Genomic DNA, 57295 nt, shown 5'->3' with positions numbered 1-57295 from the left:
GTTCTCAGGCCTGGCGCTATTTCCCGGAAAACTTGATGGGTACCGCGCTGGTCGATTACTTGAGTGGCGCGATTCAGGGGGGCCAGGCAGATAATGCCACGCTGGTCTATGGCGGTAATCCGCGCTTGTTCCCGTATAAACATAATGAAGGTCAGTTCCAGGTGCTGGTGCCGCTGCGTAATGCGAAATTTGCGTTTCAGCCTGACTGGCCCGCGCTGACCGATCTCAATATTGAGCTCAACTTCCTGAACGATGGTCTGTGGATGAAGACCGATGGTGTCAATTTAGGAGGTGTCAGGGCCAGTAATTTGACGGCGAATATCCCTGACTATAGCAAAGAAAAACTGTTGATTGATGCGGATATCAAGGGACCGGGTAAGGCGGTAGGTCCCTATTTCGACGAGACGCCGCTGAAGGATTCTCTCGGTGCGACGCTGGAACAACTCCAGATAGACGGTGATGTGAATGCTCGCTTACATCTCGATATCCCGCTGGATGGCGAGCAGGTGACGGCAAAAGGCGATGTTTCGTTGAATAACAATAGCTTGTTCATTCAACCGCTCGACAGCACGCTGAAAAATCTGACCGGCAAATTTAGTTTTGTGAATGGCAATCTCAAGAGCGAACCGCTGACGGCGCACTGGTTTAATCAGCCGTTGAATGTGGATTTCTCTACCAACGAAGGCGCAAAAGCCTATCAGGTTGCGGTCAATCTTAAGGGTAACTGGCAGCCTGCCCGCATGGGTGTACTGCCAGTGCAAGTCGGTGACGCGCTAAACGGGAGCATGGCGTGGAACGGTAAAGTAGGGATCGATCTCCCGTATCACGCAGGTGCGACGTACAACATCGATATGACGGGCGATCTGCGAAATGTAAGTAGTCACTTACCTGCGCCGTTAAATAAACAGTCTGGTGAACCCTTGCCTGTGAATATTAAAGCAACGGGTGACTTGCAGAGTTTCGACCTGACAGGCAGCGCTGGCAATAATAACCATTTTAATACCCGCTGGCTGCTGAATCACAAATTGACGCTGGACCGCGCTATCTGGACAACCGACAGCCACACAACGCCGCAACTGCCGGAGAAGGAAGGTGTCGAACTCAATCTGCCGGCAATGGATGGCGCAGAATGGTTGGCGCTGTTCCAGAAAGGTGCGGCGGATAATGTCGGCGCCAATGCAAATTTCCCTCAGCGTATTACGCTGCGTACGCCTTCTCTGTCGCTTGGCGGGCAGCAGTGGAATAACCTGAGTATTGTCTCAGAACCGTCGTCGAATGGCGCTCAGGTTGCTGCACAGGGGAGAGAGATCAACGCCACGCTGGCGATGCGTAATAACGCGCCATGGCTGGCAAATATTAAGTACCTCTATTACAACCCGAACGTAGCGAAGAGTAGCGGAAGCGCGCCGTCTCCGTCACCGTTCTCGTCGAATGACCGCGTGAGTTTCCGTGGCTGGCCGGACGCACAACTGCGTTGTGAAGAGTGCTGGATGTGGGGACAAAAATACGGGCGTATCGACGGGGATGTCGGCATCAAAGGTGACACGCTGACGCTGTCTAATGGGTTACTGGATACCGGTTTCGCCCGCCTGACGGTAGACGGCGAGTGGGTGAATGTCCCTGGCCGTGAACGCACATCACTCAAAGGTAAATTGCGCGGTAACAAGATTGACGCCGCTGCGGGATTCTTTGGTTTCTCAACCCCGATTCGTAATGCGTCGTTTAATGTGGATTACGATCTGCACTGGCGTAACCCGCCGTGGCAACCCGAAGAAGCCTCGCTTAACGGTATTTTAAAAGTGCATCTTGGCAAAGGTGAGATCACGGAGCTGAGTACCGGTCATGCCGGTCAATTACTGCGTTTGCTGAGTTTTGATGCCCTGCTGCGTAAGTTGCGTTTTGATTTCAGTGATACCTTTAACGAAGGTTTTTATTTCGATTCCATTCGCAGTACGGCATGGATTAAAGACGGCGTCATGAATACGGATGACACGCTGGTGGATGGCCTGGAGGCCGATATCGCTATGAAGGGGTCGGTGAACCTGGTGCGTCGGGAGCTCAATCTGGAGGCGGTAGTGGCGCCGGAGATCTCCGCGACGGTGGGTGTGGCGGCGGCGTTTGCGGTTAACCCGATTGTCGGTGCGGCAGTGTTTGCCGCCAGTAAAGTGCTGGGGCCGCTGTGGAGCAAAGTGTCGATTCTGCGCTATCGCATCACGGGTCCGGTAGACAAACCGCAGATTAACGAAGTCCTGCGTCAGGCGCGTAAAGAAAGTCCGCAATGATTTGACGGGGGCGAGTAATTGCCCCAATCTCAGTAAATAGATCTTCTACCGCAGTAACTAACGAGTAGCAAAACGATGAGTCTGAACCTGGTAAGTGAACAATTGCTAGCGGCGAATGGCCTGAAACATCAGGATCTGTTCGCTATTCTGGGCCAACTGGCCGAACGCCGTCTTGATTACGGCGATCTCTATTTTCAGTCGAGCTATCACGAATCCTGGGTTTTAGAAGACCGCATCATTAAAGATGGTTCTTACAACATCGATCAGGGCGTTGGCGTACGCGCGATCAGCGGTGAAAAAACCGGATTTGCCTACGCGGATCAGATAAGCCTGCTGGCGCTTGAACAAAGTGCTCACGCGGCACGCACCATTGTGCGGGACAGTGGCGACGGTAAAGTGAAAACGCTGGGTGCCGTGGAGCATCAGGCGCTTTATACCTCCGCTGATCCGCTGCAGAGCATGAGCCGTGAAGAGAAGCTGGACATTCTGCGCCGGGTGGACAAAGTGGCGCGTGAAGCCGACAAACGTGTGCAGGAAGTGACAGCCAGCCTGACCGGCGTGTATGAGCTTATTCTGGTAGCGGCGACCGACGGTACTCTGGCGGCCGATGTTCGCCCGCTGGTGCGCCTGTCTGTCAGCGTACAGGTTGAAGAGGATGGTAAACGCGAGCGCGGCGCCAGCGGCGGCGGCGGTCGTTTTGGCTATGAGTTTTTCTTAGGTTCGCTGGACGGCGAAGTGCGCGCGGATGCCTGGGCAAAAGAAGCGGTACGTATGGCGCTGGTGAATCTCTCAGCGGTTGCCGCGCCTGCGGGGACGCTGCCGGTAGTATTAGGCGCAGGCTGGCCGGGCGTGTTGTTGCACGAAGCGGTAGGGCACGGGCTGGAAGGCGATTTCAATCGTCGTGGCACGTCAGTTTTCAGCGGCCATATGGGTGAACTGGTGGCATCTGAACTCTGTACCGTGGTTGACGACGGCACGATGATTGACCGCCGTGGCTCTGTCGCCATTGATGACGAAGGGACGCCGGGACAGTACAACGTATTGATTGAAAACGGCATTCTGAAAGGGTACATGCAGGATAAACTGAATGCGCGTCTGATGGGCGTTGCGCCGACAGGGAATGGCCGTCGTGAGTCTTATGCACACCTGCCGATGCCGCGTATGACCAACACCTACATGTTGCCAGGAAAATCCACGCCGCAGGAAATTATCGAATCGGTTGAATTCGGCATCTACGCGCCTAACTTTGGCGGCGGTCAGGTGGACATTACCTCTGGCAAGTTTGTGTTCTCGACCTCAGAAGCCTATCTGATCGAAAACGGTAAGGTGACTAAGCCGGTCAAAGGTGCCACGCTGATTGGTTCAGGTATTGAAGCCATGCAGCAAATTTCAATGGTCGGTAATGACCTGAAGCTGGATAACGGTGTTGGTGTCTGCGGTAAGGAAGGACAAAGCCTGCCAGTTGGCGTGGGTCAGCCGACGCTGAAGGTGGATAACCTGACGGTGGGTGGAACCGCCTGATTATCCCAGGCCGGATGTTTCCGGCCTGGGAATTTGATTCTTGCTCCAGGCCCGATATGCGTAGCGTCATCGGGCCTTTTATTACGTTTCCTTTCCTCTGCCGTACATTCCCTGAAACAGCTTCGCCACGTCGACAAAGTATTCTGTCAGATAGTTGATCACCACCTGCACTTTTAAGGGCAATTTGTCTTTTTCGGTGTACAACGCGTAGACCGGACGGGGATCCGACTGATAGCGGGGCAGTAAGATCTCAAGCTCTCCCCGATTGATCTCGTTGATCACCCACATCAGCGGCACGTAGGCGATCCCGGCACCTGCCGTCAGCCAGCGGCTGAGCGTCATAGGATCGTTAGTGACGAATCTTCCCTGAGGAATTAGCCGGGTAGAGATCCCTTCCGGGGCGATCAGCTCAAATTCGTTATCCGGTCGTACGCTGTATTCCAGCCAGGAGTGGTTGCTAAGATCGGCGGGCTTCTCCGGTACGCCAAACTGTGCGAGATAACTTTTTGCGGCACATACCACCATCGGCATGGCTCCCAGACGGCGAGAAAACAGGCTCGAGTCTTGCAACGCACCGACCCGAATCACGACGTCCAGACCGTCGGCGATCAGGTCAGGAGCTGGAATACCTGTCACCAGGTTCACCGTGAGCCCGGGGTATTCCTTCAGCATCCTGGCAGTCAGTCCGGCAAGGACATTTTGCGCCATGGTTGAAGAACAGCCGATGCGCAACGTACCGATAGGGGTGTTGTTAAACGCGTAAAGTTGCTCATGGACATCCTGCACTTCATGCAACATTCGGCGGCAGCCCTGGTAGTAAATTTTACCGGCTTCGGTAAGGCCAATGCTACGAGTACTGCGGTTCAGCAGCTTCACCTGCAGTTCATCTTCCAATTTTGCCACGGTCTGGCTAATGGAAGAGACGCTCATTTGTAGCTGTCTGGCTGCGGCGGTAAAGGAACCAAATTCAACCACTTTGGCAAACACCGACATACGTTTTAATCGTTCCATTATTCACTCTGGCTTAAAAGTGATTTAGATCACATAATATAGATAACAGCATAACAGTTACGCTAATATATTATTATTCAAATAACAGCAGTGTCGCTCTCGCCTGGCTTTCCTTGCCCTTCTCTGCGGTGACACTGGCTGATAATTCTATCGCCTGCACTCTCTCTACAATCAAGGTCAACATGAGTCTGTTTCCCGTTATCGTGGTGTTTGGGCTGTCCTTCCCACCGATATTTTTCGAACTTCTTTTATCACTGGCGATTTTCTGGCTGGTGCGCCGGGTGCTGGTACCGACAGGTATCTATGATTTTGTATGGCATCCGGCGCTGTTTAATACCGCGCTCTATTGCTGCCTTTTTTATCTGATATCGCGCATGTTTGTTTGAGGCTGAAGTGAAAACACTAACAAGAAAAATCTCCCGCACGGCCATTACGCTGATACTGGTCATCCTGGCGTTCATCGCCATTTTTCGCGCCTGGGTCTATTACACCGAGTCACCCTGGACGCGTGATGCGCGTTTCAGCGCAGATGTTGTGGCCATTGCGCCGGATGTGGCGGGACTTATCACCAATGTCAATGTTCACGATAACCAACTGGTGAAAAAGGATCAGGTGCTGTTCACCATCGATCGGCCACGCTATATAAAGGCGCTTGAAGAGGCCGAAGCCGATGTAGCGTATTACCAGGTGCTGTCGCAGGAAAAACGCCAGGAGGCAGGCCGACGTAATCGTCTTGGTGTTCAGGCGATGTCTCGTGAAGAGATCGATCAGGCGAACAACGTTCTGCAAACCGTATTACATCAGCTCGCGAGAGCGAAGGCGACCCGTGACCTGGCAAAATTAGATCTCGAACGTACCGTGATTCGCGCGCCGGCAGACGGGTGGATAACCAACCTGAACGTCTATACCGGTGAGTTTATTACCCGGGGTTCCACGGCGGTTGCTCTGGTAAAACAGCACTCTTTCTATGTATTGGCATATATGGAGGAAACCAAGCTGGAGGGAGTTCATCCGGGCTATCGTGCGGAAATCACGCCGCTGGGCAGTAATCGGGTGTTAAAAGGGAGTGTGGACAGCGTGGCGGCGGGGGTCACGAACGCCAGCAGTACCCGCGATGCGAAAGGGATGGCGACCATCGATTCCAACCTCGAATGGGTGCGACTGGCGCAGCGTGTTCCGGTGCGGATCCGTCTTGATGATCAGCAGAACAACCTATGGCCAGCAGGTACAACGGCGACTGTCGTGATCACCGGTCAGCAGGATCGTGATGCAAGCCAGGATTCCTTCTTTCGCAAATTAGCGCATCGTCTGCGCGAGTTTGGTTAATCATGATGGGGATCTTCACCATCGCCAGCCAACACGTTCGCTTTGCGATAAAGCTGGCGTGCGCGATTGTGCTGGCGCTGTTTGTTGGTTTTCACTTTCAGCTTGAAACGCCGCGCTGGGCGGTACTGACTGCGGCGCTTGTTGCGGCGGGGCCAGCATTTGCTGCCGGAGGTGAACCCTATTCCGGCGCCATCCGCTATCGCGGTATGTTGCGCATCATTGGGACCTTTATCGGGTGTATCGCTGCGCTGGCGATCATCATCACCATGATTCGCGCACCATTGCTGATGATTCTGGTGTGCTGTATCTGGGCAGGATTTTGCACCTGGATCTCTTCTCTGGTACGTATTGAAAACTCCTACGCGTGGGGGCTTTCTGGGTATACCGCACTCATTATCGTCATCACCATTCAAACGGAACCGCTATTGACGCCGCAGTTTGCCCTTGAGCGCTGTAGCGAGATTGTGATTGGCATCGTCTGCGCTATCGTCGCGGATCTGATTTTCTCTCCACGCTCGGTGAAGCAAGAGGTTGATCTTGAAGTGGATAACCTGCTCATCGCGCAGTATCAACTGATGCAACTGTGTATTAAACACGGTGACAGTGAAGAAGTGGACCGTGCCTGGAGCGCGCTTGTGCGCCGTACTGCGGCACTGGATGGCATGCGCAGCAATCTGAACATGGAGTCCTCGCGCTGGGTGCGTGCTAACCGACGTCTGAAGGCGATCAATACGCTCTCCCTGACGCTGATCACGCAATCCTGCGAAACCTACATGATCCAAAATACGCGTCCGGAGCTGATTACTGATACCTTCCGTGAGTTGTTTGAAACCCCCGTTGAAACGGCGCAGGATGTTCACCGGCAGCTCAAGCGTATGCGCCGCGTGATCGCCTGGACGGGTGAGCGGGAAACGCCAGTCACCCTGTACACCTGGGCTGGGGCAGCAACGCGGTATCTGTTATTAAAACGCGGCGTGGTGGGTAATACGAAAATCAGTGCCACTGAAGAAGAGATTTTACAGGGTGAACCCGTGGTGAAGGTGGAGTCTGCCGAGCGTCACCATGCCATGGTCAACTTCTGGCGAACCACCTTGTCATGCGTGCTGGGGACGTTGTTCTGGCTGTGGACGGGATGGACCTCTGGTAGCGGTGCGATGGTGATGATTGCCGTCGTGACCTCACTGGCGATGCGATTGCCAAATCCGCGCATGGTTGCGATCGACTTTATCTACGGGACACTGGCGGCGCTGCCGTTGGGGCTACTCTATTTCCTGGTGATTATCCCTAACACACAACAAAGTATGTTACTGCTCTGTCTGAGTCTGGCGGTGCTGGGATTCTTTCTGGGCATTGAAGTGCAGAAGCGTCGTTTGGGTTCTATGGGGGCACTGGCGAGTACCATTAACATCATCGTGCTCGACAACCCCATGACCTTCCATTTTAGCCAGTTTCTGGACAGCGCGTTGGGGCAGATTGTCGGCTGTATGCTGGCGTTTATCGTGATCTTACTGGTACGGGATAACTCCCGTGACAGGACGGGCCGCGTGCTACTCAATCAGTTTGTTTCGGCGGCTGTCTCAGCCATGACCACCAATGTGGCACGGCGTAAGCAAAACCATCTACCGGCGCTCTATCAGCAGCTGTTTTTGCTGATGAACAAATTCCCGGGCGACTTACCCAAGTTCCGTCTGGCGCTGACGATGATCATTGCGCATCAACGTCTGCGTGACGCGCCGGTTCCGGTGAATGATGATCTCTCTATTTTCCACCGCCAGCTTCGGCGTACCGCCGATCGCGTGATTTCCGCCAGTAGCGACGACAAGCGCCGGCGATACTTCGGACAACTTCTTGAGGAACTCGACATCTATCAGGAAAAACTGCGTATATGGGAAGCGCCACCGCAGGTTACGGAGCCGGTAAAACGGCTGTCTGGCATGTTGCATAAATACCAGCATGCCCTGACGGATAACTAAACACGAAAAAGCCGACGCCAAAAGCGTCGGTTTTTTTATGGCTATACTTAACTGATGTGCGGGAATTGTCGTGGTAGGTAGTTTGGTGGGCTGCGAAAGCGCTTACCGGAGGTGGTGGCGGGCAATGAATATCTATACCTTTGATTTTGATGAGATAGAAAACCAGAGTGACTTTTACCGTGAGTTTGCGCGGATGTTTGGTATTGCCAGAGAACAGATCAGCGATCTGGATTCTCTGTGGGAGATAGTGACAGGTGAAGTGTTGCCGTTACCGCTGGAAATTGAGTTTGTTCATCTCCCTGAAAAGCAGCGCCGACGTTATGGGGCGCTGATTTTGCTGTTTGATGAAGCAGAAGAAGAGCTGGAAGGACAGTTACGTTTTAACGTTCGGGTCTAAGCGTCAGGCATAAAAAAGCCCCCGACAGGCGGGGGCAAGTCGTCGGACTAGACGACGAGGGTTTATTTATAGAGTTCTGCCGTGGCGTGCCACTGTGACCCTTCTTTCAGTTCAACCACGCGATAGCTGCTGGCGCCTGCTTTCTCCGCTTTAGCGGCGAGTTCCTGACGCATATCCATCGGGGAGCTACCAATCTGAGAAACAGAGATACTGCCCATGGATTGCAGATTTTGTGCTTCTTGCGCATTGACCTGGTGTACGGCGGCGTTTGCGCCGAAAGAGAGAACAGAAGCCAGGCCGAGTGAAGCGATAAGATATTTAGTGTTCATTTTATACATTCCTCAATACGGTTAACTCTGCGGTTTACAGGGCGTTCTTATGCGATATTCCCGCGAGTTAATTTTGCATTAGCGATAACAAGCGAAACTTATTTGTACAGTTCAGCCGTGGCGTGCCAGTGGCTACCGCTACGTGCTTCGGTAATCTGATACGCAGAGGCGCCTTGTTGTTCCGCTTTTTTGTTCAGCATTTCACGCATGTCCATCGGCGAAGAGCCGATCGCGCTGACGGAAACGGAACCGATAGCTTCGCGGTTTTGCGCCTGCTGGGCATTGATGGAATCAGCGGCGAATGCACCGAATGAGAGAACAGAGAGAATACTTAACGTTGCAACCGTTGTTTTGATTTTCATGATATTTACCTCGTCGAATTCTTTTATTGGGGTCTTTTGTTTCGTGACCCTCATCACAAAATCAAGTATACACTAATCACGCGATCAATTAATACCCTGCTAATTATTTAGGTGGTAATTAAGTGTTAAGAAATTAAGTTTTTATAATGCTATGGAATTAAAAATGCTGCTGATGGCAATACTTTTGATTTAAATCTAATAAATTCATAAAGATATGAAATTTAACAAAATGTGCGATTTTTGGATTTATCATTGGCCGTGCGAATGTGTTTCGGCAATTAAACGCACTATTTGTTAAATGAAAAGCAGTGGAAATGCGCGTAAAACAGGGAAGAAAGCAGGATTTTCCCCGCCGGGTGTGGCGGCGGGGAGGGAGGGGTTACAGCTCTTGTTCGAACAGTTCGAGAATCGCTTCGTACAGATCTTTCACCGAGAAGCCATTAGCAGGAGTGGTGAAAATGGTGTCATCGCCCGCAATTGTCCCGAGGATACCTTCCGCTTTGCCCAGTGAATCCAGCAGGCGTGCGATCAGTTGCGCAGCACCAGGGCTTGTATGGATCACCACAACGGCATCGTTGAAATCGATATCTAACACCAGGTTTTTTAGCGGGCTGGATGTCGTGGGGACTCCCAACTCTGCCGGGAGACAGTACACCATCTCCATTTTTGCGTTGCGGGTCCGCACGGCACCGAACTTTGTCAGCATGCGAGAGACTTTGGACTGATTGATGTTATCAAAGCCCTGATCCTGCAACGCGAGGACGATTTCACCCTGTGAGCTGAATTTTTCTTCTTTAAGTAGCGCTTTAAACGCCTTTACTAATTCTTCTTGTTTTGCCGAGCTTCGCATAAGTCACCCGTAATATGGCGGTAGAAACAACATTATTGTGCATACAGATGAATTTTTATGCAAACAGTCTGCCTTGTTTGAGGCTGAAATAATGTTATGAAAGAGCGGAATTTTATCAAATTTCGTTATCAAGAAACATGCCTGTGTCACGGCTCGCAAATAAGGTTAAAAGTAAATTAAATGTTATCAAATTGATGTTGTTTTGGAGGGGGAGTAGGGTATATTGTCCGCACCTGTAGAACAGTTGCTCTACTGCTGCAGTGGCATTCAATTACGTAAATTAAATGCATAAAATCCAAATTCGCGTGACTCCGCATTCTTGACACGTGGGGATTGTAATCATTTATTTTGTGAATTAAGGTCGCCGCCGCGGAGCAATAAACACTTAGCTTATCAATATAATAAGGAGTTTAGGATGAAAGTTGCAGTCCTCGGCGCAGCGGGCGGTATCGGTCAGGCGCTAGCATTACTGTTAAAAAATCAACTGCCTTCAGGTTCAGAACTCTCCCTGTACGACATCGCTCCAGTGACCCCAGGTGTGGCCACTGACTTGAGCCATATCCCAACTGCTGTGAAGATCAAAGGTTTCTGTGGCGAAGACGCAACCCCGGCACTGGAAGGTGCGGATGTGGTTCTGATCTCTGCGGGCGTGGCGCGTAAACCGGGTATGGATCGTTCCGACCTGTTTAACGTTAACGCCGGTATTGTGAAAAACCTGGTCCAGCAGATTGCGAAAACCTGCCCGAAAGCGTGCGTAGGTATTATCACCAACCCGGTGAACACCACCGTCGCTATCGCTGCAGAAGTCCTGAAGAAAGCCGGTGTTTATGACAAGAACAAACTGTTTGGCGTGACCACGCTGGATATCATCCGCTCCAACACCTTTGTTGCGGAACTGAAAGGCAAGCTGCCGACTGAAGTTGAAGTACCGGTGATTGGTGGACACTCTGGCGTGACTATTCTGCCACTGCTGTCGCAAATCCCTGGCGTTAGCTTCACCGAGGAAGAAGTCGCAGCCCTGACCAAACGTATCCAGAACGCGGGTACTGAAGTGGTTGAAGCAAAAGCCGGTGGCGGATCTGCAACCCTGTCTATGGGTCAGGCTGCTGCACGTTTTGGCCTGTCTCTGGTTCGTGCGCTGCAAGGCGAAAAAGGCGTTGTGGAATGTGCTTACGTTGAAGGTGACGGTCAGTATGCTCGTTTCTTCTCACAGCCACTGCTGCTGGGCAAAAATGGTGTGGAAGAGCGTCAGTCTATCGGCAAACTGAGTGCCTTTGAGCAGAATGCGATGGAAGGCATGCTGGATACGCTGAAGAAAGATATCACTCTGGGCGAAGAGTTCGTTAATAAGTAAGCGAACAGCCATCAGTGAAAAAAAACCGGAGCATTGCGACTCCGGTTTTTTTGTCTCTGGCTTCGGGAAATACTCAGTTCGTTGCTGGATATTCCTGAATGGTGACCTGCAGTGTCAATTGTTTGTCATCCCGCATAACGACCACGGAGATCACGGAGCCAGGGCGAATTTCAGCCACCTGATCCATGGTTTCCAGTGCGGAAACAGCAGGCTTATTGTTCACCGAAATGATCAAATCATTGACCTGAATGCCAGCCTGAGCCGCCGGACCATTCGGTGAGACCTCGTTGACGACGATTCCCTGAATTTGGTCCATCCCACCGCCCTGGGCATGCATTGGCGCGATTTCGCGACCGCCAATACCGATGTAGCCACGGATCACGCGACCATCACGGATAAGTTTATCCATAATTTTTGTCGCCAGCTGGAACGGAATGGCGAAGCCAATGCCTTCCGGCGTTTCGCCGTCGTTACTTTTATCAAAGGATAAGGTGTTAATGCCCATCAACTCACCCAACGAGTTGATCAGCGCACCACCGGAGTTGCCGTGGTTGATGGAGGCGTCCGTTTGTAGAAAATTCTGGCGCCCGGAAGGGTTCAGACCAATACGCCCGGTTGCGCTGATGATCCCCTGGGTGATGGTTTGTCCGAGGTTATATGGGTTGCCGATAGCCAGAACGACGTCGCCGATATGCGGCGTACGGTGCGAGTTTATCGGAATCGTCGGGAGTCCACCGGCGGCATTAATTTTTAACACGGCCAGATCGGTCAGCGAATCGGACCCTACCAGCAGCGCCTCAAATACGCGTCCATCCTGCAAGGCTACGATTATCTGATCGGCGTCGTTAATGACATGCTTGTTCGTGATGATATAACCGCGCTGATCCATGATCACACCGGAGCCTAGCGTGCGGATTTCAAGCTGATTATGCGCCGTACTGTTCATACTGCGGTTATAGACGTTAACGACGGCAGGCGCCGCACGGCGAACCGCCGAGTTGTAACTGGCGGGCGTCTCATCGGTACTGTCAAATTGCGGAGCCGTAAGGGTATTTATTTTGCGCAGCGACGGCATAGCAGCCAACAAAATGGCGCCGACAATTAAACCAATCGCGACTGAACGTAAGAGCTTCACAAGCATGATGGAGGCGTCATTAAAAAAAGGGAACGGCAGCAGCATACCACGAGTTTACCGGACATCACACGCGAGGCTGATGCCCGGTTCACGACGGACTTAACGTAAGAGCAAATAAATGCTCTCATTACCGCGAACGATTTGCAGGGCGATGATGGACGGTTTTGTCTCCAGAACCTTGCGCATTTCGGCAATAGAGTTCACGCGATCGCGGTTTACACTGACAATAACGTCATCTTTATGTAAACCCGCCTGAGCGGCTGGGCTGCTTTTTTCCACATTATCAATCTTGATGCCTTTGCTGCCGTCTTTCAATTGACCATCGCTTAACGTAGCGCCTTGCAGTGCAGGGGCGATCATCTCAGCATTGGCGGATGATGATGTGTTGGAGTCGAGGGTAACGTCGACCTCCAGGGGTTTACCGTCACGCAACAGACCCAGTTTCACGGTGGTGCCAGGCTCCGTGGTTGCAATACGCGAGCGTAACTCTGCAAAACTGTTGAGCGGCTTGCCGTTAAGGCTGGTGATGACATCTCCGGACTTCACCCCCGCTTTTGCGGAGCCCGAGTTTGGCAGCACTTCACTGACAAATGCGCCGCGCTGTACGTCAAGTTTGAACGCTTTGGCGATATCGGCACTCATTTCCATGCCTTTGATACCCAGCAAACCCCGCTTGATTTCCCCGAACTGGATCAGCTGCTGCGCCAGTGTGCGTGCCATGTTGCTCGGGATAGCAAACCCAATTCCGATACTGCCGCCGCCAGGGGCGAGGATGGCGGTGTTAATACCGATCAGTTCGCCGTTCAGGTTGAGCAGGGCCCCGCCGGAGTTACCGCGGTTAATGGATGCGTCAGTCTGAATAAAGTTCTCCAGCCCTTCCAGATTCAGTCCGCTACGCCCCAGCGCAGACACAATACCGGAGGTCGCCGTTTGCCCCAGCCCAAATGGATTACCTACGGCGACGGCAAAGTCCCCTACGCGCAACTTGTCGGAGTCGGCGATGGCAATTTGCGTCAGATTACTGGCTTTCTGAATTTGCAGCAGAGCGATATCACTTTGATCGTCACTGCCGATCAGTTTGGCATCGAATTCGCGCCCGTCATTTAACTGGACACTGATCTTCTGCGCCTGACTGATAACGTGATTATTGGTCAGGACATACCCTTTCGCGGCATCAATGATGACCCCAGACCCTAAACCCTCGAAAGGCTGCGACGGTTGTTCAGGCAACTCATCGCCAAAAAACTTTTTGAACTCTTCCGGGACTTTTTGCCCCTGTGTTGCCGTTCCTTCGACTTTTACGCTAACCACGGCAGGCAGTACCTTTTCCAGCATTGGGGCGAGGCTTGGCAGCGCTGCCTGACCAGGAATTTGTGCCGGAATTGACGCGAGGGCCTGAAACGGCGCTGAGAGCGTTAAACCGATACTTAACGCTAATGCACTCAACAACTGGGTTTGTTTTTTCATGGATCCTGCTCTCGTACCTTGAGTGAAAGGAAAGACGATTCAAAACAGTTTGATGTTATTGAATTTTCGACCTGGCAACAATGAGACTGCTGACTAAATAATAGCTGGGACAGGAGAGAAGAGAGGGCGCAATGACTGCGCCCAATAAAATTATTTACGTTGCGTGGTTAACCGCGTTTGGCGCCCGCACGCAGCAGGCCTGACGCGCCTTCGGAATAATCACGTGGCATCTGCACCGGCGCCTGATCGTTACCGGCTTCAGACTCCGCCAGGCGATTACGGAACGGGTTAGATTCCGCAGACAGTTCCGGCAGCAGGCTGCTGGAGCTTTTTGCCATGTGTTGATACAGCTGGCGATAATCATGCGCCATGGTATCCAGCAGCTCAGCGCTGCGGGCAAAGTGGCTGACCAGCTCTTCACGATACTCTTCCAGCTCAGCTTTGTTCTTTTCCAGTTCGTACTGCAATGCCTGCTGTTGACGTAATTTACGATTACCAAAACGCACGGCTACGGCACCAATGATGATACCGACGACTAACCCAATTAGCGCATATTCCCAGGTCATGAACATCTCCCGTTGTCTTTTGTTTCCGTAGGGTGTTGGCTTTAGGCTCCATGCCTGCGCCTGATTATGCCACTATAACCGCTAATCCCGTAGAAGTGGAATCCCGACTTTATATCGCGTAGTGTAGAACGGCCTTTTTTTCGTCAACCGTGAACGACGGCACATCGATTCTCAAGGAATAACAATAACATCATGCAAAGCTTTTCCCCGACATCGCGTTACCTCCAGGCCCTCAACGAGGGAAGCCATCAACCCGACGACGTACAAAAAGAAGCGGTTAACCGGCTGGAAACCATTTACCAGGAACTGACGAGCAGCGTGTCCCCTGAGCCACAGGCCAGCGGACTGATGGCCCGTTTTGGCAAATTGTTGGGAAAACGTGAGCCAGCAGCACGTTTACCGGTGCGCGGTCTGTATATGTGGGGCGGCGTAGGACGCGGGAAAACCTGGCTGATGGATCTGTTTTATCACAGTCTGCCGGGCGAACGTAAACAGCGGCTACATTTCCACCGTTTTATGCTGCGCGTACACGAAGAACTGACCGCCCTACAGGGGAAAAGCGATCCGCTGGAGATAATTGCCGATCGTTTTAAAGCAGAGACGGATGTGCTCTGTTTCGATGAATTTTTTGTCTCGGATATCACCGATGCGATGCTGCTTGGTGGATTAATGAAGGCGCTGTTTGCTCGCGGTATCACGCTGGTAGCGACATCCAACATTCCGCCGGACGATTTGTACCGTAACGGCCTGCAACGTGCGCGTTTTCTTCCGGCCATCGACGCAATAAAACAACACTGCGACATCATGAATGTGGACGCCGGGGTCGATTATCGCCTGCGTACGCTGACTCAGGCACATTTGTGGCTTGCCCCGCTCAACGATGACACGCAGCAACAGATGGATGCGCTTTGGCTGGCGCTTTCGGGGACAAAGCGTGAGCATGCGCCGACGCTGGAAGTGAACCATCGCCCGCTCGCAACTCTGGGCGTGGAAAACCAAACGCTGGCGGTCTCGTTCGCGACGCTGTGCGTGGATGCCCGCAGCCAGCATGACTACATTGCGTTGTCGCGTCTTTTCCATACGGTGTTGTTGTTTGATGTTCCCGTGATGACGCCGTTGATGGAGAGTGAAGCGCGTCGCTTTATTGCTCTGGTGGATGAGTTTTATGAGCGCCACGTCAAACTGATAGTCAGTGCCGCCGTGCCTTTATATGACATCTATCAGGGGGAGCGCCTGAAGTTTGAATTCCAGCGCTGTTTGTCGCGTTTACAGGAGATGCAGAGCGAGGAGTACCTGAAGCGCCCGCATATGCCTTAATACTTACATCCCTTTCCCCCGAGGGAAAGGGACTGGCGCCTGGCCCTGGTCATCGAAAAACCCTGTTCAAATCACATTTAGGGGTCGATCTTTGACCGTGACTTCTCTATAATCTTGCGACCCCACGTTACGAGAAGGTTTTTTTCCCAAAACTTTCTATGTGCTGGCATAGGCTATTCGAAGGGGTAGGTTTGCCGGACTTTGTCGTGTGAGCCTCAACTTTTAAACGTTTGGGTGTTCACCAACGTGTAACTAATTTATTTGGGTAAGCTTTTAATGAAAACTTTTACAGCTAAACCAGAAACCGTAAAACGCGACTGGTATGTTGTTGACGCGACCGGTAAAACTCTGGGCCGTCTGGCTACTGAACTGGCTCGTCGCCTGCGCGGTAAGCACAAAGCGGAATACACTCCGCACGTAGATACCGGTGATTACATCATCGTTCTGAACGCTGACAAAGTTGCTGTAACCGGCAACAAGCGTACTGACAAAGTGTACTATCACCACACTGGCCACATCGGCGGTATCAAACAAGCGACCTTTGAAGAGATGATTGCCCGCCGTCCTGAGCGTGTGATTGAAATCGCGGTTAAAGGCATGCTGCCAAAAGGCCCGCTGGGTCGTGCTATGTACCGTAAACTGAAAGTTTACGCGGGCAACGAGCACAACCATGCGGCACAGCAACCGCAAGTTCTTGACATCTAATCGGGATTATAGGCAATGGCTGAAAATCAATACTACGGCACTGGTCGCCGCAAAAGTTCCGCAGCTCGCGTTTTCATCAAACCGGGCAGTGGTAAAATCGTAATCAACCAACGTTCTCTGGAACAGTACTTTGGTCGTGAAACTGCCCGCATGGTAGTTCGTCAGCCGCTGGAACTGGTCGACATGGTTGAGAAACTGGATCTGTACATCACCGTTAAAGGTGGTGGTATCTCTGGTCAGGCTGGTGCGATCCGTCACGGTATCACCCGCGCTCTGATGGAGTACGACGAGTCCCTGCGTTCTGAACTGCGTAAAGCTGGCTTCGTTACTCGTGACGCTCGTCAGGTTGAACGTAAGAAAGTCGGTCTGCGTAAAGCACGTCGTCGTCCGCAGTTCTCCAAACGTTAATTGGTTTCTGCTCACGCAGAATACAGTTGGCGAAAAACCCGCTTCGGCGGGTTTTTTTATGGATAAATCGTCGTTAAACGCACCGCTATCCTCCGATTAACGCCCTCTTTTTGCCCATTTCCAGAATCGACTCACCACAAAGGTCACAAAATCTGGTAAACTATCATCCAATTTTCTGCCCAAATATCGAGTATTGTTCATTTTTTGTTTGATTTTTGAACAATGATGACTTTTCCGAAGATGGGAAACATAACTTCTGACTGGTCACCTGGTGGCTGGTAGCAGTAAAAATTCTGAATATACCTGGAGGTTTTCATGGCTGTCGCTGCCAACAAACGTTCGGTAATGACGCTGTTTTCTGGTCCTACTGACATCTATAGCCATCAGGTCCGCATTGTGCTGGCTGAGAAAGGTGTTAGTTTCGAGATCGAGCACGTGGAAAAGGACAATCCACCTCAGGATCTGATTGACCTCAACCCGAATCAGAGCGTACCGACACTGGTGGATCGTGAGCTGACCCTATGGGAATCTCGCATCATTATGGAATATCTTGATGAGCGTTTCCCTCATCCGCCGCTGATGCCGGTTTACCCGGTTGCTCGCGGTGAAAGCCGCCTGTACATGCATCGTATTGAAAAAGACTGGTATACGCTGATGAACGTCATCGTAAACGGGTCTGCTTCTGAAGCTGACGCTGCACGCAAACAACTGCGTGAAGAGCTGCAGGCGATCGCGCCTGTATTTGGTCAGAAACCGTATTTCCTGAGCGATGAGTTCAGCCTGGTCGATTGCTACCTGGCGCCGTTGCTGTGGCGTTTGCCGCAGTTGGGTATTGAGTTCAGCGGTGCGGGTGCGAAAGAGCTGAAAGGCTACATGACTCGCGTCTTTGAGCGTGACTCTTTCCTGGCGTCGCTGACCGAACCTGAGCGTGAAATGCGCCTCGGCCGGGGTTAATCTGTATGGATTTGTCACAGCTATCCCCACGCCGTCCATACCTGCTGCGTGCATTTTATGAATGGCTGCTGGATAACCAGCTAACGCCGCACCTGGTGGTGGATGTGACGCTTCCTGGCGTACATGTCCCCATGGAATATGCACGTGACGGGCAAATCGTTCTGAACATTGCACCTCGTGCGGTGGGGAATCTGGAACTGGCAAATGACGAAGTGCGTTTTAATGCGCGCTTTGGTGGTGTACCTCGCCAGGTTTCAGTCCCGCTTGCTGCCGTACTGGCGATTTATGCACGTGAGAATGGTGCGGGTACGATGTTCGAACCTGAAGCCGCTTACGATGAAGACGTCACCAGTATCAATGATGACGATGAAACGTCTGGTGCTGAGGGCGAGACGGTCATGTCAGTTATCGATGGTGATAAGCCGGATCATGATGACGACAACCGTCCCGATGACGATCCACCGCCACCACCGCGTGGTGGTCGACCGGCGCTCCGTGTCGTGAAGTAAATTCAAACAGGCCCCTGGGGGCCTGTTTTGTATTCTACTGTCTGCTAATAAAATAATAGGATAGTGGCAATCATATTCACCACGAATCCTACCGCCATGGGGATTGCCGTACGCTTAACGACCTCAAAGGGAGAGACGCCTGCAATGCCTGACGTCACAACGATGACGGCGGTGATTGGTGAAACAGCACGCGCCAGCGTTGTTGCAAAATGCATTGGCATGATCATAACGACGGCGGGAATGTGAAGTCCTGCGGCGATATCCGGGATCAGACTGGCAAAAGACATAAATGGCGCGTTGCCAGATCCCATCACAATTGCGCAGGCCGCAATGACAATTGCCATAATAATCATGACGCCAATACCGCCCAGACCGGAATGCTCAGCGCCTTTGATCACGGCATCTACGGTACCGATAGTCGTTAAGCCTTTGGCAAAAATTTCACCCGCGACCACCAGCGTGACAACATTCGCGAACTGGGTGCCCATACCATCAAAGAACGCCTGGACGTCATCCATCGTCTCCCGAAGATTGTGCGTTCGAATGAATTCCACAAATATCGTGATGGTCATGCTCATCAGCATCACCACGACCAAATTGAGCTCTGACTGCATATAGCCAGTATGTGCCAGCAAGAGTGAGCCAAGCATCAGGATGAGCGGCATAACGGGTAAAAGCGCGTAATACAGCGGGGGGACATCCTCAAGAGCGCGTTGCTCCACGGGGTGCCCGCTCTCTGTCGTCGCCTTTTGGTCAAATCGTCGCTGAACGAAAAAGTGGGCGATAGCGACAGCAACAATGACGCAGGTGGCGACAGGTAGTTGGTACTGAAAGAAATAGGTCGCAATTTTCATTCCGGCGACCTGTGCCGCGAAAATAGAGTTTGTTTCGAGGATCCCCCACTCAATCGACATTGATGTTGCGATGACCGCCACCGCAGAAAGACGGCTTACACCCAGGCTGACCAACGTCGGGTAGAGCGTAACCATCAATAGCATTCCCAGCCCCGACGCGCTGGTAATAAATTGTGCCATGATCTGTCCGATCACATAGGTCGCGGCGAGAACAATATAGGGTGATTTGATAAGCTTCAGTGGCCGGCTCAGCAGACTCACCATCGCCCGACTGGCGCCCATCCGGTCCATATAACGGGCATATCCCCCCACCGCCATGATGGACAACCCTAATCCGGCGGCCCTGGTTGAGAGCATGCGCAGGATTTCATTATAAATATCAACCAACAGATAGCCGCTGCTTTTGGCCGGATCCAGTAGCGATCCCAGACCTAACCAGACGCCGCATAGCATCAGGAAGATCCCCGCAGCCGCCAGAACTATCTGGGGTTTATAGTTTTTGAGGATCAGATAGCCCATCGTAATTAATACGATCACAGAAATTATTATGCCGAACATTTTCTCACTCCATGCCAGAAAGAAGATGAATCAGGTGATGATGGTGTGCTGGAGCGGATGTTATATTTTTCTTTACGGTTTTTATGGCATAGATATCGTGTTTTTAAATTGAAAATTTAATTATTTTGTTTAAAAACATATTGTTATGATTATTTTTCAAGAGCATATTCTTAAATTTCATTAACTCGGGCAGAGGACTCACATCCGTTAAAACTGGGAGAATAAATAAAGAGGGAATATAGGGAGAAATAGAACACTGAATTAATCATGTATAATCAGAAAAAGCGGGAACCATTTGTTTTCTGGATGGGAAAGTCGGAGCATTTCACCCCGCTTTCGATCCTGTGTTAGGATAACTTTTGTTGTTGTTGGTCACAATTCATCAGACTGGACGCTATGAACGCATTTGATTCGCAAGCAGAAGATTCTCCATCCACTATCGGTAACAGTTTGCGCCGCCGCCCGCTGGCACGCAAAAAACTCTCTGAAATGGTTGAAGAAGAGCTGGAGCAGATGATCCGCCGCCGTGAGTTTGGCGAAGGGGAGCCGTTGCCGTCCGAGCGAGAACTGATGGCATTCTTTAACGTCGGACGCCCGTCGGTACGCGAAGCGCTGGCCGCCCTCAAGCGCAAAGGTCTGGTACAAATCAACAACGGTGAACGCGCGCGCGTCTCGCGCCCCTCAGCGGACACCATCATCAGCGAACTTTCCGGCATGGCGAAAGATTTTCTCTCGCACCCTGGCGGCATCGCGCATTTTGAACAACTGCGCCTTTTCTTTGAATCGAGTCTGGTGCGTTACGCCGCCGAGCACGCCACGGACGAACAGGTAGCCCTGCTGAGCAAAGCCCTGGAGATCAACAGTCAGTCGCTGGATGACAATAGCCAGTTCATCCGATCCGATGTCGATTTTCACCGTGTGTTGGCAGAGATCCCCGGCAACCCGATCTTTATGGCGATCCACGTCGCGTTGCTCGACTGGCTGATCGCCGCGCGTCCAAAAGTTGCCGATGAAGCGCTGTATGAACATAACAGTGTGAGTTATCAACAGCATATCGCGATTGTCGATGCGATCCGCGCCCGCGATCCCGACGAAGCTGACCGCGCATTGCAATGCCACCTCAACAGCGTGTCTGCCACCTGGCACGCCTTCGGTAAAACCAAAAAATCCCGCAAGTAATCCCCGTATTGCGATCGGTTTAGTGAAGTCGATCGCACAATAAACTTTCTGTATTACGCTGTCGTAAAAACGATCTGGTATAACAGGTATAAAGGTACACAGTTAATCAGTTTTAAACACCACTAATGAGGTATTTATGGCAAGCAATTTACGTGGCGTGATGCCCGCACTCCTGACCCCTTTCGATGCGCAGCAGAAAGTAGATAAGGACAGCCTTCGCCGTCTGGTGCGATTCAACATTGAGCAGGGAATTGATGGGGTGTATGTCGGAGGTTCCACCGGGGAAGCCTTTGTGCAAAGCCTTGCCGAGCGCGAAGAAGTGCTTGAAGTCGTGGCCGAAGAGGGCAAAGACAAAATCACCCTGATTGCTCATGTGGGTTGCGTCAGTACGGCGGAAAGCCAGCAACTGGCAGCAGCAGCCAGCCGTTACGGTTTTGATGCCGTCTCAGCGGTGACGCCGTTCTACTATCCGTTCAGCTTTGAAGAACATTGCGATCACTACCGCGCGATTATCGATTCTGCTGATGGATTGCCAATGGTGGTTTACAACATCCCGGCGCTGAGCGGCGTCAAACTGACGCTGGATCAGATCAACACGCTGGTCACCCTGCCAGGCGTTGGCGCCCTGAAACAGACCTCGGGGGATCTCTATCAGATGGAGCAGATCCGTCGTGCACATCCGGATCTGGTGCTCTACAACGGTTACGACGAGATCTTCGCTTCCGGTCTGCTGGCGGGCGCGGATGGCGGGATCGGCAGTACCTACAACATTATGGGCTGGCGCTATATGGGGATCGTGCAGGCTCTGCAAGAAGGGAATATCGCTAAAGCGCAGCAGTTACAGCGCGAATGTAACAAGGTGATCGACCTGCTGATCAAAGTGGGCGTGTTCCGTGGCCTGAAAACTGTACTGCACTACATGGATGTTGTCTCTGTCCCGCTGTGCCGCAAACCGTTTGCGCCTGTGGATGAAAAATATCTGCCGGAACTGCAAGCATTGGCCAACCAGCTGCTGGCGGAAAAGGCATAACAGCGGATAGCATGGGGCGCTTTGCCTGTCCGGCCTACATAGATCTAACGTAGGCCGGATTAGGCAATGTCGTTTTCCGGCACAACAACAAAAATCGTCGGGAGAGTAAAATGAGTACTAATACCCAGAGCATCCCGTGGTATCGCCATCTCAACCGGGCACAGTGGCGGGCATTTTCCGCCGCCTGGTTAGGGTATGTGCTTGATGGATTTGATTTTGTATTAATTGCGCTTGTATTGACAGATGTACAAAGTGAGTTTGGGTTGACGACGGTTCAGGCAGCAAGTCTGATCTCGGCAGCCTTTATTTCCCGTTGGTTCGGCGGGCTGATGCTTGGCGCCATGGGGGACCGTTATGGTCGCCGTCTGGCAATGGTCAGTAGCATTATCCTTTTTTCCGTCGGTACGCTGGCCTGCGGTTTTGCACCCGGTTACACCACCATGTTTATCGCTCGTCTGGTCATTGGTATGGGCATGGCTGGCGAATATGGCTCAAGCGCAACCTATGTTATTGAAAGCTGGCCGAAGCAGTTGCGTAACAAAGCCAGCGGATTTTTGATCTCCGGTTTCTCCATTGGCGCGGTTATCGCAGCCCAGGTCTACAGTCTGGTAGTGCCCATCTGGGGCTGGCGAGTCCTCTTTTTCATTGGCATCTTACCGATTGTCTTTGCGCTCTGGCTGCGAAAAAATATTCCGGAAGCGGAAGACTGGAAAGAAAAACACGAAGGGCAAGCGCCGGTACGCACTATGGTCGATATTCTCTACCGGGGTGAGCATCGGGTAATCAATATCCTGATGACCATCGTGGCGGCGACCGCTCTGTGGTTCTGTTTCGCAGGCAATCTGCACAATGCCGCCATTGTGGCGGGATTAGGTCTGCTGTGTGCTGTCATCTTCATCAGCTTTATGGTGCAGAGTAGCGGTAAACGCTGGCCAACCGGCGTCACGCTCATGCTGGTGGTGCTGTTTGCGTTCCTTTACTCCTGGCCTATCCAGGCATTGCTCCCGACCTATCTCAAAACCGAGCTGTCCTATGACCCGCACACGGTGGCGAATATCCTGTTCTTCAGCGGCTTCGGCGCGGCGGTAGGCTGCTGCGTGGGCGGTTTCCTCGGCGACTGGCTGGGCACCCGCAAAGCCTATGTTTGCAGTCTGCTGGCCTCACAGTTGCTCATTATCCCGGTCTTTGCCATTGGCGGCGCAAACGTCTGGGTATTGGGTTTGCTGCTGTTCTTCCAGCAGATGTTGGGTCAGGGGATCTCAGGGATCCTGCCGAAACTGATCGGCGGATATTTTGATACCGACCAGCGTGCGGCAGGTCTTGGCTTCACCTATAACGTGGGAGCACTTGGTGGCGCGCTGGCGCCGATCCTTGGTGCATTGATTGCACAACGTCTGGATCTGGGCACCGCGCTGGGATCGCTCTCCTTTAGCCTGACGTTTGTGGTTATCTTGCTGATTGGCCTTGATATGCCGACCCGTGTTCAGCGCTGGCTGCGTCCAGAAGCGCTGCGTACCCATGACGCTATCGACGGCAAACCGTTCAGCGGCGTCGTGCCGTTGGGCGGAGACAAAAGCGCCTTAGTCAAAACGAAAAGTTGATCCGCTTGCCCGGTCGCGTACCGGGCAATCTTTGTAGGGGAAGAAACATGTTGTTACCTGAAACACAGGGTAAAAGAAGTACCGCCATCACTCGACCGGAATCCCATTGTCAGTGGCATCAGGAGGCGCAATGACGACGTTGGCAATAGATATCGGCGGCACCAAACTGGCTGCCGCGCTGGTGGGCGACGATCTACAAATCCGCGAACGCTGCGAACGTCCTACTCCTGCCAGCAAAACACCGGATGCGCTGCGTGAAGCCTTAAAGGCGCTGATTGAGCCGCTGCAAACCCAGGCGAAACGGGTGGCGATTGCCTCGACGGGTATTATTCATCAGGGTGTCTTGCAGTCGATTAATCCGCAAAATCTGGGCGGGCTGATGCACTTCCCGCTGGTGCACACCTTAGAGGAACTGACCGGTTTACCAGCGCTGGCGGTGAATGATGCTCAGGCGGCGGCCTGGGCGGAATACCATGCCATTGCGAAAGAGATCAGCGATATGGTGTTTATCACCGTTTCAACCGGCGTTGGGGGCGGCATCGTCAGCGGCGGTAAATTACTGACCGGAGAGGGAGGGCTTGCCGGGCATCTGGGACATACGCTGGCGGATCCACAGGGGCCGGTGTGTGGCTGCGGCCGGGTGGGATGTGTGGAAGCGATCGCCTCCGGACGCGGGATCGCGGCGGCGGCTCAGGGTGAGCTTGCCGGATGTGATGCAAAAACGATTTTTGCCCGGGCGGCTGATGGCCATGAGCAGGCAATACGCCTGGTCCAGCATTCCGCTCAGGTGCTGGCGCGGTTAATTGCCGATGTGAAAGCCACCACCGATTGCCAGCAGGTGGTCGTTGGCGGCAGTGTTGGTTTGGCGACAGGGTACCTGGCGCAGGTTCGTCACTTTCTGGCGCAGGAGCCGTCGGTGTATCACGTGGCGCTGAGTGCGGCGCATTACCAGCATGACGCCGGGTTATTAGGCGCTGCATTGATAGCTCAGGGAGGCAAATGATGATGATGGGGGAAGTGCAGTCGCTACCGACTGCGGGGCTACATCCGGTACTGGAAGAGGCGCTGACGCTGGCGTTAGCGGCCCGACCACAGGAAACAGCGCCAGGGCGCTATGAACTGCGCGGTGACGATATCTTTATGAATGTGATGCAGTTTGCCACACAGCCTGCGCAAGAGAAGAAGGCAGAGCTGCATGAGCAGTACATCGACATTCAACTGCTGCTGGCAGGTGAGGAACGCATTCTGTTCGGCATCACCGGTTCTGCGCGTCAGTGTGAAGAGATGCATGTTGAGGAGGATTATCAGCTGTGTACTCACATCGACAATGAACACGCGTTGGTGTTGAAGCCGGGCATGTTCGCGGTATTTATGCCGGGAGAGCCGCATAAGCCGGGCTGTGTTGTTGATGTTCCGGGGGAGATCAAGAAGGTGGTCGTGAAGGTGCGAGCGAGTTTATTGAAAGCATAAAAAAGCCGGATGGGGCGGTGACGCCGCCATCCGGCACTGAGACCTACACTTCCAGCCAGTTCATGATCCCGTCAGCGGCTTTACGGCCTTCGGCAATCGCCGTGACCACCAGATCCGAACCGCGAACGATATCGCCACCCGCGAAGATTTTTGGATTGCTGGTCTGGAATGCGTTGTCGCTGCCTTCCGGCGCGATAATCCGCCCCTGAGAATCCAGCTCGACACTGTGTTGCGCCAGCCATTCCATGCTGTGCGGACGGAAACCAAACGCCATCACCACCGCATCTGCCGGAACCACGTGCTCGGAACCGGCAACGATCTCCGCGCGACGACGACCTTTCGCATCCGGGGCACCCATCTCAGTGCGCGCCATTTTCACGCCGCACACCTTACCGTTGGCGTTTATTTCCACGCCCAGCGGCTGCACATTGAACTGGAACTCGACACCTTCTTCACGCGCGTTTTTCACTTCGCGTTTTGAACCAGGCATGTTTTCTTCGTCACGACGATAGGCACAGGTTACGTGTGTCGCACCCTGACGAACCGAGGTACGAACGCAGTCCATCGCAGTATCGCCACCGCCCAGCACGACGACGCGTTTGCCTTCCATGCTGACAAACGGTTCATTGGCGGTTTCGCCAAAGCCCATCATCTGTTTGGTATTGGCGATCAGGAACGGCAGGGCGTCGAACACGCCATCGGCATCTTCGTTTTCCAGACCACCGCGCATTGACTGGTACGTCCCGACGCCGAGGAAGACAGCATCGTACTCTTTTAGCAGGGCGTCGAGCTGTACGTCACGACCCACTTCAACATTGAGTTTGAACTCAATGCCCATGCCGGTGAAGATTTCACGGCGGCGGGTCATTACCTCTTTTTCCAGTTTGAAGGCCGGAATACCAAAGGTCAGCAGACCGCCGATCTCCGGATGCCTGTCAAACACCACCGCCTTCACGCCGTTGCGGGTCAGCACATCGGCACAGGCCAGCCCTGCGGGCCCGGCACCAATGATCGCCACGCGTTTGTCGGTCTGGCGAACGCCGGTCATATCCGGACGCCAGCCCATTTCGAAGGCTTTATCATTGATATAGCGTTCGATATTACCGATGGTGACTGCGCCAAACTCATCGTTCAGCGTGCAGGACCCTTCGCACAGTCTGTCTTGCGGGCAGACGCGACCGCACACTTCCGGCAGGGTGTTGGTCTGGTGAGACAACTCCGCCGCTTCAAAAATGCGCCCTTCGTTCGCCAGCTTCAGCCAGTTCGGGATGTAGTTATGAACCGGACATTTCCACTCGCAGTACGGGTTGCCGCAGGAGAGACAGCGATCCGCCTGCGCTTTCGCCTGACCTTCGGAAAACGGTTCGTAGATTTCTACAAACTCGATTTTGCGGATCTTCAGCGGTTTTTTCGGCGGATCAACGCGCTGCAGGTCGATAAATTGGTATACGTTTTGACTCATTGCTGCTACCCCTTACTGCGCCTGCACACGCAGCTCAGCTGCGCTACGACTACGATGACCCAACAGTGCTTTCACATCACTGGACTTCGGTTTAACCAGCGCGAATTTCGCTGAGAAAGCGGGCCAGTTCGCCAGAATCTCTTCACCACGTTGAGAGCCGGTATGCTGCACGTGCTCGGTGATTAAACCGCGCAGGTGTTCTTCGTGGATAGCCAGCGAGTCTACGCTCAGCACTTCCACCAGCTCCGGGTTTACACGTTTGCGGAAATCGCCGCTCTCGTCGAGTACGTAGGCGAATCCGCCCGTCATGCCAGCACCGAAGTTCACCCCGGTTTTACCGAGAATACACACAATACCGCCGGTCATGTATTCACAGCCATTGTCGCCAATGCCTTCCACGACAGTGATTGCGCCGGAATTACGTACGCCGAAACGTTCACCCGCACGACCAGCGGCAAACAAGCGTCCCCCGGTGGCGCCATACAGACAGGTGTTGCCGATAATGCTCGCCTCATGGCTGCGGAAGGCTGAACCGACCGGAGGACGCACCGCCAGCAAGCCGCCTGCCATGCCTTTGCCGACATAGTCGTTGGCATCACCGGTCAGGTACAACTCCACACCCCCCGCGTTCCATACGCCGAAGCTTTGGCCCGCCGTACCGCTGAAGTGCGCTTTGATAGGGTCCGCCGCCAGTCCCTGATCGCCATGCGTTTGCGCAATATAGCCAGACAGTGATGCGCCGACGGAACGGTCAGTGTTGCGAATATCAAACCAGAACGTTTTGCTCTGACACTCGTCGACGAACGGTTTTGCCTGTTGCAACAGTTGCGTGTTCAGAACGCCGTTATCGAACGGTGGATTGTTTTCCGTACAGAACAATGCCTTGCCGGGATGGGGCTCAGCCGTTTCCAGCAGTCGCGACAGCTCCAGTTTCTGCTGTTTGGCGGTAAACCCTTCCAGCTCTTTGAGCAGGTCGGTACGGCCAATCAGATCCACCAGACGCGTCACGCCCAGTTGGGCCATCAGCTCGCGGGTTTCGCGGGCGATGAATTCAAAGTAGTTGGTCACTTTGAACGGCAGGCCGTGATAGTGGTTCTTACGCAGTTTGTCGTCTTGGGTTGCCACGCCTGTTGCACAGTTGTTCAGGTGGCAAATACGCAGGTATTTACAGCCCAGCGCCACCATCGGTCCAGTACCGAAGCCGAAGCTTTCCGCACCCAGAATAGCCGCTTTGATGATATCGACGCCGGTTTTCAGACCGCCGTCGACCTGCAGACGGATCTTGTGACGCAGACCGTTAGCCACCAGTGCCTGCTGGGTTTCCACCAGGCCCAGTTCCCACGGACAACCCGCGTATTTCACTGACGAGAGCGGGCTCGCGCCGGTGCCGCCGTCGTATCCAGCAATGGTGATCAAGTCCGCGTAGGCTTTCGCCACACCGGTGGCGATGGTGCCGACGCCCGGTTCGGAAACCAGCTTCACGGAGATCATCGCTTTCGGGTTGACCTGCTTGAGGTCGAAAATCAGCTGCGCTAAGTCCTCGATCGAGTAGATATCGTGGTGCGGCGGCGGGGAGATCAGTGTTACGCCCGGCACTGAGTAGCGCAGTTTGGCGATATACGGGGTCACTTTATCACCCGGCAACTGACCGCCTTCACCCGGTTTCGCGCCCTGCGCGACTTTAATTTGAATCACGTCGGCGTTGACCAGATACGCGGGGGTCACACCGAAACGACCGGAAGCCACCTGCTTGATGCGCGACACTTTGTTGGTGCCATAGCGCGCCGGGTCTTCACCGCCTTCACCGGAGTTCGAATTGCCGCCGATGCTGTTCATCGCTTCCGCCAGCGCTTCGTGCGCTTCCGGGCTCAGTGCGCCGATTGACATTGCGGCGGTATCGAAGCGTTTGAACAGCTCTGTGGCGGGCTCGACCTTATCAATGCTCACGGCCTGTTCGCCAGGCGTGATCGCCAGCAAGTCGCGCAGCGTTGTCGCCGGGCGTTCGTTGACCAGTTTCGCGTACTCCTGATAGTCGCTGTATTCACCGCTTTGCACTGCTTGCTGCAAAGTGCGCACGACATCCGGGTTATAGGCGTGATACTCGCCGTCGTGAACATATTTCAGCAGACCGCCCTGAGCCAACGGTTTACGCGCCAGCCAGGCATGTTTGGAGAGATTCAGCAGGTCTTGCTGGAAGTCTGTAAAACCGGCGCCACTGATGCGGCTGACCACGCCCTGGAAACACAGACTGACCACATCATCGTGCAGACCGACGGCTTCAAACAGTTTTGAGCAGCGATAAGAGGCGATGGTCGAGATGCCCATTTTGGACATGATCTTATAAAGACCTTTGTTGATGCCGTTACGGTAGTTCAGCATCACGGTACGATAATCTTTCGCAATCGCGTGGGTGTCGCTCAGGCGGCCCAGTGTTTCATACGCGAGGTAGGGATAGATTGCCGTCGCGCCGAAGCCCAGCAGCACGGCAAAGTGGTGCGGGTCGCGCGTGCTGGCGGTTTCGACAATGATGTTCGCATCACAGCGCAGACTTTGTTCTACCAGACGGGTCTGTACAGCGCCGACCGCCATCGGAGCCGGAACCGGCAAACGGTTTTTGCCGATGTTACGGTCAGAGAGCACCAGCAATACGGTGCCGTTGCGTACCATTTGCTCGGCTTTGTCGCACAGCGCTTTCACCGTCTCTTCGAGCGAGGTTTCTGTCACGTCGAAGGTGATGTCCAGCGTATCCGCGCGATAATGCTCCTCTTTCATGGTGGTGAGCTGTTTGAAATCGGAGTACAGCAAAATCGGTGATTTGAAGCTTAAACGGTGCGCCTGCCCTTCGGCTTCGCAGAAGACGTTCATCTCACGACCAATGCTGGTGGCCAGCGACATCACGTGTGCTTCACGCAGCGGATCGATAGGCGGGTTGGTGACCTGCGCGAACTGCTGGCGGAAGTAGTCGTAAATGATACGTGGCTGGCTGGAGAGCACGGCAAACGGGGTGTCGTCGCCCATTGAACCCACGGCTTCCTGGCCGTTTTCGCCCAGCACGCGGATCACGGAGTCCAGCTCTTCGGCGCTGTAGTTAAACTGTTTCTGGTAGCTGGCGAGAGTGTCGTCATCCAGCTCACGTTGACCCACCTGGTCATCAGCCAGTTCTTCAAACGGCACCAGACGGCGGACGTTTTTTTCCATCCACTCTTTATACGGATGGCGGCTTTTCAGGTCATCGTCAGTTTCCGCAGAGTGCAGGATGCGTCCGCCGCGGGTGTCGATCACCATCAGTTCACCCGGACCGACGCGGCCTTTCTCGACCACTTCATCAGGCTGGTAATCCCAGATCCCCACTTCAGAAGCGCAGGTGATCAGCTTATCTTTGGTGATGACGTAGCGCGCCGGGCGCAGACCGTTACGGTCAAGGTTACAGGCCGCAAAGCGACCATCAGACATCACGATGCCAGCCGGGCCGTCCCACGGCTCCATGTGCATGGAGTTAAAGTCAAAGAAGGCGCGCAGATCCGGGTCCATATCCGGGTTGTTCTGCCAGGCTGGCGGCACCAGCAAGCGCATGGCGCGGATGATGTCCATCCCGCCGGCCAGCAACAGCTCCAGCATGTTATCCAGTGAGCTGGAGTCGGAGCCGGTTTCGTTGACGAACGGGGCGGCAGACTGCAAATCTGGGATCAGCGGTGTCTGGAATTTATAGGTACGGGCGCGCGCCCACTGACGGTTGCCGGTGATGGTGTTGATCTCACCGTTGTGTGCCAGGTAGCGGAACGGCTGCGCCAGCGGCCAGCGTGGCACGGTGTTAGTGGAAAAGCGCTGGTGGAACAGGCAGATAGCTGATTCCAGGCGCAGATCCGCGAGGTCCAGGTAAAAGCGCGGCAGATCCGCCGGCATACACAGACCTTTATAAATGTTCACCAGGTTCGACAGACTGCAAACGTAGAAGTCTTTATCTTCCTGCAGACGTTTTTCAATGCGGCGGCGGGCGATAAACAGGCGGCGTTCCATATCACGTGGACGCCAACCCGCAGGCGCATTAACGAAAATTTGCTCAATACGCGGCAGAGAGGAGAGGGCGATTTCACCGAGAACACCTTCATTGGTCGGTACTTCGCGCCAGCCAACGATCGACAGGGTTTCCTGCTGGAGTTCTTCTTCGACAATACGACGGGATGCGGCCGCCAGCTCAGGATCTTTATTCAGAAAGATCATGCCGACGGCGTAGTTTTTGGCTAAACGCCAGCCGCGCTCTTCGGCAACAATGCGAAAAAAGCGGTCGGGTTTTTGCAGCAGTAAACCGCAGCCATCGCCGGTTTTTCCATCCGCGAGAATGGCGCCACGGTGCTGCATTCGGGCCAGCGCGTGTATAGCAGTACGCACTACCTTGTGGCTAGGTTCGCCTTCTATGTGGGCGATCAGGCCGAAACCACAGTTATCCCTCTCAAGAGATTTATCGTACAACATATCAGTGAACCTCCCCAGGCTCTGAGGGACGCCTCTCTGGACCGCTGCGCACGGGCACACCAAGAGCATGGCGACGGGGGTTGCGTGTCATACGCTTACCTCGCATTCGCCCTCTTTCATCCGTTTCGCGTAGGTCAAACAAGTTTGAGGACTTGCTGTCAGAGGGAATCTCAATTACTGCATAAATATGATGAGCACACTACTCATCCAGAAAGCTTCCAGCGGATTTCCAACTTATCGGGAATCCACACACAGGTCAAATGGCAATCTTATTTATGCAAAAATGTGCTATTGGTCGATTAATCCATTGAATGTATTGAAAATAGTAGGATTTTTACATTGATTTAACGCCCGGTAAACGGAGCGGAGAGTGTGATCTGTCTCACTGTCTGGAAGGGCTGTTGACCCCAGTCTGCGCTTGATTAATCGTGAGATTCAGCATTTTATGCTGGTTTATGGCTGGTAGGCGTTTCATGATACTGTTTTTACGCTGAAGCCCTCAGAAGAGGAAAAAAAGAGCGGAAGATAAGGAAAAGTAATTAACGCTATTTTGAATGAAATATCGGTTATTTTGATTGGTTATGCAATTGATAAAAGGCCGCCGTGGCGATTGATCCAGGTCATCGCCGACAAAGGCTAAAAATGGCAGGCTTTGGCCTCTTTTCAAGGCGCGGTCTATCAGATTATGCAGTTACAGAAATTAGTCAATATGTTTGGTGGGGATCTTTCACGTCGTTATGGGCAAAAGGTTCATAAACTGACGTTGCACGGCGGGTTTAGCTGCCCAAACCGTGATGGCACCATCGGACGTGGCGGATGCACCTTCTGTAACGTTGCCTCTTTTGCTGATGAAGCGCAGCAGCATCACTCCATTGCTGAACAACTCGCGCACCAGGCGAATTTGGTCAATCGCGCCAAACGTTATCTGGCCTATTTCCAGGCTTATACCAGCACTTTTGCCGAAGTTCAGGTGTTGCGCTCGATGTATCAACAAGCGATAAGCCAGGCCAGCATTGTGGGATTGTGCGTTGGCACGCGTCCAGACTGTGTGCCCAATGCGGTGTTGGATCTGCTGTGTGAATACAAAGACCAGGGCTATGAAGTATGGCTGGAACTGGGGCTGCAAACCGCACACGACAAAACGCTACATCGCATCAATCGCGGTCATGATTTCGCCTGTTATCAACGAACCACCCAACTTGCTCGTCAGCGCGGGTTAAAAGTTTGCTCACACCTAATTGTCGGCTTGCCCGGCGAGGGGCAGAGCGAATGTCTGCAGACGCTGGAGCGTGTTGTGGAAACCGGCGTCGATGGTATTAAGTTGCATCCGTTGCACATTGTTAAAGGCAGCATAATGGCGAAGGCGTGGGAAGCGGGGCGTTTAAGTGGCATTGCGCTGGAGGATTACACCGTTACCGCTGGCGAGATGATCCGTCATACGCCGCCAGAAGTGATTTTCCACCGCATCTCCGCCAGCGCCCGTCGGCCAACGTTGCTTGCCCCGCTGTGGTGCGAAAACCGCTGGACCGGGATGGTGGAGCTGGATAAGTACCTGAATGAACACGGTGTGCAGGGCTCGGCGCTGGGACGTTGTTGGGTGATGCCTGACAATGTGCGTTGATATATTGGAGGGCGCTGCGCGTATCCGACCTGGGCTGGGAAACGCAAGTTAAAGAAGGTGCTAACCGTCATCCGGCGTAAAGATCGCGCCATTCACGCATTTTTCACACATTCTTCAACGCCTTGCTCATAATTGAGTATTATTGTGCCAGGTAGTCGTGAAGGAACCCTCTATGAAGCAAATCCGTATGCTGGCGCAGTATTATGTCGACCTGATGATGAAATTGGGTCTGGTGCGCTTTTCACTGCTGTTAGCGCTGGCGTTGGTCGTGCTGGCCATTGTGGTGCAGATGGCTGTGACCATGGTATTGCATGGCGAGGTCGAAAGTATCGATGTGATTCGCTCGATCTTTTTCGGCCTGCTCATTACCCCCTGGGCGGTCTATTTCCTCTCTGTCGTGGTGGAGCAACTGGAAGAGTCCAGGCAACGTTTGTCGCGTCTGGTCCAAAAACTGGAAGAGATGCGGGAACGCGATCTCAAGCTCAACGTGCAGTTGAAAGACAATATTTCCCAGCTTAATCAGGAAATTGCGGACCGCGAAAAAGCAGAAGCGGAACGGCACTCGACGTTTGAGCAGCTTAAGGTGGAAATTAAAGAGCGTGAAGAGACGCAAATCCAGCTTGAACAGCAATCCTCTTTCTTACGTTCATTCCTCGACGCATCGCCGGATCTGGTTTTTTATCGTAATGAAGATAAAGAGTTTTCTGGCTGTAACCGCGCTATGGAACTGCTGACCGGGAAGAGCGAAAAGCAACTGGTTAATTTAAGACCTGTCGATGTTTACTCGCCAGAAGCGGCGGAGAAGGTGATTGAAACGGACGAGAAAGTCTTTCGTCACAATGTGTCGCTGACCTACGAGCAATGGCTGGATTATCCCGACGGGCGCAAAGCCTGCTTTGAGATTCGCAAAGTGCCTTATTACGATCGCGTGGGTAAGCGTCACGGTCTGATGGGCTTTGGCCGTGATATTACCGAACGCAAACGCTATCAGGATGCGCTTGAGCGCGCCAGCCGCGACAAGACGACGTTTATTTCAACTATTAGCCATGAGCTACGCACTCCGCTGAACGGTATTGTCGGCTTAAGCCGCATTCTGCTCGACACTGATCTGACGAGCGAGCAGGAAAAATACCTGAAAACTATCCATGTCTCAGCGGTGACGCTGGGCAATATTTTCAACGATATTATTGATATGGATAAGATGGAGCGGCGTAAGGTTCAACTGGATAATCAGCCAATAGATTTCACCAGTTTTATGGCGGATCTTGAGAATCTCTCCGGTCTGCAAGCCCAGCAAAAAGGGCTGCGTTTTGTCCTTGAACCGACCTTGCCATTACCGCATAAGGTGATTACTGACGGCACGCGACTGCGCCAGATCTTGTGGAACCTGATCAGTAATGCGGTGAAATTCACCCAGCAAGGTCAGGTAACGGTGCGGGCCCGTTTTGATGAAGGGGATATGCTGCACTTTGAAGTCGAAGATTCCGGGATCGGTATCCCGCAGGACGAGCAGGATAAAATCTTCGCCATGTATTATCAGGTGAAAGACAGCCACGGCGGTAAACCGGCGACGGGCACCGGGATTGGCCTTGCCGTCTCGCGCCGTCTGGCAAAAAACATGGGCGGTGATATTACGGTTTCCAGCCAGCCGGGCCACGGCTCTGTCTTTACGCTTACCGTGCACGCGCCCGCCGTTGCAGAAGAGGTAGAGGATGCATTTGAGGAAAACGAGTTACCGTTGCCGGCGCTTCATGTACTGCTGGTCGAAGACATTGAGCTGAACGTGATTGTCGCGCGTTCGGTGCTGGAAAAGCTGGGTAACAGCGTGGATGTGGCGATGACCGGAAAGGCCGCATTGGAAATGTTTACCCCGGGTGAATACGATTTAGTGCTGCTGGATATTCAATTGCCGGACATGACCGGACTGGATATCTCCCGAGAGCTCACCCAGCGCTATGCGCGGGAAGAGCTGCCGCCGCTGGTGGCATTGACCGCCAACGTGCTGAAAGACAAAAAAGAGTACCTGGATGCGGGAATGGACGATGTGCTGAGCAAGCCGTTGTCAGTTCCAGCGCTAACGGCCATGATTAAAAAATACTGGGATACCCGTGATAAAGAGGAGAGCACTGTGACACCTGAAGAAAGCAGTAAATCGCAAGCGCTGTTAGATATCCCGATGTTAGAGCAGTACATCGAACTGGTTGGGCCGAAGTTAATTACCGACGGTCTGGCGGTGTTTGAGAAGATGATGCCGGGTTATTTAAGCGTGCTGGAATCCAATTTAACGGCGCGTGACAAAAAAGGCGTTGTTGAAGAAGGCCACAAAATTAAAGGGGCGGCGGGTTCCGTTGGCTTGCGTCACCTGCAACAACTCGGTCAGCAAATTCAATCACCGGATCTCCCGGCCTGGGACGATAATGTGGGTGAATGGATTGAAGAGATGAAGCAGGAGTGGCAGCACGACGTCGAGGTACTGAAAGCCTGGGTAGCAAACGCTGGAAAAAAATGACCCCGGCTTGACCGGGGTGCGCGAACACTGCGCCAACACCAGGGAAATCGTGGCTGCGCCGTAAGTTATAATGATGATTTACAAGGGCGCAGCTCTGTTTTTCAGGCCGCACGCAGTTAAGATAGCAACATCTTAAATGTTTTGTTACATGAATCAGCAAAATGTGTGAAGCGTAGCATTCTTATTAAAATTATTAATGCGTTTCAGTCAGATGCGAAAAGGACGATGACGATGAAAAAAATTGGTGTAGTGCTCAGTGGCTGTGGTGTTTATGACGGTTCTGAAATTCATGAAGCCGTTTTGACCTTACTGGCGATAGCCCGTAATGACGCTCAGGCCATCTGTTTTGCACCTGACCGGCAGCAAACGGATGTGATTAATCATCTGACTGGCGAAACAATGGCAGACTCACGCAATGTTCTGATTGAGGCGGCGCGTATTACGCGGGGCGATATTCGCCCGCTGACCCAGGCCGTTGCCAGCGATCTGGATGCGCTGATTGTTCCCGGCGGTTTTGGGGCAGCGAAAAACCTGAGTAATTTCGCCAGCCAGGGCAGTGAATGCCGGGTCGATAGCGATCTGGCGGCGCTGGCAGTGGCAATGCATCAGTCCGGTAAGCCACTGGGGTTTATGTGCATTGCGCCCGCGATGTTACCGAAAATTTTTGATTTTCCGCTGCGTGTGACCATTGGCACCGATATTGATACGGCTGAAGTGCTGGAAGATATGGGTGCAGAGCATGTGCCGTGCCCGGTCGACGATATCGTGGTGGATGAAGACAACAAAATTGTCACTACGCCTGCGTATATGCTGGCACAGGATATTGCTCAGGCGGCACTCGGTATCGAAAAACTGGTATCGCGTGTACTGGCTTTAACCGAATGAGTAAATGGCACGGTAAACCGCTGGCTATCTTAAGGCGCTTTTGCCTGCGCGCGGTTATCGTGCTGGCGGTTTTTTGGGGCGGTGGGATCGTGCTCTTTAGCGTGGTGCCCGTGCCCTTCTCGGCAGTCATGGTGGAACGGCAAATTGGCGCATGGTTGCAGGGCAACTTTGGCTACGTGGCGCATTCCGACTGGGTTAGCATGGACGAAATTTCTCCGTGGATGGGGCTGGCGGTGATTGCTGCAGAAGATCAGACGTTCCCCGACCACTGGGGGTTTGATATGGCCTCCATTGAGAAAGCGCTGGCGCACAATGAGCGCAATGAGAACCGTATTCGTGGCGCTTCTACATTATCGCAGCAGACCGCGAAAAACCTGTTCTTATGGGATGGCCGCAGTTGGGTGCGTAAAGGTCTGGAAGCCGGTTTAACATTAGGGATGGAAACGGTCTGGAGTAAGAAGCGTATTCTGACGGTCTATCTGAACATCGCAGAATTTGGGGACGGCGTTTTTGGCGTGGAAGCCGCAGCGCTTCGTTACTTTCACAAACCCGCCAGCCGGTTAACGATGTCGGAGGCGGCGCTTCTGGCCGCGGTACTACCGAATCCTTTGCGGTTTAAAGCCAGTGCGCCTTCAGGTTATGTACGTAGCCGTCAGGCGTGGATCCTTCGCCAGATGCGCCAGCTAGGTGGAGAGTCATTTATGACTCGCCACCGTTTTCATTAAACGAATGGCTGAATACGTAAACGGAGATACACACGTGTTCACCGCCCCGAATTTTTGATTAAAGGAACATATCAGAGCCAGTTTGAATGGTCGCTGTAGGGGGTAAAGAATGCCCCGGTTATTCCTCTTCTTTTTTCCCTCTACCTGCTTTTTTTTCGTAGCGGAAATCCATTTTATCAATTCCGTACTTTTTCATCCTCAGATAGAGTTTTTTTCTTGGAATTTGGAAATAGTCGACGACGTCATTAATGCGCCCTTTATAAATATTGAGGGCATCGATAATAATCTGCCGTTCGTAGCTTTCGACGCGTTCATCCAGCGGCGTTGAATTGGCGTCCATGACCTGGAGATTGTCGGAATCTTCAAGCATGAGTACACCGACAGCCGCCAGTTCCGCAGCGTTGACCAACTCAATGATGTTACCCGGCCAGATTCGGGTCATCAGCCGCTTCATGAATACTTTCCCCAGCAGTGGTGGTTGACGGTTTAATCGCTTACAGGTAAGAGTCAGGTAATGATTGAATATCGATTCAATGTCTCCAGGGCGCTGATTCAGCGGAAGACATTCGATGTGAGTGAGGGAAAAAAGATAATAAAGTTCTGCAGTAAGTTTCTGCGCTGCAGCCAATTCAGCTAGCGGAGTCTGGCTGATGACAACGAGGCGAAACGATCTATCTTGCGGTCTTTCTTGTTGTTGGAGCAGGTAACGCTGGTTTTCCAGCGTCAGGTGCTCAATGTTCTTAAGCAACAGCGTACCGCCCTCGGCTGCTTTGACCCACTCTTCCAGCAACTGTTTGCTATTAGCATTTAGCGTCTGGTTGATTAGCGGGCAGTCTCTGCGAGAACTGAACTGATGAAGATACTGGGCTGCCAGAGTTCTCCCGGTACCAGGTTCACCGTAAAAACAGACCGGGAGCGCTGTTTCCGCCAATGTTTCTAATCGTTGACGTGTCTGGCGTATCCAACTGCTGTCACCGATTAAGTGCTGATTGAACTGAGACCTGCGCCATTTTTTCTGCTCCATGTAGGCATTGCGTTCCTTCAGTGCCTTCTCGATCAGCATCAGGAGCTGCTCCGGATTGACTGGTTTTTGCAAAAAGTCGTAAGCGCCTTTTTTTACTGCTTCAACGGCCATCGGTACATCGCCGTGCCCGGTAATCATCAGAATGGGCAAGCTAGTGTCGATAGTCATCAGCTTTTCCAATAACACCATACCTGAAATGTCTGGCATGCAGACGTCACACACTACGATGCCTGGCCATTCATTCTGAAGTAGCGCTAATGCTTGTGTGGGATCGTTGCAGGTGCAAACTGAGTGGCCTTCGCGCTGCAAGAGTTCACTGTAGGCCTGCAGTACGTCATTATCATCATCTATCAGCAGAATTGAGGGGGTATCGTTTGACATACTTAGGGCCTCGCGAAACGTAGAATAACCAGTGCATGGCGGTTTAGTGTTGACGCAATGTCCAACTCTCCCCGGCACTGACGCATAATGGAGTGACTGATAGAAAGACCTATTCCAAGACCGACTGGTTTATCGGTGGTAAATGGCATAAGGAGTCGATCGGCCAGCTGTAGCGGCCATCCTTTTCCGTTATCGGCAACGTAAAGCGTTAGTGTGGAGGCATGAACTTCGTAGTCAATGGTAATGTACGGAGGTTCGTTTTGGCGCGCTTCCAACGCGTTAGTAAAGAGGTTGACCAGCACCTGTTGAATCAGTACGTCGTCGCCGTAGACCGGAGGTAAGTCGCTTGGTTGGCTAAGGGTCGCTTTTAGCGGGCGATGCTTCAGCGCCAAAAGTTCCCATGATGATTCGATGGCCTGATGTAGGTTTATTGCTTCACAGATAAGCTCACTATCACGGCGGCGTGCAAAACTACGTAGTCGTTTAACAATGTTGTCGATGCGTTCGACCAACGTTCGCATGGTTTCCACGTAATTTTTCACTGAGGTCAGGTCTTGTTGCGCAAGCGCACGATCGGCGCTGAAGAGATACATGGACATTGCGTTCAGTGGTTGATTGATCTCATGCGCGAGCGTCGTCATGGTTTGACCGACTACGGCCAGTTTGGCCGTTTGGATCAATTCGCTTTGCGCAGTACGCAGATGTTTTTCAGTGGCGATCCGTTCACAGATTTCTAGTTCCAGCTGGTGCTGCTGCTGGTTTATTTGCTCGATCGTTTGGCGTAGTAGGTTAGCGATTCTGCCCAGTTCATCTGTGCCAGACACGGGAATGTCAGCGTTCAGTTCCCCATTGCTAAGTTTGACGACAGCATCATTTAGTTGCCTGAACCGGCGGATCATTCTGGGACGAATATAAAAATAGTTTACCAGGATCACAAATAGCAGAGCTGTCACCATGGCGGCAAAGATCAGCAACCCGCTAATTTGCATTATTTTTTCTAATCTCAGGTTGAATGTTTGTAGTTGCTGGTGACTGTTCCCCAATTGCATTTCCAATTGTCCGCGTATTTGCATCAGCACACGCTCTTTGTCCCTGATGGTACTCACTAGTGTCTGTTGAGCTTGTCGCCAGGTCGCCAAAGTCCCGGGCAAATAGTTTTGCTGCGTGCCAAGTTCCAGCAGAGAATAAACTGTCTGGTGTAGTGTGATCGTGCTGGAATAAACGGACAATGCGCGAACGTTTTCATCAACGCTGTGTTTCAAATAGTTGAGGTAGTTTATATGTTGGTTTAGTGATTCTTTATCCGTATCGTTAGTGTTTGCGATTTCTTTTAGGGTGCTGACGATTTGGGCTTCTATGTGGGAGAGCGTGAAGACCAACTGCAGTTCATCCTGCACGCCATGAAGCGAGTTTTGTAGTATCTGGATTTCGTGGTGATCATTTTCCCGACTAAGCTGATTGAGTAGGGATGACTGTTGCCAGCTTAAGTCCTGCGTGAGTGAGTTCAGCTCGTTGTTGAAATCGTCATGTAACCAGTTGATCCTGGAAGAAATAATACCTAATTTTTCCTTTTCCTGGTTATTGTCATATAACGCTTTATCCAGGTTGTCGAGCAGCTTGCGGCTACTGATGACCTGTTGGCTTAGTGCATTTTGGTGCTGAGGGTCCAGATGCGGACTTATTGCCTGAATTTTTTGCAGACGTTGCTCAATCTGCATTCTGACCTGCATGCGGCTGTTTGTGTTGTTAGTCTGTTGTAATTCATTGAACTCGTTAACGAGTGCCGTCAGATTCTCTTCAAACAGAAATGACGCCTGAATCCGGGGGAAGTAGTCATCGAGCGCATAGCGTACCTGGGAATTCTGTTCATGCCATGAGTAAAGACTGACTACGCTGACGAACACTGTCAGGATTGCGCTGAAAACGAACGCCAGTCGTAAGCTGGTACCAATAGTGAGAAACCGTTTCATTTTAATAGCTCAATTTGTGTCATAGCCTGCTGCTGTTGGTGCTGAAAAAATTGTTGCCATGCCATCATCTGCGTTTCTCGAAATCCCGACTTCTGTTCGAATTGCCGTAAATAATCCGGATCGGCGGCCTGTTCTGGTGAAACAGGAACAGCTGTCAGTAAACCTCGAATTTCCGGTAGTGGATGTTTTAGCCTCTTCTCTGTTGCGTACAACGCCTTCCAGGCATCCTGAAGTTGGGTAAGGCGGAAGGTGATCGCGTTGTCAAACATAAGCTGTATCAGTTTCTGCCGTTGCATGATCAACGGATAATCAAGAGAGGGCGAGGAGAACAGTTGCGACTGTTGTTGTGCATGCGGGTTATCGGGCGGTAATGGGTAAACGGGGTATTTTCCCGAGTCGGCATCGCTGAGCGCCTGTTGCCCCTTTGGGCTCAGCAGAAAATCAATAAAACGTCCAGCTTCCTGCGGGTGCTTGCTGTCATACGTGATGGCAGTGAACATAGGGGCTGCGCGAGAGGTCGGAAAATAGATGAAGTGTAGGGAAGGATTGTTTAGCAACACGTTAGCGTAGTTGTCGATCACTGGCCCCACATCGCCAAGTCCGTTGCTTATCTTGTTGGCGACACCGAAACTGCGCGATGAAATAGTCGCCAAATTGCCGCCAATCTTCAACAAGGTATTCCAGCCTTCTCGCCACCCTTGCTGTTGCAACAGATCTTCGATCATAAGGTGCGTGGTATCTGAGCGTGATGGGCTACTCATCAGTAACGTTCCCTGATATCGCGATTGGCTCAACGCTGCCCAGGTTGTCGGTATTGGTTCGTTTCTTTCTTCCAGACGACTCACGTTCATCAAAATACCATAACCGGAAATGGCGACGGCGGCAGTGGTCGCTCGGATGGATTCTGGCACCAGCTTCCTGCTGGTATCCATCCTGTTGTTAAACGGCTGGAGGTGGTTTTTGCTTTGCAGTCGCTGTAATAACATCGGGGATGAACTCAATACTAAATCGATATTCTCGCCCAATGGGTTTTCCAGCAGGCGTTCAATAGATGAACTAGTACGGTTCAGTGTGCGTATTTTGACGGCCTGCGGCTGCTTTTGCCATTGATTGATAATATGTTCCGTCGCTTCCGATGAGAGTGTTGTGGCGATCACCAGTTCGTTTGCGGAGGCAACGCCAGCGTACAAGAAACAACCTAATAGCACTCTTTGTAAAACGTAAATCATTTCGAAGTATAACCCTGATGAGCTTGTGATGTTTTTTGTCTTCTGGCTGTTTTATTATCGGGCAACTGCTGCGGATAAAATATGTGACTGCTCTCAAAATTATAAAATAATGGATAATGAACACATTTTTTGTATTGAACCTTATATTGCACATTATTGATTAAGTCGTTGTGGTAATTCTGTCTGTAAACACATTATGGGAAATAAATGGCATATGTGGATTTCTTTTTTGGGTTATTTTTGACTCATTATTGGTATGTTGTGTTTTTCACCATCTTTCCTCATTATCAGTATGCCATTGAACTTGATTGTGGTCGGTTAGTGTCAAATGTGAAAATTAATGCTGACAATCAGAAAAATAACTAAGAGTTTCTGAAGTGATTTCTATCGAACGGCATTTTGTATTTTTACATAAAGTTAGTGTTATCTAAATTAACCCTATGAAAATAGGAAGGTGATCTATGCTCTCTTTATTAAAGCCAAAAGTGGCTACACATAAAGTGCCGGATAGCGAAATTAAAAATACCTATAATCGTTATCGTATGCAGGCACTATTTAGCGTATTTATCGGCTATCTCTCTTACTATATTGTCAGAAATAACTTTGTTCTTTCCACGCCTTACCTGAAACAGGAATTGAACCTGTCAGCCACGCAAATCGGTCTGCTCAGTAGTTGTATGCTGATCGCTTATGGTATTAGTAAAGGTATTATGAGTAGTCTGGCGGATAAAGCAAATCCCAAAGTTTATATGGCCGTGGGGCTCGTACTTTGTGCATTGGTAAACGTCGCGCTTGGTTTCAGTTTTGCCTTCTGGATGTTTGCTGGGTTAGTCATATTGAATGGCTTTTTTCAGGGGATGGGGGTAGGCCCATCGTTTATCACTATCGCTAACTGGTTCCCACGTAAAGAGCGCGGTATTGTCGGCGCGGTCTGGAATATTTCGCATAACGTCGGTGGTGGGATTGTTGCACCTATTGTCGGTTGTGCTTTCGCGCTGGTAGGGACAGAGCACTGGAAAATCGCTACTTACGTTGTTCCGGCCGTGGTTGCTGTTGTGATGGCGGCTGTTGTATTGATGTCAGGGAAAGGTTCTCCAGTTAGTGAAGGGTTACCCCCTTTGAGTACAATTGTTCCGGATGATGTCACCGTCAAGGCAAAAGATGATCGTGCACCTGAAGATATGAGTTCATGGCAGATTTTTTGCACTTACGTGCTTAAAAACAAAAATGCCTGGTTTGTTTCCTTTGTCGATGTTTTCGTTTATATGGTTCGTTTCGGTATTATCAGTTGGTTACCGATTTACCTATTAAGCGTTAAACATTTCACCAAAGCGGAAATGAGTACTGCGTTTCTGATTTTTGAATGGGCTGCGATCCCTACTACTTTGTTGGCGGGTTGGTTGAGCGATAAGTTGTTCCGTGGTCGTCGTATGCCACCCGCTATCATCAGCATGGTTTTAATTTTTTTCTGCCTGTTAGGTTACTGGAAGAGTGACTCTTTACTGAGTATTACCATTTTCGCTGCCTGTGTCGGTTGCCTTATTTATGTACCACAGTTCCTGGCATCAGTGCAGACTATGGAAATTGTTCCCAGTTTCGCGGTCGGTTCAGCTGTCGGCTTGCGTGGGTTCATGAGTTATATCCTTGGCGCGTCATTGGGAACGAGTCTGTTTGGCATCATGGTTGATCACGTGGGTTGGGATGGGGGTTTTTACCTTCTCCTTGGTGGCGTCATATGTTGCATTATTTTTTGCGTTCTAACGCACTTCGGCGCTCTGGACCTGGAACGTCAGCGCCAGAATGGAGGTGAATGCACCGGCATTAAGGGCCTTCAGGCTGAGAGAAACTAACTCTTACTGAGGTTTGCTCAATACGTGAACCTCGCTATTTCTTATATCCTTATTCAAGAGGGAATAATGATGTTGAAGAAGATCGGTCTTTTTTCGTTGGCTCTGTTCTCTGCATCTTTTGTATCAGCGGAAGATCATGCGTTGAACGCGACAGAGTTATCACGTTTTCCCATTGAGGAGGCACGTCAGGGCGTTGCAGTAGATGCCAACTATATTTACGCCATTGACGACAAAGTTATCGCCAAATACCCGAAAAAGGGGGGTAATAAACCCCTTTCAGTATGGCATGGGAAGGAAGGTGACAATATTAAACATTTCAATTCCTGTTACGCGCAAGATAATGCTTTATATTGCTCACACTCCAACTATTCCAGCAGACCGGTGTTAAGCTCAATGGAAATGTTTAATACCAATGATATGTCCCACGTTGGCAATCACAGCTTTGGTTTTATGGGATTCAACTACGGTTCAGTAACCTGGGTTTTTCCTTATCGCGGTTACTGGTGGGCCGGATTCGCCAACTATGACGAAAAAGGAACCGAGACTGGAAAAGATCATAACTATACGGCGCTGGTCAAATTTGATAGCGAAGGTCGTGCACTGGAGAGTTGGGCGTTTCCATCCAACGTTTTGGAGAAAATGGCACCAAAGAGTAGCTCCGGCGGCGGTTGGGGTCCTGACGGCCTGTTGTACGTCACGGGTCATGATGCCAAAGAACTCTATGTTTTGCGGCTGCCAGAAACTGGCTCAATACTGGAGTACGTGACTACCATCAACGTTCCATTTGAAGGGCAGGCCTGGGCCTGGGATCGTAGTTCACCAGAGCGGATTATTTATGGCATCACCCGCAACAGCAAAGAAGTGATCGTAAGTAAGATACCCAGTATTCCCGCGGAGTTGCTAAAACCACAAAAGTTAGTGAAGTCAGTAGACGCGATGAAGTGATGGATTGGAAATAGTGCATTGGTTTGTCGATATTATGGCAAACCAATGCCGATTGGGTTAGTCCGTTAACATTCAAGTTCGAATATGGCTTAACCCGCTTTGGTTGAGCTACGCTTCGCGGGAAGACAGGGCCAGCGTGCTTCTGTCTTTCGACGGCGCGTCTTTTTCCAGCGCTACCGCGAGTGCGGGTTGGGCGATAAACCGTTCCCACAATCTTTCTTGTTTACGCTTACAGAACCATTTCGACCAGGTCGCCAGTGGGATAAACGTACTCTCTCCGATATTGTCGCAAATCACCGGGATCACCTCTGATTCGCTGATGCGATGACACAGAATATTCTGCGGCTTCAGGGTCATGGTGACAATTCGGTTGTCACGCAAATAGCGTTTGAGCTTTTTCAGGAGTTGCCGCAAGACAACGATGTCTTCTTCATAGCGGCACTGGGCAGCAAACTCCGTCAATGTGATGGACGGTTTGCCGTCAAAGTCGGCGATGACATCGTAGACGTAACCTGTACCACAATCGGTTTCCACCGTACCGTAATAGCGCGGAATACCGCTCCAGTCTTTCAGGTGGCGTGACAGGTGCGCGTAGTATTTCAGCTCGCGTCGGGTTTCTTTATCGCCGCCATCCCCATTGTGGTAGACGACTTTAATACAACGCTGGGCATCATCCGGATGCGCATAACATTTACGATGTCTTCCGGTGCCCAGGGGGATCTGTTGGGATAAACGTATCATGAGATCTCTGGAAATGTTTTCTGACATAAATCCAGTATGACCTTCCAACTTAAATGAATCCTAAACGATCAGCCTTAAGGTTTTCTTAATATTGTTATAGGGCAAGAAAGCGCACTAAATGTACAAATAATGTCTGAATGTAACAGCAACCAGGGGAGGGTACTACTAAGGAGATGCGCATCGCGGATTTGCCGAAGGGGGCGTACCGTATCAGTGTGTATACAGGCAGTCCAGCCCGGTAAGCTTATATTTACCGGGCTGGATGGAGTTTTGCGGGAGATATGACGCTATCGCAGAGGAACGCCGGTTAGTCTTCATCGAATCCTGAATTGAACAGCGCGATGACTGCCGCCAGCGCTTCCACTTCCTGGGGGCCGGTGGCTTCGATTTCGATTTGGCGCCCTTTCGCCGAGTCCAGCATCAGGAGTGCAATCACGCTGTTTGCTTCGGCCTCCGTACCTTCATCATTGCGTAATAATACTTCAGCTTCAAAACCCTGCATTAATTCAAAGAGTTTCATGGCTGGCCGGGCGTGCATACCCAGCTTATTCGTGACTTCAACAGTCTGCTTCACGGTCATGTTTTGCGTTTTTCCAGCGTACGATGGCGTGACTGCACGTTCTTGCCGCGAGAACGGAAGTAGTCAGCCAGCTGCTCTGCAATATACACCGAACGGTGTTTCCCGCCGGTACAACCAATCGCTACGGTCAGGTAGCTACGGTTGTTTGTCTCCAGCATCGGTAACCATAGCTCAAGATAGCTGCGAGTCTGATAAATAAAATTGTGTACTTCTGTGTGCCTGTCGAGGAACGCGGCAACCGGCTTATCCAGGCCCGTCATTGGGCGCAGTTTAGGATCCCAGTGCGGGTTAGGCAGGAAACGTACGTCAAACACATAATCCGCATCAATCGGAATACCGTGTTTGAAGCCGAAAGACTCGAAGACCATTGTCAGTTCGCGTTCACGTTTGCCCAACAGACGAGTTCGCAGCATCTCTGCCAGTTCATGCACCGACATTTCGGACGTATCAACGATAAGATCGGCACGGGAACGCAAGGGTTCCAGCAAATCACTCTCTTCATCAATGGCGCTTTCCAGCGACAGATTCTTGCTGGACAGTGGGTGCAGGCGGCGTGTGTCGCTGTAACGGCGAATTAGCGTGTTGCGATCGGCATCGAGAAACAACAACTGTGGGGAGAAGGCGTCCGGCAGGTTGTTCATCGCCTGCTCGAAAATCTCCGGCGATTCCGGCATGTTGCGCACATCAATGCTGACGGCCGCAGAAATCTGGCGATCGGCCAGTGTTCGGGCCAGATCGGGCAACAGCACTACGGGAAGGTTATCCACGCAGTAAAAACCCATATCTTCCAGCGCACGCAGGGCGACAGACTTACCAGACCCTGAGCGACCGCTGACGATCATCAGTACCATGTACCGTTTCTCCTCACAATGACAAAAAGGGATGTCATTGGGTTGTTATGCTTCATCCTGAGCACCTTCGGTGTCAGTGATGATTTTATAGAGTTCTTCGTCACTTTGGGCTGAACGCAGGCGGCGGCAGATGGTTTTATCCGCCAGACGTTTCGCCACCAGAGACAGCGTATGCAAATGCGTTTTGGTTTGGTCGGCGGGAACAAGCAGGGCAAAAAGCAGGTCGACAGGCTGATTATCTATCGCGTCAAAAGCAATAGGCGTTTCGAGTTGTACGAACACGCCGACAGCGCGTAGCGTATCTTCTTCCAGCTTCCCGTGTGGGATTGCAATGCCGTTACCAATCCCTGTACTGCCCATTTTCTCACGCGTCAGAATGGCTTCAAAAACCACCTGAGAGGGCAGGCTGAGCTGTTTTGCCGCCAGTTCGCTGATGATTTCCAGCGCGCGTTTTTTGCTTTGGCAGTGGACACCACTGCGCGTACATTCCTGGTTAAGTACACTGCTCAGTTGTAGAGTCGAATCGTTATTTATCATAATTTCACCTAAGAACCTGCCCCATCCAACTGGCGGGCCAGATTCGGAGCGCTAACTGTACAAATGGCCTGTTGTTCTTCACAACAGGCCGTCCTGCACCCGTTAACTGCCCGGACAATTAGTGTTGTTTCAGTTTATCTTTATGTTTCGTTAATTGCCGGGCCAGTTTATCAATCAATCCGTCAATCGCGGCATACATATCCTGACCTTCGGCACTGGCATGAATCTCGCCGCCGTTTACATGCAGTGTCGCATCCGAGGTGTGGGTCACTTTTTCCACTTTCAACACAATGTAGACCTGATTAATCCGGTCAAAATACTGTTCAAGCTTAGCGAATTTGCTTGAAATAAACTCGCGCAAAGCTTCAGTAATTTCGACGTTATTTCCAGTGATGTTGAGCTGCATAGTGTCTTCCTTATCGGTTGGGTCAAACCAGTTGTTTGCGCTGGTTAGACGGCGGAATGGATAAAGATTCTCGGTACTTCGCAACGGTACGACGCGCCACCATGATACCTTGTTCTGACAGCATAGAGGTTAACTTGCTGTCGCTCAGTGGTTTCGCGGGGTTTTCCGCAGCAATTAACTTCTTCACCAGCGCGCGTATCGCCGTGGACGAGGCTTCGCCGCCGCCTTCGGTATTAACGTGGCTGGAAAAGAAATATTTCAGTTCAAAAATCCCGCGCGGACTGTGCAGATACTTCTGCGTCGTCACTCGGGAAATGGTTGACTCATGCATTTCGACGGCCTGAGCGATATCCGCCAGCACCATCGGTTTCATAAACTCTTCGCCTTGTTCAAAAAAGGCTTGTTGCTGCTCAACGATACAGCGGCTGACGCGCAGCAATGTATCGTTACGGCTTTCCAGACTTTTGATCAGCCACTTCGCATCCTGAAGATTGCTACGGATAAACTGGCTGTCTGCATCGTTACGTGCGCCATTGCACATGGCGGCATAGTGCTGATTGATCTGCAAACGAGGAATGCTGTCGCTGTTCAGTTCCACCGTCCAGTGACCGTTATGTTTACGAACCAGCACATCCGGGATCACGTATTCAGGCTCGCCGGTCTGGATAGACTGCCCTGGTCTGGGATCGAGCGACTGAATAAGATTGACCGCTTCTTTGAGCACCTCTTCCTTCAGGCGGGTAACGCGCATCAAGGAGCGAAAATCGTGATTGGCCAGCAGATCAAGGTGCTCGCTGATGATCAGGCGTGCCTCTTGCAACCAGGGGGTAGCGGTGTCGAATTGCGAGAGTTGGATCAGCAAACAGTCACGAAGATCTTTTGCCGCCACGCCGACAGGATCAAAACGCTGAATGCGTTTAAGTACGGCTTCGATTTCATCAAGGTCTACCTCTTCGTCACCCATGCTCTCGAGGATGTCATCCAGCGAGACAGTGAGATAGCCGGTTTCGTCTACCGCATCGACGATCGACGTGGCGATTGCCCGGTCGGTGTCCGAGAACGGCGTCAGTTCGACCTGCCACATCAGGTAATCCTGTAGCGACTGCGTGGTCTCACCCTGATAGACCGGCAACTCATCGTCGATATAGTCGCCACTGGTACCGGACGGCGTTCCTGCGGTGTAGATTTCATCCCAACTGGCATCAAGCGGCAGCTCTTCCGGCATCTCTTTTTGTTCGAGTGCGTCTGCGGTGTCCAGGGTTTCGCTGTCCTGAGTTTCCTGGGTGTCGATTTCTTCGTGAAGATCGGTTTGCTCGAGCAGTGGATTACTTTCCAGCGCTTGCTGAAGTTCTTGCTGAAGTTCCAGCGTGGACAACTGCAACAGACGGATCGCCTGTTGTAGCTGAGGCGTCATTGCCAGTTGTTGGCTGAGCCTGAGTTGCAAACCTTGCTTCATGTTCAGAGTGATTTTCTCCCGCTATGACGTCGCAATCTTCTACCCTATCAGAGTCTGAAGTCTTCCCCAAGGTATACACGTTTAACGTGATCGTCTTGCAGGATCTCTGTCGGTGTACCGTGTGCGATGAGGTGTCCCTGACTCACGATATACGCGCGCTCGCAGACCGCCAGCGTTTCACGGACGTTATGGTCGGTGATCAATACGCCGAGTCCGCTGTCGCGCAGATGCTCAATGATGCGTTTAATATCGATAACGGAAATGGGGTCAACACCCGCAAAAGGTTCATCCAGCAGGATAAATTTAGGGTTTGCCGCCAGCGCCCGGGCGATCTCCACACGACGGCGTTCACCACCGGAGAGCGACTGCCCCAGGTTATCGCGCAAGTGCTCGATGTGAAATTCTTCCATCAGCTCGTTGGCTCTGTCTTCGCGTTGTTCGCTCGACAGATCGTCACGGATTTGCAACACCGCCATCAGGTTATCAAATACGCTCAGGCGACGGAAAATGGAGGCTTCCTGCGGCAGATAGCCAATACCGCGGCGCGCACGCGCATGCAGCGGCAGCAGGCTGATATCTTCGTCATCAATAATGATGTTGCCTGCATCGCGCGGTACGATGCCCACAACCATATAAAAGGTCGTGGTTTTACCCGCACCGTTTGGGCCGAGAAGACCTACGATCTCCCCGGAGTTGACGGTCAGACTGACATCTTCCACCACCCGGCGACCCTTATAGGCCTTTGCAAGATTCTTTGCAGTTAATGTTGCCATAACGAATTAGTTACCCTTCTTCTGTGCCGGGGCCTGGCCTTTGTTTTTGTCTTGCAGCTGTGACGGAACCAGAACCGTGGTCACACGTTTGCCTTTTTCACTAAAGGCCTGCATTTTTTGCTCTTTCACCAGATAGGTGATCTTGTCGCCGGTAATGTTGCTGTCGAGCTGCTCCAGGTAAGCGTTCCCGGTGAGGATGACGAAATCTTTCGCCAGCTCATAATGCATTTTCGAGGCGCGGCCTTTTACCGGCTTACCGTTGTCCTGCATCTGATAGAAGGTGGCAGGGTTGCCGAAGCCATCAATCACCTCTTTGCCTTCTTCGCCGCCCGGACGGGTAACCACCACTTTATCGGCATTAATTTTGATGGTGCCCTGGGTGACGATGACATTACCGGTGAAGGTGACGACATTGCCCTGCATATCCAGGGACTGCTGGTCCGATTCAATATGAATCGGCTGCTCGGTATCGCCGGTAACGGCGAACGCCGGAATGCTGGCGGCCAGAAGTGAGCTGGCAAGCACAAGATTAAGGCTGAGTTTGTTTGTTTTGAATTTCATAGGAGGTTCTAACCTTTTCAATCAGCTCGGCGTTCTTGCTGCGTAAGTTGCCGCGCATTTTCAGTCCGCTGGAGTTAAATGTTGTTCCGTATAACGTCACGAGATCGTCAGAGGTAACATCCTGCGTTACCAGATTGATTTTCGCGTTATCGGTCGTAATTCTGCGTAGTTGAGCGTCAGGCACCAACGCGTTGACTTCAACATGGCCGTAGAGATACAGCATCCGGTCATCGGTCAATTTGGCTTTGTCGGCCTTAATCGACCAGGTCGGGACTTTATCCTTATCAAAGGTGGTTAACACCGGGCGGGTAAACCACGAAACCGCCTGATCTGAATAGTATTCAACATGTTGAGCGATGAGGCGATAGTTCAGCGCCCCCTCAGGACTGTATACGATGGTATCCGTATGCTCACTTTTATAAGTTGGGTCGCTGTTATTCACGACAACCTGGGGTGCATCCTCTTTATCGGCCAGATTAATACCGATAAGCACCAGAATGGCCAACGACAGCACAATGATAACCCAACGTCTGGTTTTACTCATATCGATTGCCCTTTGGCCTCATCCAGTTTGCCCTGTGCCAATAGTAATAAATCGCAAACCTCCCGCACGGCGCCGCGACCTCCGTCAATACGGGTCACGTAATCGGCGCGTGGAATCAACAATGGGTGAGCGTCCGCCACGGCAACACTCAGCCCCACTTTTTCCATCACAGGCCAGTCGATCAGATCATCACCGACGTAGGCGACGTTTTCTGGCGCCACGCCCAGTTTATTCAGCAGATCGGCAAACGCGACCAGCTTGTCTGACTGACCCTGATAAAGATGTGTGATCCCAAGTGTGGCACAGCGATCTTCTACAAGTTTAGCTTTTCGTCCGGTAATAATGGCAACCTCAATACCGGAAGTGAGTGCGCAACGAATACCGTAGCCATCACGGACGTTGAAGGCTTTTAGCTCTTCACCGTTATTGCCCATATAAATCAGACCGTCAGACAGTACGCCATCAACATCGAGGATGAGAAGGCGGATGTTTTCCGCCCTGGCGATGACCTGGGCGCTGACGGGTCCATAACAGGTCGCAAGCGACGCACCTGCTGTACTCATTTTTATTATCCTTGAGTTTCTACACTACGCCTGCACGCAGGAGATCATGCATATGTAACACACCGAGTAACTGGTCGCCATCGGCAACCAGTACCGAGGTAATATGGCGGGATTGCATCAAATTCAGAGCATCAACGGCGAGAATACCTGGACGTACGCGAATCCCCCCAGGCGTCATAACATCGGCAATCCCTAACTGGCGAACATCACCGCCCATATCAAAGACGCGACGTAAATCACCATCCGTGAAGATACCGTTAATCTTCATATCGTCATCGCAAATGACGGTCATCCCAAGATTCTTACGCGTGATTTCCAGTAGCGCATCACGCAGGCTGGCATCCTTTTTCACATGCGGGATTTCATCACCCGTATGCATGATATCGTTAACGCGTAGCAAAAGTTTACGCCCGAGTGCCCCGCCCGGATGGGATAACGCGAAGTCTTCTGCGGTGAATCCGCGGGCTTTTAATAAGGCGACGGCAAGCGCATCCCCCATCACTAATGTAGCGGTGGTGCTGCTGGTTGGCGCCAGGCCCAGAGGGCAAGCTTCACGGGGCACTTTAACACACAGATGCACATCTGCGGCACGCGCCATGCTGCTTTCTGGTCGGCTGGTAATACAGATAAGCGGGACATGCAGGCGCTTGAGTACGGGAATCAACGCTGTTATTTCACTCGATTCGCCGGAGTTTGAAATGGCGATAACCACATCCTGCGGCGACACCATGCCGAGATCGCCGTGGGCTGCTTCTCCTGGATGAACAAAAAATGACGGCGTACCAGTACTGGCAAATGTTGCCGCCATTTTGCGCCCAATGTGCCCTGATTTTCCCATCCCCATCACGACGACTTTGCCCGAGCACCAGAACATTTTTTCACACGCAAGGGTGAAATTCTGGTTGATGTACTGGCCTAGTTCGGCCAGGCCTTCACGTTCAATTTCCAGGACTTCTTTGCCTGCTAGCTGAAAGTCAAAACCCGGTTGCAACTCTAAGTGAGACATAATCTGTTTCCAGTTACCCAACGAGAAGTGGCGATATTCAGTACAGCATCGCCAGCCATATGATAAAACCGCCAGTCAACAACACGCCCGCGCCCCGACCAATTCGGCGCGAATGACGCCAGCAGAGTAATGCAAAAATAATACTGACCAGCAGCATGACGCCGTAGTCACGCCCAAAGGCCAAAAGGTTTACGCTACCCGGTGCTATCAGCGCCGGTAACCCCAAAACGATAACGATATTAAAAATATTAGCGCCGATGATGTTACCGACGGCAATATCGTTTTCCCCTTTACGCACTCCCGCGATAGCGGTCGCCAGCTCAGGCAAACTGGTGCCGATAGCGACAACCGTTAAGCCGATAGTCAGCTCGCTCATGGCAAAATAATTGGCCAGTACAGTCGCGTTATCGACCACCATACGGGTTGCCATGGGCATAATAATCAGGGCGATGCCGAGCCACAAAAATGCAACGGGCAATCCGCCTTCACGCGGTAGCTCTGCAACCTGTTCCCGGGTAAGACTGTCATTACCCAGACGGGCGATTTTAACAATGAATAGCAGCCATAGCACAGCCAGAAGCAGGAGAAAGATTCCATCACTACGGCTAAGTTGCCCATCGTGAAGGACATAACCTGCCAGAACGCTGACGAATAACATTAATGGCAATTCACGACGCAGAACATCAGAATGCACGGTAAAAGGGTGAAATAGCGCGGCCAGGCCTAAAATCAACAGAATATTGGTAATGTTTGAGCCCATTGCCGTGCCGACAGCGAGATCGAGCTGTCCATGCAGCGATGCGGCGACCGACACGATAATTTCAGGTAATGAGGTCCCAATACTGACCACCGTCATCCCAATGACGAGCGGGGGGATACCCAACGTTCGACAAAGAATGGAAGCGGCAAACACCAGGCGATCGGCACTGTAGACGACCAGAAGTAAACCAATAATTAACAGCGCCGTTGCTAAAAGCATCTAAAGTCCTTTCTTCAGGTATACTCGCCGGTCCACGGGAGAGATTGCCTGGAGGCCGTAACGAATTCTTAATTTTGACTTTATGCGGCTAAAAAGTAAAACAAATGCCAGCTTTAGCTAACCAGGGCGGGTAATATTCTGTAAATATGTTGGGTTCATGGTGAAATTCGACGCCATGATGAGATCAGCAAAGTAATACGAAGGATGAATCAATGGGTCAGTCTGTGGCGAATTTAGTCGATATGCGCGACGTCAGCTTTACCCGTGGCGATCGTTGTATTTTCGATAATATTTCCCTGACGGTGCCACGTGGAAAGGTCACAGCGATCATGGGGCCGTCGGGCATCGGTAAAACCACGTTGTTACGCCTGATCGGTGGGCAGATCGCGCCTGACAAAGGAGAAATTCTGTTTGATGGCGAGAATGTTCCCGCCATGTCCCGTTCACGGTTATACACCGTACGTAAGCGTATGAGTATGCTGTTTCAGTCAGGGGCGCTGTTCACTGACATGAATGTGTTTGATAACGTGGCGTATCCGCTGCGTGAGCATACGCATTTACCTGCGGCCTTACTCAAAAGCACCGTTATGATGAAACTTGAGGCTGTTGGGTTGCGCGGTGCGGCAAAATTAATGCCTTCTGAACTTTCTGGCGGGATGGCGCGACGGGCGGCGTTAGCGCGCGCGATTGCTCTGGAGCCGGATCTCATCATGTTTGATGAACCGTTCGTGGGTCAGGACCCTATCACCATGGGCGTGCTGGTGAAGCTGATTTCAGAACTGAACAGTACACTGGGCGTGACCTGCGTAGTGGTGTCTCACGATGTCCCCGAAGTGCTGAGTATTGCGGATCACGCCTATATCATGGCAGATAAAAAAATTGTGGCTCATGGCAGTGCTCAGGCATTGCAAGAGAATGCTGACCCGCGCGTCCGCCAGTTCCTTGACGGTATCGCCGACGGACCCGTTCCGTTCCGCTACCCCGCGGGCGACTATCACACCGATTTACTCGAAACAGGGAGTTAAGCCACTCATGCTGTTAAATGCGCTGGCATCACTCGGACACAAGGGGATCAAAACTCTCAGGACGTTCGGGCGGGCCGGGTTAATGTTATTCAATGCGGTGGTTGGTAAGCCGGAGTTTCGCAAGCATGCGCCGTTGCTGATTCGTCAGCTCTATAATGTGGGTGTCTTGTCGATGCTTATCATTATTGTGTCTGGCGTGTTCATTGGTATGGTGCTGGGACTGCAGGGCTATCTGGTTCTGACGACGTACAGCGCGGAAACCAGTCTCGGTATGCTGGTGGCGCTGTCGTTGCTCCGTGAACTGGGGCCGGTTGTTGCGGCGCTGTTGTTTGCCGGGCGAGCTGGTTCTGCCTTAACCGCAGAAATTGGTCTTATGCGTGCGACCGAACAGCTTTCCAGTATGGAAATGATGGCGGTCGATCCATTGCGCCGGGTGATTTCCCCGCGCTTCTGGGCGGGCGTTATTTCGTTGCCGTTGCTCACCATTATTTTTGTCGCGGTGGGTGTCTGGGGCGGATCGCTGGTAGGCGTAAGCTGGAAAGGTATCGATGCTGGTTTCTTCTGGTCGGCGATGCAAAACGCTGTCGACTGGCGTCTGGACCTTGTGAACTGTTTGATTAAGAGCGTGGTGTTTGCCATTACGGTAACGTGGATTGCACTGTTCAATGGATATGACGCGATCCCGACTTCTGCCGGGATTAGCCGGGCAACGACACGCACCGTTGTGCACGCGTCTTTGGCCGTTCTCGGTCTGGATTTTGTGCTGACCGCACTGATGTTTGGGAATTGAGTTCATGCAAACGAAAAAAAATGAAATTTGGGTGGGGATCTTCTTGTTGGTTGCGCTGCTGGCGGCGTTGTTTATCTGCCTGAAAGCGGCAAACGTGACCTCCATGCGAACGGAGCCAACCTACACGGTTTATGCGACTTTCGATAACATTGGCGGGCTGAGAGAACGTTCTCCGGTCCGTATTGGCGGGGTGGTTGTGGGACGGGTGTCAGACATCTCGTTAGATCCGAAAACCTATCTGCCACGCGTTACGCTGGATATCGAAGAGCGTTATAACCAAATTCCTGACACCAGTTCCCTGAGCATCCGTACCTCCGGTCTGCTTGGCGAGCAATATCTGGCCCTGAACGTCGGTTTCGACGATCCAGAACTGGGAACGGCTATGCTCAAGGATGGCAGCACCATTCAGGACACCAAGTCGGCAATGGTTCTGGAAGACATGATTGGTCAGTTCCTTTACAACAGCAACAGTAAAGGGGATGAGAATAAGAATTCTGGCGATGCGCCTGGCGCAACGGAAGGCAATAATGATGCTACTGGGCCTGCGGGCGCAACGAAATAATCTCAGGAGAATCGACGTATGTTTAAACGATTAATGATGGTAGCGCTGCTGGTGATTGCACCGCTGAGCGCTGCAATGGCGGCTGACCAGACCAACCCATACAAACAGATGGACGAAGCGGCGCAAAAAACCTTTGACCGTCTTAAAAACGAACAACCCAAAATCCGGGCGAACCCGGATTATCTGCGTGATGTCGTTGATCAGGAACTGCTGCCCTATGTGCAGGTGAAATACGCTGGCGCGCTGGTCCTGGGGCGTTATTACAAAGACGCCACTCCGGCACAACGCGATGCCTATTTCGCCGCATTTCGTGAATACCTGAAACAGGCTTATGGTCAGGCTTTGGCGATGTACCATGGGCAGACTTACCAGATTGCTCCGGAACAACCGCTGGGTGATGCGACTATCGTACCGATTCGCGTGACCATCAATGATCCGAACGGTCGTCCTCCGGTTCGCCTGGATTTCCAGTGGCGTAAAAACACGCAGACCGGTCACTGGCAAGCCTATGATATGATCGCGGAAGGCGTCAGCATGATCACCACTAAACAGAATGAGTGGAGCGATCTGCTGCGTACCAAAGGCATTGATGGCCTGACCGCACAGTTGAAATCCATCGCTCAACAAAAAATCACTCTGGAAGAGAAAAAATAATGACGCAGTCACTCAGCTGGACGCGTGAAGGTGAAAAGCTGGCGTTAGCGGGTGAACTGGATCAGGACGTGCTAAACCCGTTATGGGATGTACGTGTGGAGATCATGAAAGGTGTCACCTGCATCGATCTGAGCCAGGTTTCCCGGGTAGATTCGGGAGGGCTGGCGTTACTGGTCCATCTCATTGATCAGGCAAAACGGCAGGGTAATACCGTTTCGCTTAGCGGTGTAAACGACAAAGTTTATACACTGGCGCAGCTTTACAATTTGCCCAACGACGTGTTGCCACGCTAATTTTTGTAGGCCGGATAAGGCCTTGTGCCGCCATCCGGCAAAACCCCCGAAAGGGTGGCAACCACCAAAGCCTTGTCTGATTCATCGACGGGGCTTTTTGCTTATTTAAGACAGCGCCACTTTGCTCTAAGATGTTGGGCTGTTTTCACTATTTGACGAATAAAGAGCCCATGGAAAATCATGAAATTCAGAGCGTGCTGATGAGCGCACTCTCCCTCCAGGAAGTCCACGTCTCTGGCGATGGCAGTCACTTTCAGGTTATCGCCGTGGGTGAGATGTTTGACGGCATGAGCCGGGTCAAAAAACAGCAATCGGTCTATGGTCCGTTGATGGAATACATTGCGGACAACCGCATCCATGCCGTGTCGATCAAGACATTTACGCCTGCTGAGTGGGCACGCGATCGCAAACTTAACGGTTTTTGAGCTACGGGTGACTCACCGGTAGCGAGTATGAATTCTTAACAGAGAACAGAATAATGGATAAATTTCGTGTTCAGGGGCCAACTACGCTCCAGGGCGAAGTCACAATATCAGGCGCTAAAAATGCCGCACTGCCGATCCTCTTCGCCGCATTGCTGGCAGAAGAGCCGGTTGAAATTCAGAACGTCCCTAAACTGAAAGACGTTGATACGTCAATGAAGCTGCTGAGTCAGTTAGGTGCAAAAGTTGAACGTAATGGCTCTGTGTATATTGATGCCAGCGATGTGAACGTTTTCTGCGCCCCTTATGACCTGGTGAAA

Annotated in this window: 55 protein-coding genes (2 of these 55 cut by a window edge); 30 read left to right on the top strand and 25 right to left on the bottom strand. The window is 51.9% G+C overall.

All coding sequences use genetic code 11. The features are described 5' to 3' along the window. A protein-coding gene (yhdP, locus tag NNO04_RS04045; protein WP_271443587.1) for an AsmA2 domain-containing protein YhdP crosses the window boundary here: on the top strand, window positions 1–2282 show its 3' portion. 1519 nt of this gene lie to the left of the window's left edge; only the last 2282 of its 3801 coding nucleotides appear in the window; its start codon lies beyond the left edge, outside the window; the stop codon is at window positions 2280–2282. Between the two features lie 75 nt (window positions 2283–2357). Next, window positions 2358–3803, top strand: coding sequence for a metalloprotease TldD (gene tldD, locus NNO04_RS04040; RefSeq protein WP_271443586.1), 1446 nt, complete (start codon window positions 2358–2360; stop codon window positions 3801–3803). A gap of 81 nt (window positions 3804–3884) precedes the next feature. Here tldD and aaeR read toward each other — a convergent pair whose 3' ends face one another. Beyond that, window positions 3885–4814, bottom strand: a complete 930-nt coding sequence (gene aaeR / locus NNO04_RS04035) for an HTH-type transcriptional activator AaeR (protein ID WP_271443585.1) — start codon at window positions 4812–4814, stop codon at window positions 3885–3887. Window positions 4815–4996: 182 nt separating this feature from the next. On the opposite strand from aaeR, the gene aaeX reads away from it, so the two are divergent. The 4 genes from aaeX (at window position 4997) to NNO04_RS04015 (ending at window position 8510) form a co-directional block, all read left to right on the top strand. Beyond that, window positions 4997–5200, top strand: coding sequence for a p-hydroxybenzoic acid efflux pump operon protein AaeX (aaeX, locus tag NNO04_RS04030; RefSeq protein ID WP_162379314.1), 204 nt, complete (start codon window positions 4997–4999; stop codon window positions 5198–5200). A gap of 7 nt (window positions 5201–5207) precedes the next feature. Then, entirely contained in the window at window positions 5208–6140 is a 933-nt protein-coding gene (aaeA, locus tag NNO04_RS04025) for a p-hydroxybenzoic acid efflux pump subunit AaeA (protein ID WP_271443584.1), read from the top strand. A 5-nt stretch (window positions 6141–6145) separates the two neighbouring features. Further along, a complete protein-coding gene (gene aaeB, locus NNO04_RS04020) occupies window positions 6146–8113 on the top strand; it encodes a p-hydroxybenzoic acid efflux pump subunit AaeB (RefSeq protein WP_271443604.1) in 1968 nt (655 codons plus the stop codon). A 124-nt stretch (window positions 8114–8237) separates the two neighbouring features. Beyond that, complete coding sequence (locus tag NNO04_RS04015; RefSeq protein WP_271443583.1) at window positions 8238–8510, top strand: barstar family protein; 273 nt, start codon at window positions 8238–8240, stop codon at window positions 8508–8510. A 62-nt stretch (window positions 8511–8572) separates the two neighbouring features. Here the strand turns inward: NNO04_RS04015 and yhcN-B are convergent, their stop codons facing one another. The 3 genes from yhcN-B to argR form a co-directional block, all read right to left on the bottom strand. After that, entirely contained in the window at window positions 8573–8839 is a 267-nt protein-coding gene (gene yhcN-B / locus NNO04_RS04010; protein WP_162379317.1) for a DUF1471 family stress response protein YhcN-B, read from the bottom strand. Between the two features lie 98 nt (window positions 8840–8937). Next, window positions 8938–9201 carry a peroxide/acid stress response protein YhcN gene (gene yhcN / locus NNO04_RS04005; protein ID WP_271443582.1) on the bottom strand — a complete coding sequence of 88 codons (264 nt, stop codon included), beginning with the start codon at window positions 9199–9201 and terminating at the stop codon, window positions 8938–8940. Between the two features lie 379 nt (window positions 9202–9580). Continuing rightward, window positions 9581–10051 carry a transcriptional regulator ArgR gene (argR, locus tag NNO04_RS04000; protein WP_162379319.1) on the bottom strand — a complete coding sequence of 157 codons (471 nt, stop codon included), beginning with the start codon at window positions 10049–10051 and terminating at the stop codon, window positions 9581–9583. Window positions 10052–10466: 415 nt separating this feature from the next. Between argR and mdh the strand changes: the two genes are divergently transcribed. Then, a complete protein-coding gene (gene mdh, locus NNO04_RS03995; RefSeq protein WP_162379320.1) occupies window positions 10467–11405 on the top strand; it encodes a malate dehydrogenase in 939 nt (312 codons plus the stop codon). 73 nt (window positions 11406–11478) lie between these two features. Here mdh and degS read toward each other — a convergent pair whose 3' ends face one another. The 3 genes from degS to zapG form a co-directional block, all read right to left on the bottom strand. Further along, window positions 11479–12546, bottom strand: coding sequence for an outer membrane-stress sensor serine endopeptidase DegS (gene degS, locus NNO04_RS03990; protein WP_271443581.1), 1068 nt, complete (start codon window positions 12544–12546; stop codon window positions 11479–11481). A 93-nt stretch (window positions 12547–12639) separates the two neighbouring features. After that, window positions 12640–14007 carry a serine endoprotease DegQ gene (gene degQ / locus NNO04_RS03985; RefSeq protein ID WP_271443580.1) on the bottom strand — a complete coding sequence of 456 codons (1368 nt, stop codon included), beginning with the start codon at window positions 14005–14007 and terminating at the stop codon, window positions 12640–12642. A 167-nt stretch (window positions 14008–14174) separates the two neighbouring features. Continuing rightward, complete coding sequence (gene zapG, locus NNO04_RS03980) at window positions 14175–14573, bottom strand: Z-ring associated protein ZapG (protein ID WP_271443579.1); 399 nt, start codon at window positions 14571–14573, stop codon at window positions 14175–14177. A 192-nt stretch (window positions 14574–14765) separates the two neighbouring features. On the opposite strand from zapG, the gene zapE reads away from it, so the two are divergent. From zapE to sspB, 5 genes are all read left to right on the top strand, one after another. Beyond that, window positions 14766–15890, top strand: a complete 1125-nt coding sequence (gene zapE, locus NNO04_RS03975; RefSeq protein WP_271443578.1) for a cell division protein ZapE — start codon at window positions 14766–14768, stop codon at window positions 15888–15890. A 276-nt stretch (window positions 15891–16166) separates the two neighbouring features. Continuing rightward, window positions 16167–16595 (top strand): 50S ribosomal protein L13, encoded by a 429-nt coding sequence (gene rplM, locus NNO04_RS03970; RefSeq protein WP_024551131.1) that lies wholly within the window; start codon window positions 16167–16169, stop codon window positions 16593–16595. Window positions 16596–16610: 15 nt separating this feature from the next. Then, window positions 16611–17003: a 30S ribosomal protein S9 gene (gene rpsI / locus NNO04_RS03965; RefSeq protein WP_003860436.1), complete on the top strand. Its 393-nt coding sequence runs from the start codon at window positions 16611–16613 to the stop codon at window positions 17001–17003. A gap of 315 nt (window positions 17004–17318) precedes the next feature. Then, entirely contained in the window at window positions 17319–17957 is a 639-nt protein-coding gene (gene sspA / locus NNO04_RS03960) for a stringent starvation protein SspA (protein WP_162379325.1), read from the top strand. 5 nt (window positions 17958–17962) lie between these two features. Then, complete coding sequence (gene sspB, locus NNO04_RS03955) at window positions 17963–18466, top strand: ClpXP protease specificity-enhancing factor (RefSeq protein ID WP_271443577.1); 504 nt, start codon at window positions 17963–17965, stop codon at window positions 18464–18466. Window positions 18467–18510: 44 nt separating this feature from the next. Here the strand turns inward: sspB and dcuC are convergent, their stop codons facing one another. Beyond that, a complete protein-coding gene (dcuC, locus tag NNO04_RS03950; RefSeq protein WP_271443576.1) occupies window positions 18511–19878 on the bottom strand; it encodes an anaerobic C4-dicarboxylate transporter DcuC in 1368 nt (455 codons plus the stop codon). Between the two features lie 387 nt (window positions 19879–20265). Between dcuC and nanR the strand changes: the two genes are divergently transcribed. The 5 genes from nanR to nanQ all read left to right on the top strand — a co-directional run bounded on the left by nanR (window position 20266) and on the right by nanQ (window position 25158). After that, window positions 20266–21057 (top strand): transcriptional regulator NanR, encoded by a 792-nt coding sequence (gene nanR / locus NNO04_RS03945; RefSeq protein WP_271443603.1) that lies wholly within the window; start codon window positions 20266–20268, stop codon window positions 21055–21057. Window positions 21058–21193: 136 nt separating this feature from the next. Continuing rightward, complete coding sequence (nanA, locus tag NNO04_RS03940) at window positions 21194–22087, top strand: N-acetylneuraminate lyase (RefSeq protein ID WP_271443575.1); 894 nt, start codon at window positions 21194–21196, stop codon at window positions 22085–22087. Window positions 22088–22197: 110 nt separating this feature from the next. Then, window positions 22198–23688 (top strand): MFS transporter, encoded by a 1491-nt coding sequence (locus NNO04_RS03935; RefSeq protein ID WP_271443574.1) that lies wholly within the window; start codon window positions 22198–22200, stop codon window positions 23686–23688. Window positions 23689–23818: 130 nt separating this feature from the next. Next, window positions 23819–24691, top strand: a complete 873-nt coding sequence (gene nanK, locus NNO04_RS03930; protein ID WP_271443573.1) for an N-acetylmannosamine kinase — start codon at window positions 23819–23821, stop codon at window positions 24689–24691. Then, on the top strand, window positions 24691–25158 hold the full coding sequence (gene nanQ / locus NNO04_RS03925) for an N-acetylneuraminate anomerase (RefSeq protein ID WP_271443602.1): 468 nt from the start codon (window positions 24691–24693) through the stop codon (window positions 25156–25158). The genes nanK and nanQ overlap by 1 nt, the downstream gene beginning before the upstream one ends. A gap of 43 nt (window positions 25159–25201) precedes the next feature. On the opposite strand, the gene gltD is transcribed toward nanQ, so the two are convergent. After that, a complete protein-coding gene (gltD, locus tag NNO04_RS03920; RefSeq protein WP_271443572.1) occupies window positions 25202–26620 on the bottom strand; it encodes a glutamate synthase subunit GltD in 1419 nt (472 codons plus the stop codon). A gap of 12 nt (window positions 26621–26632) precedes the next feature. Then, complete coding sequence (gltB, locus tag NNO04_RS03915; RefSeq protein WP_271443571.1) at window positions 26633–31093, bottom strand: glutamate synthase large subunit; 4461 nt, start codon at window positions 31091–31093, stop codon at window positions 26633–26635. Between the two features lie 685 nt (window positions 31094–31778). Between gltB and NNO04_RS03910 the strand changes: the two genes are divergently transcribed. The 4 genes from NNO04_RS03910 (at window position 31779) to mtgA (ending at window position 36833) form a co-directional block, all read left to right on the top strand. Continuing rightward, a complete protein-coding gene (locus NNO04_RS03910; RefSeq protein ID WP_271443570.1) occupies window positions 31779–32714 on the top strand; it encodes a TIGR01212 family radical SAM protein in 936 nt (311 codons plus the stop codon). Between the two features lie 172 nt (window positions 32715–32886). After that, window positions 32887–35223, top strand: a complete 2337-nt coding sequence (gene arcB, locus NNO04_RS03905; RefSeq protein WP_271443569.1) for an aerobic respiration two-component sensor histidine kinase ArcB — start codon at window positions 32887–32889, stop codon at window positions 35221–35223. A gap of 231 nt (window positions 35224–35454) precedes the next feature. Next, window positions 35455–36108 carry an isoprenoid biosynthesis glyoxalase ElbB gene (gene elbB / locus NNO04_RS03900; protein WP_271443568.1) on the top strand — a complete coding sequence of 218 codons (654 nt, stop codon included), beginning with the start codon at window positions 35455–35457 and terminating at the stop codon, window positions 36106–36108. Continuing rightward, window positions 36105–36833 carry a monofunctional biosynthetic peptidoglycan transglycosylase gene (gene mtgA, locus NNO04_RS03895; protein WP_271443567.1) on the top strand — a complete coding sequence of 243 codons (729 nt, stop codon included), beginning with the start codon at window positions 36105–36107 and terminating at the stop codon, window positions 36831–36833. The genes elbB and mtgA overlap by 4 nt, the downstream gene beginning before the upstream one ends. A gap of 118 nt (window positions 36834–36951) precedes the next feature. Here mtgA and pgtA read toward each other — a convergent pair whose 3' ends face one another. The 3 genes from pgtA to NNO04_RS03880 are packed head-to-tail and all read right to left on the bottom strand — an operon-like array spanning window position 36952 to window position 41437. Then, the gene (pgtA, locus tag NNO04_RS03890; RefSeq protein WP_271443566.1) at window positions 36952–38238 is read right to left on the bottom strand and encodes a two-component system response regulator PgtA; all 1287 of its coding nucleotides are present in this window, start codon (window positions 38236–38238) and stop codon (window positions 36952–36954) included. A 2-nt stretch (window positions 38239–38240) separates the two neighbouring features. After that, window positions 38241–40208, bottom strand: a complete 1968-nt coding sequence (gene pgtB, locus NNO04_RS03885) for a two-component system sensor histidine kinase PgtB (RefSeq protein ID WP_271443565.1) — start codon at window positions 40206–40208, stop codon at window positions 38241–38243. Then, window positions 40205–41437 carry an ABC transporter substrate-binding protein gene (locus NNO04_RS03880; protein ID WP_271443564.1) on the bottom strand — a complete coding sequence of 411 codons (1233 nt, stop codon included), beginning with the start codon at window positions 41435–41437 and terminating at the stop codon, window positions 40205–40207. Before NNO04_RS03880 ends, pgtB begins: the two co-directional genes overlap by 4 nt. A 461-nt stretch (window positions 41438–41898) precedes the next feature. Between NNO04_RS03880 and pgtP the strand changes: the two genes are divergently transcribed. Beyond that, complete coding sequence (gene pgtP, locus NNO04_RS03875; protein WP_271443563.1) at window positions 41899–43287, top strand: phosphoglycerate transporter PgtP; 1389 nt, start codon at window positions 41899–41901, stop codon at window positions 43285–43287. Window positions 43288–43353: 66 nt separating this feature from the next. Next, complete coding sequence (locus NNO04_RS03870) at window positions 43354–44232, top strand: hypothetical protein (RefSeq protein ID WP_271443562.1); 879 nt, start codon at window positions 43354–43356, stop codon at window positions 44230–44232. A 108-nt stretch (window positions 44233–44340) separates the two neighbouring features. On the opposite strand, the gene yrbL is transcribed toward NNO04_RS03870, so the two are convergent. The 12 genes from yrbL to NNO04_RS03810 all read right to left on the bottom strand — a co-directional run bounded on the left by yrbL (window position 44341) and on the right by NNO04_RS03810 (window position 53229). Further along, window positions 44341–44973 carry a PhoP regulatory network protein YrbL gene (gene yrbL, locus NNO04_RS03865; protein WP_271443561.1) on the bottom strand — a complete coding sequence of 211 codons (633 nt, stop codon included), beginning with the start codon at window positions 44971–44973 and terminating at the stop codon, window positions 44341–44343. 307 nt (window positions 44974–45280) lie between these two features. After that, on the bottom strand, window positions 45281–45553 hold the full coding sequence (gene npr / locus NNO04_RS03860; RefSeq protein ID WP_012135339.1) for a PTS phosphocarrier protein NPr: 273 nt from the start codon (window positions 45551–45553) through the stop codon (window positions 45281–45283). Continuing rightward, window positions 45550–46404, bottom strand: a complete 855-nt coding sequence (gene rapZ, locus NNO04_RS03855) for an RNase adapter RapZ (RefSeq protein WP_162379338.1) — start codon at window positions 46402–46404, stop codon at window positions 45550–45552. The genes npr and rapZ overlap by 4 nt, the downstream gene beginning before the upstream one ends. A gap of 45 nt (window positions 46405–46449) precedes the next feature. Then, window positions 46450–46941 carry a PTS IIA-like nitrogen regulatory protein PtsN gene (ptsN, locus tag NNO04_RS03850; protein WP_271443560.1) on the bottom strand — a complete coding sequence of 164 codons (492 nt, stop codon included), beginning with the start codon at window positions 46939–46941 and terminating at the stop codon, window positions 46450–46452. Between the two features lie 118 nt (window positions 46942–47059). Next, window positions 47060–47347, bottom strand: a complete 288-nt coding sequence (gene hpf, locus NNO04_RS03845) for a ribosome hibernation promoting factor (protein ID WP_162379340.1) — start codon at window positions 47345–47347, stop codon at window positions 47060–47062. A 22-nt stretch (window positions 47348–47369) separates the two neighbouring features. Continuing rightward, window positions 47370–48803 (bottom strand): RNA polymerase factor sigma-54, encoded by a 1434-nt coding sequence (gene rpoN, locus NNO04_RS03840; protein ID WP_271443559.1) that lies wholly within the window; start codon window positions 48801–48803, stop codon window positions 47370–47372. Window positions 48804–48850: 47 nt separating this feature from the next. Further along, window positions 48851–49576, bottom strand: coding sequence for an LPS export ABC transporter ATP-binding protein (gene lptB, locus NNO04_RS03835; protein ID WP_162379342.1), 726 nt, complete (start codon window positions 49574–49576; stop codon window positions 48851–48853). A gap of 6 nt (window positions 49577–49582) precedes the next feature. Beyond that, window positions 49583–50137: a lipopolysaccharide ABC transporter substrate-binding protein LptA gene (lptA, locus tag NNO04_RS03830; RefSeq protein WP_192613633.1), complete on the bottom strand. Its 555-nt coding sequence runs from the start codon at window positions 50135–50137 to the stop codon at window positions 49583–49585. After that, window positions 50106–50681, bottom strand: coding sequence for an LPS export ABC transporter periplasmic protein LptC (gene lptC, locus NNO04_RS03825; protein ID WP_271443558.1), 576 nt, complete (start codon window positions 50679–50681; stop codon window positions 50106–50108). Before lptC ends, lptA begins: the two co-directional genes overlap by 32 nt. Beyond that, window positions 50678–51244, bottom strand: coding sequence for a 3-deoxy-manno-octulosonate-8-phosphatase KdsC (kdsC, locus tag NNO04_RS03820; protein ID WP_271443557.1), 567 nt, complete (start codon window positions 51242–51244; stop codon window positions 50678–50680). Before kdsC ends, lptC begins: the two co-directional genes overlap by 4 nt. 19 nt (window positions 51245–51263) lie before the next feature. Next, window positions 51264–52250, bottom strand: a complete 987-nt coding sequence (gene kdsD / locus NNO04_RS03815) for an arabinose-5-phosphate isomerase KdsD (RefSeq protein WP_203359834.1) — start codon at window positions 52248–52250, stop codon at window positions 51264–51266. Between the two features lie 37 nt (window positions 52251–52287). Next, complete coding sequence (locus NNO04_RS03810; protein WP_271443556.1) at window positions 52288–53229, bottom strand: calcium/sodium antiporter; 942 nt, start codon at window positions 53227–53229, stop codon at window positions 52288–52290. A gap of 212 nt (window positions 53230–53441) precedes the next feature. Here NNO04_RS03810 and mlaF point away from each other — a divergent pair, with 212 nt between their 5' ends. The 7 genes from mlaF to murA all read left to right on the top strand — a co-directional run. Next, window positions 53442–54254, top strand: coding sequence for a phospholipid ABC transporter ATP-binding protein MlaF (mlaF, locus tag NNO04_RS03805; RefSeq protein WP_271443555.1), 813 nt, complete (start codon window positions 53442–53444; stop codon window positions 54252–54254). Between the two features lie 7 nt (window positions 54255–54261). Then, window positions 54262–55044: a lipid asymmetry maintenance ABC transporter permease subunit MlaE gene (mlaE, locus tag NNO04_RS03800; protein ID WP_271443554.1), complete on the top strand. Its 783-nt coding sequence runs from the start codon at window positions 54262–54264 to the stop codon at window positions 55042–55044. Window positions 55045–55048: 4 nt separating this feature from the next. Beyond that, window positions 55049–55606, top strand: coding sequence for an outer membrane lipid asymmetry maintenance protein MlaD (gene mlaD / locus NNO04_RS03795; protein WP_271443553.1), 558 nt, complete (start codon window positions 55049–55051; stop codon window positions 55604–55606). Between the two features lie 18 nt (window positions 55607–55624). After that, complete coding sequence (gene mlaC, locus NNO04_RS03790) at window positions 55625–56260, top strand: phospholipid-binding protein MlaC (RefSeq protein WP_271443552.1); 636 nt, start codon at window positions 55625–55627, stop codon at window positions 56258–56260. Further along, window positions 56260–56553 (top strand): lipid asymmetry maintenance protein MlaB, encoded by a 294-nt coding sequence (gene mlaB, locus NNO04_RS03785; RefSeq protein ID WP_271443551.1) that lies wholly within the window; start codon window positions 56260–56262, stop codon window positions 56551–56553. Before mlaC ends, mlaB begins: the two co-directional genes overlap by 1 nt. Before the next feature lie 170 nt (window positions 56554–56723). After that, window positions 56724–56978: a BolA family iron metabolism protein IbaG gene (ibaG, locus tag NNO04_RS03780; RefSeq protein ID WP_271443550.1), complete on the top strand. Its 255-nt coding sequence runs from the start codon at window positions 56724–56726 to the stop codon at window positions 56976–56978. Window positions 56979–57031: 53 nt separating this feature from the next. Continuing rightward, a protein-coding gene (murA, locus tag NNO04_RS03775; protein WP_271443549.1) for a UDP-N-acetylglucosamine 1-carboxyvinyltransferase crosses the window boundary here: on the top strand, window positions 57032–57295 show its start. It continues 996 nt past the right edge of the window; the window shows 264 of its 1260 coding nt (coding positions 1–264); it begins with the start codon at window positions 57032–57034; its stop codon lies off the right edge, out of view.

Source organism: Citrobacter sp. Awk 4 (genome assembly GCF_028069725.1).
Classification (GTDB): Bacteria; Pseudomonadota; Gammaproteobacteria; order Enterobacterales; family Enterobacteriaceae; genus Citrobacter_D.
Note: the sequence above shows the minus strand (reverse complement) of the source record. Positions and strands in the feature narration are given on the sequence as shown.

Excerpts from the sequence above, each read along its gene's own strand:
- dcuC (WP_271443576.1), bottom strand. The coding sequence starts at position 19,878 with ATGTTCGGCATAATAATTTCTGTGATCGTATTAATTACGATGGGCTAT.
- lptC (WP_271443558.1), bottom strand. The coding sequence starts at position 50,681 with ATGAGTAAAACCAGACGTTGGGTTATCATTGTGCTGTCGTTGGCCATT.
- NNO04_RS04015 (WP_271443583.1), top strand. The coding sequence starts at position 8,238 with ATGAATATCTATACCTTTGATTTTGATGAGATAGAAAACCAGAGTGAC.
- sspB (WP_271443577.1), top strand. The coding sequence starts at position 17,963 with ATGGATTTGTCACAGCTATCCCCACGCCGTCCATACCTGCTGCGTGCA.
- pgtA (WP_271443566.1), bottom strand. The coding sequence starts at position 38,238 with ATGTCAAACGATACCCCCTCAATTCTGCTGATAGATGATGATAATGAC.
- mlaD (WP_271443553.1), top strand. The coding sequence starts at position 55,049 with ATGCAAACGAAAAAAAATGAAATTTGGGTGGGGATCTTCTTGTTGGTT.
- NNO04_RS03880 (WP_271443564.1), bottom strand. The coding sequence starts at position 41,437 with ATGATTTACGTTTTACAAAGAGTGCTATTAGGTTGTTTCTTGTACGCT.
- rplM (WP_024551131.1), top strand. The coding sequence starts at position 16,167 with ATGAAAACTTTTACAGCTAAACCAGAAACCGTAAAACGCGACTGGTAT.
- nanK (WP_271443573.1), top strand. The coding sequence starts at position 23,819 with ATGACGACGTTGGCAATAGATATCGGCGGCACCAAACTGGCTGCCGCG.
- rapZ (WP_162379338.1), bottom strand. The coding sequence starts at position 46,404 with ATGGTACTGATGATCGTCAGCGGTCGCTCAGGGTCTGGTAAGTCTGTC.
- elbB (WP_271443568.1), top strand. The coding sequence starts at position 35,455 with ATGAAAAAAATTGGTGTAGTGCTCAGTGGCTGTGGTGTTTATGACGGT.
- zapG (WP_271443579.1), bottom strand. The coding sequence starts at position 14,573 with ATGACCTGGGAATATGCGCTAATTGGGTTAGTCGTCGGTATCATCATT.
- ptsN (WP_271443560.1), bottom strand. The coding sequence starts at position 46,941 with ATGATAAATAACGATTCGACTCTACAACTGAGCAGTGTACTTAACCAG.
- mlaF (WP_271443555.1), top strand. The coding sequence starts at position 53,442 with ATGGGTCAGTCTGTGGCGAATTTAGTCGATATGCGCGACGTCAGCTTT.
- kdsC (WP_271443557.1), bottom strand. The coding sequence starts at position 51,244 with ATGAGTACAGCAGGTGCGTCGCTTGCGACCTGTTATGGACCCGTCAGC.
- tldD (WP_271443586.1), top strand. The coding sequence starts at position 2,358 with ATGAGTCTGAACCTGGTAAGTGAACAATTGCTAGCGGCGAATGGCCTG.
- mlaC (WP_271443552.1), top strand. The coding sequence starts at position 55,625 with ATGTTTAAACGATTAATGATGGTAGCGCTGCTGGTGATTGCACCGCTG.
- mlaB (WP_271443551.1), top strand. The coding sequence starts at position 56,260 with ATGACGCAGTCACTCAGCTGGACGCGTGAAGGTGAAAAGCTGGCGTTA.
- degQ (WP_271443580.1), bottom strand. The coding sequence starts at position 14,007 with ATGAAAAAACAAACCCAGTTGTTGAGTGCATTAGCGTTAAGTATCGGT.
- gltD (WP_271443572.1), bottom strand. The coding sequence starts at position 26,620 with ATGAGTCAAAACGTATACCAATTTATCGACCTGCAGCGCGTTGATCCG.
- yrbL (WP_271443561.1), bottom strand. The coding sequence starts at position 44,973 with ATGATACGTTTATCCCAACAGATCCCCCTGGGCACCGGAAGACATCGT.
- mlaE (WP_271443554.1), top strand. The coding sequence starts at position 54,262 with ATGCTGTTAAATGCGCTGGCATCACTCGGACACAAGGGGATCAAAACT.
- ibaG (WP_271443550.1), top strand. The coding sequence starts at position 56,724 with ATGGAAAATCATGAAATTCAGAGCGTGCTGATGAGCGCACTCTCCCTC.
- hpf (WP_162379340.1), bottom strand. The coding sequence starts at position 47,347 with ATGCAGCTCAACATCACTGGAAATAACGTCGAAATTACTGAAGCTTTG.
- degS (WP_271443581.1), bottom strand. The coding sequence starts at position 12,546 with ATGCTTGTGAAGCTCTTACGTTCAGTCGCGATTGGTTTAATTGTCGGC.
- NNO04_RS03810 (WP_271443556.1), bottom strand. The coding sequence starts at position 53,229 with ATGCTTTTAGCAACGGCGCTGTTAATTATTGGTTTACTTCTGGTCGTC.
- zapE (WP_271443578.1), top strand. The coding sequence starts at position 14,766 with ATGCAAAGCTTTTCCCCGACATCGCGTTACCTCCAGGCCCTCAACGAG.
- NNO04_RS03910 (WP_271443570.1), top strand. The coding sequence starts at position 31,779 with ATGCAGTTACAGAAATTAGTCAATATGTTTGGTGGGGATCTTTCACGT.
- lptA (WP_192613633.1), bottom strand. The coding sequence starts at position 50,137 with ATGAAATTCAAAACAAACAAACTCAGCCTTAATCTTGTGCTTGCCAGC.
- nanQ (WP_271443602.1), top strand. The coding sequence starts at position 24,691 with ATGATGATGGGGGAAGTGCAGTCGCTACCGACTGCGGGGCTACATCCG.
- npr (WP_012135339.1), bottom strand. The coding sequence starts at position 45,553 with ATGACCGTGAAGCAGACTGTTGAAGTCACGAATAAGCTGGGTATGCAC.
- NNO04_RS03870 (WP_271443562.1), top strand. The coding sequence starts at position 43,354 with ATGATGTTGAAGAAGATCGGTCTTTTTTCGTTGGCTCTGTTCTCTGCA.
- kdsD (WP_203359834.1), bottom strand. The coding sequence starts at position 52,250 with ATGTCTCACTTAGAGTTGCAACCGGGTTTTGACTTTCAGCTAGCAGGC.
- mdh (WP_162379320.1), top strand. The coding sequence starts at position 10,467 with ATGAAAGTTGCAGTCCTCGGCGCAGCGGGCGGTATCGGTCAGGCGCTA.
- pgtP (WP_271443563.1), top strand. The coding sequence starts at position 41,899 with ATGCTCTCTTTATTAAAGCCAAAAGTGGCTACACATAAAGTGCCGGAT.
- aaeX (WP_162379314.1), top strand. The coding sequence starts at position 4,997 with ATGAGTCTGTTTCCCGTTATCGTGGTGTTTGGGCTGTCCTTCCCACCG.
- argR (WP_162379319.1), bottom strand. The coding sequence starts at position 10,051 with ATGCGAAGCTCGGCAAAACAAGAAGAATTAGTAAAGGCGTTTAAAGCG.
- yhcN-B (WP_162379317.1), bottom strand. The coding sequence starts at position 8,839 with ATGAACACTAAATATCTTATCGCTTCACTCGGCCTGGCTTCTGTTCTC.
- arcB (WP_271443569.1), top strand. The coding sequence starts at position 32,887 with ATGAAGCAAATCCGTATGCTGGCGCAGTATTATGTCGACCTGATGATG.
- gltB (WP_271443571.1), bottom strand. The coding sequence starts at position 31,093 with ATGTTGTACGATAAATCTCTTGAGAGGGATAACTGTGGTTTCGGCCTG.
- rpoN (WP_271443559.1), bottom strand. The coding sequence starts at position 48,803 with ATGAAGCAAGGTTTGCAACTCAGGCTCAGCCAACAACTGGCAATGACG.
- sspA (WP_162379325.1), top strand. The coding sequence starts at position 17,319 with ATGGCTGTCGCTGCCAACAAACGTTCGGTAATGACGCTGTTTTCTGGT.
- aaeR (WP_271443585.1), bottom strand. The coding sequence starts at position 4,814 with ATGGAACGATTAAAACGTATGTCGGTGTTTGCCAAAGTGGTTGAATTT.
- yhcN (WP_271443582.1), bottom strand. The coding sequence starts at position 9,201 with ATGAAAATCAAAACAACGGTTGCAACGTTAAGTATTCTCTCTGTTCTC.
- nanA (WP_271443575.1), top strand. The coding sequence starts at position 21,194 with ATGGCAAGCAATTTACGTGGCGTGATGCCCGCACTCCTGACCCCTTTC.
- aaeB (WP_271443604.1), top strand. The coding sequence starts at position 6,146 with ATGGGGATCTTCACCATCGCCAGCCAACACGTTCGCTTTGCGATAAAG.
- rpsI (WP_003860436.1), top strand. The coding sequence starts at position 16,611 with ATGGCTGAAAATCAATACTACGGCACTGGTCGCCGCAAAAGTTCCGCA.
- lptB (WP_162379342.1), bottom strand. The coding sequence starts at position 49,576 with ATGGCAACATTAACTGCAAAGAATCTTGCAAAGGCCTATAAGGGTCGC.
- mtgA (WP_271443567.1), top strand. The coding sequence starts at position 36,105 with ATGAGTAAATGGCACGGTAAACCGCTGGCTATCTTAAGGCGCTTTTGC.
- pgtB (WP_271443565.1), bottom strand. The coding sequence starts at position 40,208 with ATGAAACGGTTTCTCACTATTGGTACCAGCTTACGACTGGCGTTCGTT.
- NNO04_RS03935 (WP_271443574.1), top strand. The coding sequence starts at position 22,198 with ATGAGTACTAATACCCAGAGCATCCCGTGGTATCGCCATCTCAACCGG.